Origin of the sequence: Amnibacterium sp. (assembly GCF_025463795.1) — a bacterium.
Taxonomy (GTDB): Bacteria; Actinomycetota; Actinomycetes; order Actinomycetales; family Microbacteriaceae; genus Amnibacterium.
Window position 1 is genome coordinate 1 of record NZ_JAODBE010000004.1, and the last position, 56786, is coordinate 56786.

The following is a 56786-nucleotide window of genomic DNA, read 5'->3' on the forward strand; positions in this document are numbered from 1 at the left end:
ATCTGTACGAGCTGCCGCCGGACGAGGCCAAGACGATCCCGCAGGTGCCGGGCTCGCTCGACAAGGTCCTCGATGCGCTCGAGGCCGACCACGACTACCTGACGGCGGGCAACGTCTTCACGCCCGAGGTGATCGAGACCTGGCTCGAGTACAAGCGCGAGAAGGAGATCAAGCCGCTCGCGGCTCGCCCGCACCCCTTCGAGTACGAGCTCTACTTCGGGGTCTAGCCAGAACGCTGGGCAGAAGCGGTAGCAGTCCGCAGAGAGTCCGCACGAGCAGCCAGAACGTCCGCGACGGCTGCTCGTGCGGACTCTTCCTTGTCCGGCCACAGGTGCGTGTACGTGTCCAGCGTCGTCTTCGCCGAGGAGTGCCGCAGCCGCGTCTGCACGACCTTCACGTCGAGGCCCTTCGAGATCAGCAGGCTCGCGAAGTAGTGCCGCAAGTCGTGGATGCGGAACCCCTCCGGCAGGCCCTCCACCGTTGCCCGCGCCCGCCGAAAGGCCTCCTCGAGGGTGTACGGCGCGATCGGTCGCCCGATCATCCCAACCACGATCGTCGGGCTCCCCCACTGCACCGGGTTCCGGTTCAGCTCGACCGCGAGCTCGAGCGGGATCGGGATCGGCGTCCGGGACATCTCCGTCTTCAGCTCCGCGTTTGGGTACTGCACTGCGGGCTTGATCACGCCCCGCATGAAATCGACATCGGAGGTGCGGAGCGCGACGATCTCCGCCACCCGCAGACCGGCGAAGGCGCCGAGCAGGATCGCCGGCCGCATCGGCTCCGGCATCGCTTCGTACAGCGCCCACACCTGCCCCGTCGTCGCCACATAGGGGCGCTGCTTCGCCGCGCCAGGGGACGTGCGCCTGGACACGGGCGACCGGGGTACAAGGCCGTCGTGCACCGCGTCGGCGAAGATGTGGCCGAGGCGCGCATGTATGGCGTAGATCGTCGAGTCCGCGAGGCCCTCGGACTTTAGCGCCGTCATCCACTCCCGGACCTCGGACGGGCGCACAGCAGACAGCGGCCGGTCGCCGAGTGCCAGGACGATGCGTCGCACGTGCACCCGCGCCTGCCGCACTGTCGATGGCCGCTTGACCTCGTAGCCGCGCATCCATGTCTCACACCAGTCCCGCACGGTCGTCCGCGCCGTCTTCGGGTCGAGATAGGTGCCCGTTACCACCGCCGTCGTGACCTCGTTGAGCCAGCGCTGCGCATCGGCCTTCAGGGTGAAGTGGCGCGCGTGCTCATTCCTCGCATCGTCGCGGTATCGGGCCCGCCAAACGCCGTCAGGACGCTTCTGAATGCTTGCCATCATGCCTCCGCTCCTCCACAAGAGAGGACCCGCGCTCAAGCCACTCGCTGAGCGGAACGCGGGTGCTAGTCGGATCGATGAAGGCCCCGCGTGACTTCGCCACCTTCACGGTGGCGAGGAAGAGCTCGGCCTCGCGCTTCGTCCGAAGCCGCGCTTATCGGTCTGCGAGTGATCGACCTTCCGGTATTGGATCCGACCGCGCCGGCCACTGCTCGTCTCGTACGCGGCGACCGATCCCATCGTTCCTCGTTCCTCCCGTATCCCGGTGAGCTGATCGTCCTGCTCCCCTCCGACATCCGCCTCCCCGCTCGCCCACCTGGTCGACTCAACTCACTCGGCCGGTGCTTTCGATACAGTTTCGGCATTTCGCCCGTCGGTCCTTCAGCACCCCAATGCCTTCCGAGAATCCGCCTGCCTGCCTCCACCCCGCAATATTTTCCCTTCTCCCTTAACCACTCTCTCCACTGGCCATTCCTTTTGTCTTGCCCTGTCTTGGTCTGCTTCCTGAATACGCGAACCACCCTCTCTCAAGGAACGCAGAGTGAGGGTGGTTCGCGTACGGCACCCGCCGAGGAAGCAGACCAAGACAGGGCAAGACGATCAAGCCCCCGTCGCCAGACCCGTCGCATCCAACGACGGAGCAAACGACGGGGGTTTTGGTCCGGCATAGGACTCGCTTCCACCCCCGTCGGCGCGTGGCCAAGACAGACGACCTACCACCCCATGTGATAGTCCGATATACGTCCATCAACCCACAGGGCCGCAGTTCGAGGAGCGGGTGGGAGTCTCACAACCCGCGAGTAAAAACCCACCCGAACGGCAGAGGTTTTAGATGGGTTTGAGAATACCCAGGTCGTGATCCTGTTTTTCGAGCCGGCGCGCTCACCGAGGGCACCATCCTCCCCCACACGTGCCGATCCAGGCAGGGCCGCCGTTCCTCGCCCAGATGATAGAAGTCGAGAAGGGTCGGAGCCTCAACGAGCAGCACTAGTCGGGGATCCCCGCCGTATCGAGCGACCCAGCAACCCTCGTTTGGATCGCTGTTGATCAACTCACACGATCGGGGTGCCCGCTGGTCCGTGTGAGGCTCTCGGCCCGACGCTTGACCTGTTCACCCTCTCCCAGCCGCCATGGTCTCGTGCTGTTCCCTGGCGCAGTCGGCGGTGCTGTAGGACCGTGCGGCGTCCGGGTGTCCTGGGTACTGCGTCGGGGGCACTGCCGGCGATCCCGATCGGTCTACTGCTGGTGGTCGCCATCCTGTTGTTGCCGACCGGCCCGCCGGCGTGTCAGCGGCGCGTGGGCGAAGATAACCCCGCCACTGGTTGCCACGCTGCGATGGTCCTCCGCTCGCTTCAACCCGAAGAGCACCGGAAGGCGGGAATCGGAACCCTTCTCAGAAGATGTCTCGCATCGGTTGTCGCTCATGAGGCAGTGGCGCTACGCTCCGCCATGGCTATGAGCCAGCCTGCCGAGGGTGGTGAGGTCGCGAACCGTGGCCCGCTTCCACTCGACCTGATCGCCCTTGGTCCTCGCGGTCGTTTTCGTCGCGATTTCCCGCGTCGCGGCGCGCCTGGTTCCGGTCGTGTCGCCCGTCGATGCCGACGACGGTCAATCTTTGCCAGTGACCAGGTGGAGGTGACGCTGTGATCCATCGACAGCAGCGACGTTGCACGGACGGGCGTTTGACAGCTTTGAGGGGAGGACCCGGATGAGCGATCCGAGGTGGTGCCTCGCGGCCGGGTGGCCCGGTGGAGAGCTCAGGTCGGCGGATACCAGTCCGTTGCTTCCCGCAGGAGGACGGACATGAGATCGCGCATGGTCGCGCTTTCCATCGCGGTGTTTCTGCTGGCATGGCCGGCATCAGCGCACGCACGACCCGGCTCAACGAGCGCGCAAGCGAGCACACCATCTCAGACCAACGCCGCCTACGCCGAGTCGAATCGCACCGTCAGAAACACGTTCGTGACAACGCAGCAGACCAGCTGCTATCGCCCAGAGGTTCCGGCTGCGCAGTTCAACTTCGGACCGGCGGAGGGCTACAGCGGGGAGACTCCCTGCTCGCCAACGACCGCGACAACCGGCGAGGACACCGGGCTCGCTCCGTACCTGACGCAGTCCCACAGCAATCCGGGCTACCCCGACAGCGGCCCGATGGTGGTCAAAGACCACTCGGAGTCGTCTTTGGCTGCCGACCCGGCCCATCCCGATCACCTCATCGGGTCGTCCAAATGGGAAACGAGTCCCGAGGGCGGCATTCATGTCCTCGGCTTCTTCGAGTCCTATGACGGCGGTCGAACTTGGCCGTTCCAGGGACACATCCCGGGCTATGAAGGATGGACGCAGATCACCGACCCGTCCGGGGCGTTTGACAGCTACGGCAACTATTACGAGCTCCAGCTGCCCTACCAATTCTCCTTCAACCCGGACGGTAGTCGAAACTACTCCGCCGACGCTAAGATCGAGCCGAATCCGACTAGACCCAACAACGTCATCTCGCTCAGCGAGCACCCGTACAAGTCGGAAAATCGGCGCACCTCGAGACAATGGTCGGCCACGAACGGCAACGACCCCCAGACATCGCGACTCGACATTCTGCGGGCCAGCGAGTCCGTCGCCCTCGACAAGCAGTGGCTCACCATCGATACCCGGCCCGACAGCCCGCACCGCAACCGCATGTACGCCATGTGGAGCGAGTACGCCGTGAACGGAGACCTGACCTCCGTCGCCTCCTACGCCGACGCTCGACCGAACGGCACCCACTCTCCATGGTCAGCGCCGATCACGCTGCCTTCGGGCCCATTGACGAACGGGGTCACGTTCGTACTGCCCCGCGTGGCCGCCAACGGCTGGGTGTACACACCCCTCTCCGCATTCACAGGGAACGTCGCGGCTATCGGAGTCGATATCTCCAAGGACGGCGGCAAGACCTGGCACTACATCGGAACCGCGTCCCCCAACATCACCACCCCACCGTCAGACCCACCCGGCACTGCACTTGCCAACACGACGATCTCTGATGGGATTTTCACCAGTTTCGCCGTCGGCAACGACCCGAGCGGGAGGGGCCCGCTGTATCTGGTGTGGGAGGACTACCGCACAGGAGTCAGCAACGTGATGTTGTCTGCATCGTCCAACGGCGGAGTCTCGTGGTCAGCGCCCTTGCGCGTCAATGACAACGCACACGCCACCGACGCGTTCCAGCCGACAGTCGCAGTGCAAGACCGCGCGGCCGGAACCGTCAGCGTGACCTTCTATGACCGGCGCCTGCCTTGTCCGGGCACTACGCGCGCCGCTGATGTCCCGGGCACCGAGTCGTACAACGCGGGCCTGCGGCTCGACACCGCGAACCCGAGATCACCCGTCGGCGCCGAACCACCCTACGGAGTCAGTAACTACTGCGTGGACAGCAGCGTCCAGTACTACCGAGCCAACCTCACGCTCTTCAATGACCACGCTCACAACATCCGCTTGACGAAACACTCGTGGGACCCCCAGCTCAACCCACACCGCAGCAGTGCGCAACGAAGTTCTACTGCGACATTCATCGGCGACTACTACGGCGACGTCATCATCGGCGGCACCAACCTCTTCGACTTCGTCAGCACGTTCGACAGCATGACGGACATCAACCAGCGCAACCCGGCGCATCAGATGCAACAAGTCCTAGCACGCCTGCCGGTGCCGACCTCATAGACGTGGCGGCGCGCTGCAGCGGTGCCGACCTGCGGCATGTCGGTATCGTGAGCACCGAGACCGCTGGGCCAGGATCTTGAGTCGCTCGTCACGTCCAATCAGAAGGGCGGACGCTGCTTGACGACCTGTGGACTGGTGACAGCTCAGCGCTGTAACGACGGTCGGCGCTGAACGCTGGTGGGTCCCGCTGAAGCGTCTCGGTAGCGACATCGATCTGGTGTCGAGATGTGAAGAGGCGCACGAACTCGGCCGCGGTCGGTGCAGCGAGCTCGACCGTTTGGGACTGGGCTCGGCAGGGTTTTGCTGCGCGTGTCGGGCAGCAAAAAGATCACGGCGCAGGTACGGAGCCCGCGGAACCGTTGATGCCCGTCCGACCCGGTGGTACACCTGTGGCTGAGCGAGGACGCGAGGAGTTCGCGTCGCCGTACCAGCAGCCGTCCAGGTCTCGGCGTTGGCGCTCGTGACGAAGCCCTGAGTCATCGTCGGTTCGGTCGCAGGGCAGCCAGTACTCGAGGTGCCTCATGGCAGTGCAGTTGGACATCAGTTCATTTCCGGTCGCCGACAGGGTGAGAGCCTTCGAGGCTCGGCTTGATGCCGCGCTCCCGCCTTCCGCCCAACTTGATGCTGCGCATGAAGCGCAAGGTTCGCTCAGCGGATGGGATCTCGGCTCGGAAGCCGTGCTCGCGGACATGCGGGTGACCGCGAGGTACCTGCAACTGAGCCGCCGCAAGCGCTCGCCGCGGTTCATGTCGAGCGGCGAGCGGCTCTCCGTGTCCGTGAATCCTGTAGGCGACTGCCGCACCAACGGTCGGGGGGTGCAGGCCAGCGGACGGCGGCTTCGCTTGCTGGACCTCACGTCCGACTTCAGCATCTGCTACCGCGGGTCTTGCCGGAGCGTCGCCTTCGACAGCGACAACGCCTATCCGGGACTCTCCGTCGACGCGGTTCGCGCGGCCGTCGGCCGGACGGATGCCAGTCCACTTCACGACCTCGTCTATCGCCACATCATCAGCCTCGCTGACTTGGCGCGTGGCCTGACGGCCGACACGCTCCTGACGACGGGCGCTGCGACCGCCGATCTCGTGAGAGCGCTCGTACAGTCCGTCTCCTCCCGCGATGCGGACCGCAAGGGAGCCCTCGCCGAAACGCTTCCGAATCGCATTGACGACTACATCCGTCGACATCTCGGCGATGCGGACCTCTCTCCAGCCCGCATCGCCGAGGCGCATCACGTCTCACTCCGCTACCTGTACGTCCTCCTCGCGGAGAAGGCGGAGACGCCCGCCGAATGGATCATGAGCCAGCGTCTCAATGCAGCTCGCATCGACCTGGCGCAGGACAGCCCCGCGGTCGGCGTCGTTGCTCAGCGGTGGGGCTTCAAGGACCAATCGCACTTCACCCGCCGCTTCAAAGCGGCGTACGGCATGACGCCGGGAGAGTTCGCTCGGACCGCTTCCAAACCGTACTGACTCGAAGGGCGGACAGCCCCGGAGCGGCTCGTTTGAAGGTGCCTGACCTGTTCGAGGCGAAGTTGGTTGGAACAGGGAGCACAAGGCCCTCAGGGCGACACGCGCCGCCCAGCGCTGACCGACGCGCTCGTCGTTTCGACGGCTCTGCGCGCTGAGGCCAGTGCGGTGCACGGTCGTGCAAGCGGGACGCCACCGCCTCGTTCTAGCGTGCGAGCTGTCCAGGAAGTGAAGCCCAGGAGGCGCCTCGTGAGCGAATTGACCCACCGCGAGTTGAGAGAGATCGACGCTGCGAACGCGTCTGATCTACCTCCGGTCGCGTTCATCCACGGCTTGTGGCTGCTGTCGAGTAGTTGGGACAGGTGGCGCAAGCACTTCGAGGCGCAGGGCTACAGCACCATCGCCCCGGGGTGGCCCGATGACCCTGAGACGGTCGCGGAAGCGAAGCAGGACCCGTCCGTGTTCGCGCACAAGATGATCGGCGTCGTCACTGATCACTATCTGGACGCGATCAGCCGCTTGACGAGAAAGCCAGCAGTGGTCGGGCACTCGTTCGGGGGTCTGATCGCACAAAAGATCGCGGGCGATGGAGTTTCCGCCTCGACCGTCGCCATCGACCCTGCGCCCTACCGAGGAGTGCTTCCCGTTCCGTGGTCGGCGCTGAAGTCAGGGGCGCCCGTGCTCGGCAACCCAGCGAACGCTGGCCGAGCTGTAGCGCTGACCTTCGATCAGTTTCGATTCGGATGGACCAACGCGCTTCCGGAGGAGGAGGCCCGGCAGCTGTACGACGAGTACCACGTCCCAGCCGCGGGCGCTCCCCTCTTCCAGGCCGTCACCGCAAATGTCAACCCGTGGACAGAGGCGCAAGTCGACATCCGAAACGCCGACCGGGGGCCGCTGCTCATCATCGCGGGGCAAGCCGACAACACCATCCCACTGGCGATCACGCACGCGATGTTCAAGCTGCAGCAGAAGAACCCAGGTCTGACCGAAATCGCCGAGATCCCGAACCGCGGACACGCCCTCACCATCGACCACGGCTGGAAGGAGGTAGCGGACGCCGCACTCAGCTTCATCGCACGCACCCTCAGCCCGGCCAGTCCCGTCCGCTGATCGCACAAGGTGCCCGGGTCAGGGCCCGGGGTCACACCTTCGCAGGAGCAGCGCCCGGCCCGCCGCTCCCGGAGTGCCTCAAGAGTGCTCCCCTTCGTCGCCGAGACGCAGGGGAGAAGGGGAAGGCCGGGGGCGCCACCTCTTCCGCTGAGCACGCGCGCCGTTACCAGTACCGCAATTCGATCCGATCCATCCCAGGAGAAGTCATGGGTTTCATCCAGACAGCAGACGGCACGGAAATCTTCTACAAGGACTGGGGCTCTGGTCAGCCAATCGTTTTCAGTCACGGATGGCCGCTCTCGGCCGACGACTGGGACGCTCAGATGTTGTTCTTCCTGCATCACGGCTACCGCGTCATCGCCCACGACCGCCGCGGGCACGGCCGGTCCACGCAGACCGGCGGCGGCCATGACATGGACCACTACGCCGCCGACGTAGCCGCGCTGACCCAGCAGCTCGACCTGCGCGACGCCATCCACGTCGGGCACTCCACCGGCGGGGGCGAGGTCGCCCATTACATCGGCAAGTACGGCGAGGACCGCGTCGCCCGGGCGGTGCTCATCAGCGCTGTGCCGCCGATCATGGTGCAGACCAAGAACAACCCCGACGGTCTACCGAAGAGCGTGTTCGACGACCTGCAGGCCCAGGTTGCCACCAACCGCTCCAACTTCTATCGGGCGTTGCCTTCGGGCCCGTTCTACGGCTACAACCGCCCAGGGTCGGCGGCATCCGAACCGGTCATTCAGAACTGGTGGAGGCAGGGAATGATGGGCGGGGCGAACGCCCACTACGACGGCATCGTCGCGTTCTCACAAACAGACTTCACCGAGGACCTCAAGAAAATCACCGTCCCGGTGCTGATCATGCACGGCGACGACGACCAAATCGTCCCGTATGCCGACTCCGCGCCCTTATCAGCCCAACTCGTTCAGAACGGCACCCTCAAGACCTACCCGGGCTTCCCCCACGGGATGCCCACCACTGAGGCCGCCACGATCAATGCCGACCTATTGGAGTGGCTGCATTCCTGACTTTTTCGTAACTAGACGGAGCCCCCAATTTGCGGCGCTGGACCTGGCAGGGCATCAGCCCGTTCAGCAATGAAGGACAGAGGCTTCCTGACGCCGACGTGTGATCATCGACGCGGCCGGCAATCCGCTGGCTCTGCTCGACCTTCCTGAGGCATACCTGGCCGGTTCGCCGGGCCGCGGACTTCCCGGCCTGGGCTCGGTCCGTACCCGGCTCTCTCGTCGGCCAGCTCGCCAGACGTCAGTCGATCCTCAACGCGAAGGGCACGATCACCTCCGCCAAGCCGTTCATCGGCAGGACCTTCGACGAGGTCTCGGAGGAGGCGTCTGCCGTCGGGTTCGGCGTGGTCCCGAGTCCCGGCGGGGAGGCACGCTTCGACATCCGGGGCAAGCTCCTCGCGCCGGAGGAAATCAGCGCGCTCGTGCTGCGGAAGCTCGCGGCTCGGGTGCGACGACCCGCTGGCCGCCCTGCTGGGGGCCAGTCCGCAGAAAGTCCGCAAGCGGGCCACTCTTTCCCTCTTCAGCCGACACCAGTCATGACCACATCCGCGATTTTCCGCGGCTCCCGTAACTGTCCAACACCCCACAGCACGCCGGGGCGAGTTCGAGCTCTACTACGGCGTCTAGCCCGCCGCCCCGTCGGGTCGCGGTTCGGGACGCTCCATCGGTCTGATGGCGTCCTGAACTGCGACCCGACGGTCACAGCACCCCGCGAGCGCGAAGCCGCCGACGGACGCGCTCGATCAGGGCAGCCCTGCGCGCTCCGAAGAGGTCGTCGGCGGTGACACGGATGACCTCCCATCCGGCGTCGCGGAAGCGTTCGTAACGCTCGATGTCGTAGCGGAACTGATCGCGGTCGATCCGGTGCCCGTCCCCCTCGTACTCGAGCACCAGCCCTGCGCTACGCCAGACGAGGTCTGCGTGACCGAGGACCTCGCCCAGGGAGTCGGTGACCGGAGCGTTGAGCTCGGGAGCAGGGACACCCGCCCGGGTGAGCAGCAGACGCACCCGCGTCTCCCCCGGTGAACGCGCGCCTCCACGGGCCTCCTCGAGCGCGGCCAGGAGGTTCGCCGCCCCGATCCGTCGCGTCCCACGGATCCGCCCGCCGAGGACGGCGCGCGCTGCCGCCTCATCGAGGGGCGCGTGCTCCAGAAGATGGTCGGCGACGACGATCGCCTCGTCGAGCGTCAGCTCGTCCCCGAGCTGGCACCACGCCTCGCTCGCGACGCAGACGGGGAGACCCTCGAGCGTCTGGACGAGCGGGGTGATCGACAGCCGATGGCCGACCGCGCCGGCAGCACGCGGCGGCATGTGCGGGCGGACCGCGCAGACGTGGACGGGCGATACGGCCTCCATGCGAGCAGGCAGCGGCAGGCCGTGCAGCAGCGCCGCGGTCGCGTGGCTGAAGGCCTGCCCCGGTCGGAGCCGCACGGCGTAGGCGCGGCATGCCTCGTGGATCGTCGCCGGCGTCGACGTGACCTGGACGCCTCGGAACGGACGTGAGACGTCACGACGCTTGAGGCGCCCCTCGGTCATGCCGGTGAGGCGGAGGGCTGAACGGTCGAACGGGACGTCGGCGAGATGCGGTGGAAGCGGCCTGGGGGTACGCACGCGGGAAGGATGGCCGACACGGCACATGTTCGCGCCGCTCTTCCACAGGCCGTCGGAGGCGACGACTCGCGGCGCAGCTCGAGACGCTCCGCGGGAAGTGAAGCGTCGGGAACCGCGACGCGAGACCGAGCGCTGGTGGCGGTGGCGCAGTTCGGGACGCTTCCCGGCGGAGCCGGCGTCCCGAACTGCGACGCGAACGCGTCGTCAGGCGAAGAGGCGCTCGAAGACCGTGCGAGCCCGGCGGGTGACCTTGAGCACGTCCTCCTCGAGCAGGCTCGCCGACCCCGGCTGGTACTCCAGGATGCGCGCGATGCCCTCGAGCTGGCCGCGGTCGGTCGGCAGCAGGTCGCTCGTGCGATTCGTCCAGAGGGTGATCGCGCTGCGCACCCGCGACGCGAAGACCCACGCCTCCCGCAGCTGCGCCGCGTCACGCCGGTCGAGAAGTCGCGCGCCGACGGCCGCCTCCAACGCGGCGAGCGTGCTCTGGGTGCGCAGAGCCGGCACGGTGGTCGCATGCTGCAGCTGCAGCAGCTGCACGATCCATTCGACGTCCGAGAGCCCTCCCCGCCCGAGCTTCAGGTGGCGGCTCGCGTCGGCGCCCTTCGGCAGCCGCTCCGTCTCCATCCGGGCCTTGATCCGGCGGATCTCGCGCTGGGCCGTGTCGTCGAGCTCGGCGGGGTACCGCATCCGGTCGGCGAGCTCCTCGAAGTCGAGCACCAGGTTCCGGTCCCCCGCCACGCCGCGGGCACGGAGCAGCGCCTGCGACTCCCACGTCACCGACCACCGCGCGTAGTACGCCTCGTAGGAGCGGAACGAACGGACGATCGAGCCGTTGCGTCCTTCAGGGCGCAGGTCGAAGTCGAGATCGAGCGGGAGCCGCGGATCCGTCGTCAGCCGCTTCAACTCGGCGACGAGCAGCTCCGCCTGCCGCTGCGCGAGCTCCGGCGCCATGCCGGCGAGCGCCCGGTGCACGACGATCACGTCCGCGTCGGAGCCGAAGCCGAGCTCCGCTCCCCCGTAGCGGCCCATGGCGATGACCGCGAACTCCGGCCACGGCCCGTCGTCGCGCCGCACCGACCGCAGCGCGCCGGCGAGCAGCGCCGTCGTGACATCGGCGAGGGCGGGGCCGAGTTCCTGGACCGTCACCTGCCCGAGCAGCGCGCCGAGGGCGAGGCGCAGCACCTCCCGGCGGCGGGCGGTGCGCAGGGCCGCCGCGGCGGCCTCGCGGGTGGGATGGCGCAGCACGGTGGCGGACGTCTCCGCTCGGAGCGCGGCCCGCGGCCGCGGCTTCAGGTCGGCGTCGCGCTCGAGCCACGCGACCGCCTCGGGGTTCGTCTCCAGCAGCCCGATCACGAAGCGCGACTCCGCGAGCACCGTCGCCAGCCGCCGCGCGGCGAGCGCGGAGTCGCGCAGCATCCGCAGGTACCAGGCCGTGTCGCCGAGCCGTTCCGACAGGCGGCGGAAGGCGAGCAGGCCCTGGTCCGGATCAGGACCCTCCGCGAACCACTGCAGCAGCACCGGCAGCAGCGTGCGCTGGATCGCCGCTCGCCGCGAGACCCCCTCCGTGAGCGCCCCGATGTGGCCGAGGGCGCTGCGCGGGTCCCGGTAGCCGATGCTCGCGAGCCGCGCGGCCGCCGCCTCGCTCGTCAGCTGCAGGTCGTCAGTCGGCAGGCGCGCGACGGCGCTGAGCAGCGGTCGGTAGAAGAGGCGCTGGTAGAGCCCGCGGACCCGGGAACGGACCCGGCTCCAGCGCTCCACCAGATCGTCCGCGTCGGGAGCGAGGCCGCTCGCGCGCGCCAGGACGCGCAGCTCCGCGGGATCCGTCGGCATCAGATGCGTCCGAGCGAGCCGGCGCAGCTGCAGCCGGTGCTCGAGCAGCCGGAGCACGCGGTAGTCCTCGGCGAACTCCGCGGCCTCGACCCGGCCGACGTAGCCGCGTTCGGCGAGCGCGCGGAGCGCCGGCAGGGTAGCCCGCTGCCGGACCCCGTCGTCGGTGCGTCCGTGCACGAGCTGCAACAGCTGCACGGTGAACTCGACGTCGCGCAGCCCGCCTGGCCCGAGCTTCAGCTGCCGGTCGGCCTGGCCGAGCGGGATGTGCTGCTCGACCCGTTCCCGCATCCGCTGCACGTTGGCGACGAAGTCCGGCTGCTGCGACGCCAGCCACACCTTCGCACGCACCGCCTCGACGTACGCCTCGCCGAGCGCCCGGTCCCCGGCGAGGGCGCGCGCCTTGAGCAGGGCCTGGAACTCCCAACCCTGCGCCCACCGCTCGTAGTAGCCGACGTGGGAGCCGAGGGTGCGGACGAGGGCCCCGTTGCGGCCCTCCGGCCGGAGGTTCGCGTCGACCTGCCACAGCGAGGGCTCGACGTCGGTGTCGTCGAGCACGCGCATCATCGTGATGGCGAGGCGGGTCGCGACGGGGATCGGATCGTGCGCCCCGCCCGTATCTGCGGGCTCGGCCACGAAGATCACATCGACGTCGCTCACGTAGTTGAGCTCGCGCGCCCCCGCCTTCCCCATACCGATCACGGCGAGGCGCGTCGCCGCGACGGCGGCCGCACCGCCGGTGCTGCCCACCTCGGCGCGCGCCACCGTGAGCGCCGCCTCGAGCGCCGCGGCGGCGAGGTCGGCGAGGGCCGCAGCGACGGCTTCGAGGGCCGCGGTCGCTGCCGGCTGCACGAGGTCCCAGGCCGCCAGGCGGGTGAGCTCCCGGCGGTAGGCGATGCGGAGCGCGCGCCGGCCCGCGACCCCGATCGCAGCCGCCACGCCGTCCTCGGCACCCACTGCACGGAGGAGCGCGTCGAGCAGCGCCTCCGCAGTCGGCGGTGCCGCGATCGGATGCGCGAGCACCGCCGCCTCGTCCGGGTGCCGCACCAGGAAGTCGGTGAGACCGCTCGAGGCCCCGAGCACGGCCACCAGCCGGTGCCCGAACCCCGCGTCCGCGACGGCCGCGGCGACCCGCTCGGGCGCCTTCTCGAGCAGCCGCTCGAGGCCGGTCAGCGCCTCGTCGGGGTCGGCGACGGGACGCTCGAACAGCGCGAGCAGGGCGGGCGCATCCGTCCCCGTCCGGGCCGCGAGGCCGCGCAGGCGCTCCGCGGCGCCGCTCAGATCGTCGAAGCCGGCCCTGGCGAGGTCGGTGAGCCGGAGCGCGCCAGCGGGCGCCCGGCGGTCAGAGGAGCTCGAGATTGGTGGCGAGCTCATACGGCGTCACCTGGGCGCGGTAGGCCTGCCACTCCCGTCGCTTGTTGGCGAGCACGTAGCGGAACACCTGCTCGCCCAGGGTCTCGGCGACCAGCTCGGACTCCTCCATGAGCCGCACCGCGTGGTCGAGGTTCGTGGGCAGGGGCGGGAAGCCGAGCGCACGCCGCTCGCCGTCGGAGAGGGACCACACGTCGTCCTCCGCCTCCGGCGGCAGCTCGTAGCCCTCCTCGATGCCCTTGAGGCCTGCGGCCAGCATCAGCGCGAACGACAGGTAAGGGTTCGCCGCGGAGTCGATCGCCCGGTACTCGACGCGCGCGGACTGGCCCTTGCGCGGCTTGTACAGCGGCACGCGCACGAGCGCGGAGCGGTTGTTGTGCCCCCAGCAGACGTAGCTCGGGGCCTCGTCGCCGCCCCACAGCCGCTTGTAGGAGTTGACGAACTGGTTCGTGACGGCGGTGATCTCCGGCGCGTGCCGCAGCAGCCCGGCGATGAACTGGCGGCCGATCTTCGACAGCTGGTACTCGCCGCTCGGCGAGTAGAACGCGTTCGCGTCGCCCTCGAACAGCGACATGTGGGTGTGCATCCCGCTGCCGGGCTGCCCCGACATCGGCTTCGGCATGAACGTCGCGTAGACGCCCTGCTCGATCGCGACCTCCTTGATCACGGTGCGGAACGTCATCACGTTGTCGGCGGTGGTCAGCGCGTCGGCGTACCGCAGGTCGATCTCGTTCTGGCCGGGGCCCGCCTCGTGGTGGCTGAACTCCACCGAGATGCCGAGGTCCTCGAGCATGCGCACGCTGCGCCGGCGGAAGTCGTGGGCCGTGCCGCCCGGCACGTTGTCGAAGTAGCCGGCCGAGTCGACGGGTTCGGGTCCCTCCGGGCCGATCGTGCTCGACTTCAGCAGGTAGAACTCGATCTCCGGATGCGTGTAGAAGGTGAAGCCGTGGTCCGCCGCCCTCGCGAGCGACCGCTTCAGCACGTTCCGCGGATCCGCGGCCGCCGGCTGCCCGTCCGGCGTCGTGATGTCGCAGAACATCCGCGCGGTCGGGTCGATCTCACCGCGCCACGGCAGCACCTGGAAGGTGCTGGCGTCGGGCTGCGCGAGCACGTCGGCCTCGTACGACCGCGTGAAGCCCTCGATGGCGGACCCGTCGAAGCCGATCCCCTCGGCGAACGCGCCCTCCACCTCGGCCGGCGCGATCGCGACCGACTTCAAGGTGCCGACGACGTCCGTGAACCAGAGGCGGACGAACTTGATGCCGCGTTCCTCGATCGTGCGGAGCACGAAGTCGCGCTGCTTGTCGACCACCGGTCGCGTCCCCTCCTTCGGACCGGAACCAGGCGCCGTCCGAGCCATCCCTAAACTAGCGGGCATGCCCATGCTGCGCATCGCGCTGGCGCAGACCGACCCCGTCATGGGCGACTTCCCGGCCAACGCGGCCGCCGCGATCGACGCCGCCCGTCGGGCCCGCGAGGCGGGCGCCGACCTCGTCGCGCTGGGCGAGATGGCCCTCTCCGGGTATCCGATCGAGGACCTGGCGACGCGCCCCGCGTTCCTCGCCGCGTCGCACGCGCATCTGCTCGACCTGGCCGCCCGGCTCGAGGCGGAGGGCCTGGGCGACCTCCCGATGGTGCTCGGCTTCCCGGACGGCCCCTTCGACCCGCGGCCCGACGACCGGGGCACCTCGCCCACCTCGATCGCCCAGAACTGCGCGGCCGTGCTCCACGGCGGCCGACTGGTCGCCCGGCAGGCGAAGTTCCACCTGCCGAACTACTCGGTGTTCGACGAGTACCGCAACTTCATCCCGGGCGACGAACTCGTCGTGCTGCGGATCGGCGACGTCGACGTGGCGCTCGCGATCTGCGAGGACATCTGGCGGGACGGCGGGCCGGTGAGCCGCGTCGCCTCGGCGGACGCCGGGGTGCTGCTCGTGATCAACGGCTCGCCCTACGAACGGGACAAGGACGACGTCCGGCTGCCGCTGGTCAGGCGGCGCGCGAGGGAGACGGACGCGGTCGTCGCCTACGTGAACCTCGTCGGCGGCCAGGACGACCTTGTCTTCGACGGCGACAGCGTGGTCGTCGATCCCACCGGCCGCATCGTCGCCCGCGCGCCGCAGTTCCAGGAGCACCTGCTCGTCGTCGACGTGGAGGCGCCGGATCCGGGCGAGCCGACGGTGCTCGACGGCGTCGTTCGGGTCACCCTGCCGAAGCACGAGCGCGTGCGGCCGCCGCTGCAGCCCGACGTGAGCAGGCCGCCCGACGACCTCCAGCAGATCTGGGAAGCGCTGACCCTCGGCCTCGCCGGGTACGTGCGGAAGAACGGGTTCCCCTCCGTGATCCTCGGGTTGTCGGGCGGGATCGACTCGTCCGTCGTCGCGTCGCTCGCCGCCGACGCGATCGGTCCGCAGCGCGTCCACGGCGTCTCGATGCCGAGCCGCTACTCGTCCGAGCACTCCCGGTCGGACGCCGACGAGCTCGCCGACCGGATCGGCCTCGTGTACCGCACCGAGCCGATCGAGGACCTCGTGCTGCCCTTCGAGCGCCAGCTCCACCTCGAGGGGCTCGCTGCCGAGAACATCCAGGCCCGCGCGCGGGCGCTCATCCTGATGGCCCTCTCCAACCAGGAGGGGCATCTCGTGCTCACGACCGGCAACAAGAGCGAGCTCGCCGTCGGGTACTCGACCGTCTACGGCGACTCGGTCGGCGGCTTCAACCCCTTGAAGGACGTGCCGAAGTCGCTCGTCTGGCAGCTCGCCCGGTGGCGCAACCGCGCCGCGCTCGAACGGGGCGAGACCGCACCGATCCCGGAGAGCTCCATTGCGAAGCCGCCGTCCGCCGAGCTGCGGGTCGACCAGACCGACCAGCAGACGCTGCCCTCGTACGAGCTTCTCGACGAGATCCTCGAGCGCTACATCACCGACCGCTGGAGCCGGCAGCAGCTGCTCGACGCCGGGTACGACCCGGCCGTCGTGCAGCAGGTCGTCGCGCTGACCGACCGTGCCGAGTGGAAGCGGCGGCAGAGCGCCATCGGACCGAAGATCTCGCAGATGGCCTTCGGCCGCGACCGCCGCCTCCCGATCACCTATCGGCCGGCCGACTGACGACACGTCCTACGCTCGTCCCATGGCAGATCCCCGCGCGAGGGTGCGCACCCGGCACTTCCAGCAGGCCAAGGAGACGGGCGTCCGCATCACCGGCCTGACGAGCTACGACGTGCAGACCGCCGAGATCTTCGACGCGGCAGGGATCGACTTCCTGCTCGTCGGCGACTCGGCCGGCAACGTCGTCCTGGGCTACGAGTCGACGGTGCCGGTCACCGCGGACGAGCTCATCCCCCTCACCCGGTCGGTCGCCCACGCGGCCCGGCGTGCGTTCGTCATCGCCGACCTCCCGTTCGGCTCCTACGAGCTCGGCCCGGACCAGGCGCTCACCACCGCCTTCCGCTTCATGAAGGAGACCGGAGCGCACGCCGTCAAGCTCGAGGGCGGTCGCCGCAGCGCCCGGCAGATCGAGCGGATCGTCTCCGCCGGCATCCCCGTCATGGCGCACATCGGGTTCACGCCGCAGAGCGAGCACCGGCTGGGCGGGCACCGGGTGCAGGGCCGCGGATCCGACGCGGAGGAGCTGATCGCCGATGCGCAAGCCGTCGAGGACGCCGGCGCCTTCGCCGTGGTGCTCGAGATGGTGCCGTCCACCGTCGCCCGGCGGGTCACGGAACTGCTGTCGATCCCGACGATCGGCGTCGGCGCCGGCCCGCACGTCGACGGGCAGCTGCTCGTCTGGACCGACTTCGCGGGACTCACCGCCGGCCGGATCCCGAAGTTCGTGAAGCGGTACGCGGACCTGCGCGGCACGCTGACCAGCGCCGTCGAGGCGTTCCGCGAGGACGTCGCGGAAGGCCGCTACCCGGCCCCGGAGCACGAGTACGACTGAGCGGCCGTGCCATCCGTCGTTCGCAGGATCCGGCGGGGTCGCTCAGAAGGACCCGCGGATGCTCGCGCCGCGCCACGCGTGAACTCCTGAACACGGCGGCCCGGCGGAGGTCACTGCTCGCGCCGATCCTCGTCCGCCCAGCGCCGGCTGTTCTCGGCGATGCGCGCCGCTGCGCCCTCCGCCTCCTCCCGGGACGTGTAGGGCCCGGCTCGGTCCGTCCACGGCGACTGCGCGCCGTGCTCCACCTGACCCGTCTTCGTGTTGAACCACCACGCGTCGGCGTCGGCCATGACCGTCCCCTCTCCCGTCGGCCCCGCACCGGAGCCGAAGGGGATCGTATGCCCGCACGCTAGATTGAAACGGTGGCCCAGGCGATCGGCATCGACATCGGCGGCACCGGCATCAAGGGCGGCCTCGTCGAGGTGACGACGGGTGAGCTGCTCAGCGACCGGATCAAGCGACCCACCCCCGAGGGCGGCGAGCCCGACGACATCGTGAAGGTCGTGCACACGATCCTCGCCGAACTCGACGACCGCTCCGCCGACGCCCCAATCGGCGTCTGCTTCCCCGCGATCGTGCGGAACGGCCGCACGATGTCCGCGGCGAACGTGTCCAAGAAGTGGGTCGGCCTGGCCGCCGAGCAGCTCTTCGAGCGGGCCCTCGCCCGAGACATCACCTTCGTCAACGACGCCGACGCGGCCGGCTACGCCGAGAGCGAGTTCGGTGCCGCGAAGGACGTCGACGGGCTCGTGCTCATGACCACGCTCGGAACCGGGATCGGCAGCGCGATCATCTACCGCAACCTGCTCGTCCCCAACGCCGAGCTCGGCCACCTCGACATCGGCGACCGGCACGACTACGAGACGCACGCGTCGAACGCCGTCCGCGAGCGCAAGGAGCTGAGCTGGAAGCGCTGGGCCGCCCTGCTCCAGACGTACTACGAGAAGCTCGAGTTCCTCTTCTCGCCCGACCTCTTCATCGTCGGTGGCGGCGTCTCGAAGCACGCCGACGAGTTCCTGCCGCTCCTCCAGCTCGACACCCCGATCGTGCCCGCAGCGCTGCGCAACAACGCCGGCATCCTCGGCGCCGCCGCCCTCGCCGCCCACGGCTCCGGCGACCGGTACACGCAGGGCGCCGAGCACCTCATCCGCTCCACCAACGAGAGCGCCCCCTCCCCCACCGCCTAGACTCGGCTGCGGAATGGGCCGGCAGACGGCCGCGTCGGCCGCCGCTTCACCGCGGCGACCGCCGAGGAACGTCCGGGCTCCGCAGAGCAGGGCGGTGGGTAACGCCCACCCGGGGTGACCCGAGAGCAAGTGCAACAGAGAGCAGACCGCCACGAGCGTCCGCGAGGACGCACGGGGTAAGGGTGAAACGGTGGTGTAAGAGACCACCAGGGGTCCGGGTGACCGGATCCGCTGGGTAAACCTCGCCCGGAGCAAGGTCGAACAGGGACCGATTCGGCTGCTCGCCGATGGTCCCGGGTGGACCGCTGGAGGGCTGCGGCAACGTAGTCCCGAGATAGATGGCCGTCACCGCTCCACCAGGAGCGGTACAGAACCCGGCGTATCGCCGGCCCATTCTCATTACCGCGCCGCCGCTCCTGCGGCGCGGGTCGTGGGCAGTCCGGCCGGACCGGCGCGGCGGCCCGGCCTCCCGATCCAGAGGCCTCCCGATCCAGAGACCGACTCACGGCCGTGGCCCGCGCCGCCGCTCCTGCGGCGCGGGTCGCGTAGGGGGCTAGAGGCCGCTCTCCGCCGTCCGGACGAGGATGCAGCCGCTCTCCGCATCCAGCACGACCGCATCCGGGGCTGCCGCGCGCACCTCCGCGAGGTCCGCCCCCGTCAAGGCCATGTTGCTGCCGTGCGACACCCCACGCGTGAGCAGGGCGGCGCCGATGCCGTACCGCGTGCGCTGCCGGTCGTAGAGCGCGACCAGCGGACCCGGCAGCTCCGCGACCAACGCCACGCGCTCGGCGGTGACCCGCTGCTCGTTCTCGGTGAGGCCCGCGAGCGCGTCGTCCTGGTCGGCCTGCAGCGCGCGGACCCGCTCCTCCGCCGCCGCCAGCGCCGTGCCGGTCTCGGCAGCCGCCGTCTCCGCGGTCTCGAGCGCCTCCATGAGCTCCAGCTCGTCGTCCTCGAGGGCGCCCCGGCGGCGCACCAAGGAGGCGATCTCCTGCTCCAGCCCCTGCGCGTCCTTCGACGACGACGTCGCGTTCAGCCGTCCGCGATCCCGCGTCAGCCGCTGCTCGACGAGGGCGACGTCGGACTCGAGCCGGCGGATGCGCGTGCGCAGATCCTCGAGCACGCCGCGCTCGTCCGCAGCACGACGGCGCAGCCCGGCCTGCTCGTCGGCCGCCGCTGGCAGGTCGCCACCCGCCTGCAAGCGACGTCGATGCGCGGTGATGCGGCCGAGCTCGTCGTCCAGCGCCTGAAGCTCCAGCAGCCGGGCCTGCACCTCAGGTGGTGCGGTGACTCCGGCGACGCTCATCCCTCCACACTATCGACGGCCTGCCCACCGCTGCTGCGGAGCCGCGAGGCGGGCGGGGCCGCGGCCCGCGACGCGGCGGCCCTGGCGAGCACCGCGGCGAGCAGGCCGAGCACGAACGCGACGAGCACGCCGAGCGCCGGACCCCCACGCCAGGCGGAGCCGAGCGGGATGCGGAGCAGGTCGAGCACGGGGCTGCGCTCCCCCGGGACGAGCAGGCCGTCGACGAGCAGCCAGCCGATGACGGTCGCGATCGCCGCCGCGACGAACGCCGTCGCCCGGACCGAGCGGGTCGCGGGCGACCGCAGGGGTGCGAGCGTGACGACACCCGTCCACACCGCGACCGGGACGCCGAGCACCGGGCCGAGCGTCGCGAGTGCGCTCGGCGCGGTGAGCCCGACCGCGAACAGCGCCAGGGTCACGGCGAGCACGAGCAGTCCGGCGGCGACCGAGCCGAGGCGAGCGGAGCGGCCCGCGCCGATCAGCACGGCGGCGGCGTCGCCGGACGTGGCGAGGAGCAGGGCCGGAAGCGGCAGCGCGGCGACGAGGAGCGCGACGCCGAGCGGCACCGCGGCCGACGCGGGGGTCGCGTCGGCGACCACACCGGCGAAGGCGGTGGCCCCATCGCCGGACGCGCCGGCGCCCCGTCCGACGGCGAGCGCGAGCACGAGGATCACGAGGCCGACGATCGCGGCGAGCACGATCGCGACGGCGGCACCACGTCCACGGCGGCGACCCGCCGCGAGCAGGGTGGCGTCGGCGACCGTCGCGGTGAGCAGGAGCCCCGGCACCGCGAATCCGACGGCACCACCGGTGACGGTGCTCACTGCGGGGGGCGCGGTGGGCACGGCGGTCGCGACCGCCGGCGCGGTGACGACGAGCACGATCACGGCGACGAGCAGCGCGAGGACCGCGAGCACGCCGAGCACGATCCGGGTCGTTCGCCGCGGCCAGGCGACGGCGAGGAGCGCCGCCAGGCCGGCCACCAGGACGGCAGTCACGGAGGCCGCGGAGCTGGACGTGCCGCCCACACCGGTGCGAGCGGTGAATGCTGCGGCCAGGTCGGCCACGCCGAGGAGTGCCAGCACTGCGGCGAGCAGTCGTGCGGCGAGCAGCACGGCCGCGACGGCCGGACCGCCGCGCGGCCCGAAGACGCGGGACGCGATGGCCGGTGAGCCGGCGCGGTCGGCATCGGACGCTGCGGTGAGGCGCACAGCCGCGGGAAGGGCGAGCGCGACGCCGAGTACCAGGGCGCCGGCTGCCGCACCGCCCCCGCCTCCGGCGGCGAGGCCGAAGCCGGCGAGGAACAGCGCCGGGGACGCGAGCGCGCCGCACCAGACGAGCAGCAGCGCGAGCAGCGATGCGCCACCCAGCGGAACCCGGCGCTCGTCCTTCGCCTCCGTCGTGTCACGAGGGACGACGACCGGGATAGCCCCGCTGACGGGCGCCGCCTGCTCGATCATCGGCGGGAGGGGTACGGACGCCGTGTCGGCCGCGGACACCGCCCGGATCCCCGTGTCGACCTCGTCGACGCCGTCGCTCTCCTCCTCCGCGAGCGGAGGGCTGTCCACGACCGGTGGATCCGTGTGCGACACCGTGGTGGCCGCAGCCACAGCGGGAACGGGTCCGGCCACCGGTTCCGGCGCGGCCCCAGGAAGCTCGACGCGGGCTGCTCGGCCGGCACGGCCTCGGCGGCGGGGCTCCGGCACGGTCGCCGCCTCCTCGGCGGCGGGCGTGACGATCTCCGCCGCCGGCTCGCGAGCGGGCGGCTCGGGCAGCGGGCCGAGCGCCGCCCGCGACAACGAGATGGTGGCCGCGTCGGCATCCGAATGATCGGCGACCGTCGAGTCGAGCCAGTCGTCGGACCGGGGCCGACCGATCGAGCGGAGCGACTGCTCCCACGAGTCGTAGAGCGTCGGGGGCAGCGCGAGCGGGCCGGTCTCGCGCAGCGGGTCCTGGAGGTCCGGCGGCGGGGGCAGCGCCGACTCCGAGATCGGACGCACGGCCTCGGGGATCACGACCGGCTGCGTGCTCGGCGGCTCGGGATCGGCCGCCCGCCTCCGGCCGGGCGCGGGCTCGGGTCTCGGCTCCGCGGTCGTGGAGAAGCTCGGGGCCCGGGTGGCGCGAACGGGCGGCGGCGGGGCCAGCGGTACGTCGGCTTCAACGGGCGTTCCCTGCGCGGCGCCCGATCCGGCCGGAACCGCCTGCAGCCGGGCGCCCCGTGCCTCGCGGTCACTGTGCCGCGCCGAGGTCTCGACGTGCCGGTGATGCGGCTCCGGGGTGGCGGCCTCGGGCGTCGCCGACGGCGCGTGCCGGCGCGCCGAGCGCGGGGCGAGCGCCTCGGGTCGGTCGCCCTCGTTCGGCGGTCCCTGCCGTTCCGGTGCCGTCGACGCGACGCGACGCGACGGCGTTGCGGATCCTTCCGGTTCGGCCGATCGCCGAACCGACGATGGCTGGGCCGGCCCCGCGACGACGGGCTGCCGCCCTGCCGACGGACGATTCTCGACCGGTTGAGCGGGAGGCGTCGCTTCCGGCCGGACCGGCCCGAAGGGGACGGCGGAGGCTCTCAGGACGGGTACGGCGCCCGTCGGCGCGATGCGGTCCAGCTCGGCGGCGAGGGCGGCGGCGAGCTCGTCGTCGTCGTGGATCTCCTCGTCGGGTCCGGCTGCCGCGTGCGCGCGGGTCCGGTCGTCCGCCATGGCCGCCATCGTATCGATGGGTCGCCCCCGACCGGGGAGCCACGAGGGCCGATCGGGCCCTCAGGCCCGTCCGGTCAGGCGACGGGGCGCAGCGGCACGACCTCGTCCGCGACGGCCTCCTGCGACGCCGGGTGCTCCACCATCGCGATCACCCGGTTCGCCATGAACCGCGCCGTTCGCACCGGCGTGCCACCCCTCGTGACCTCGGTCACCTCGACCAGCCCGCGCCCGTGGGCGATGTCCAATCGGCGGCCCGCGCGGGTCGCCTCGATCTCGTATGTCTTCGTGTCGCCGCCCGTGTCGACGACGACCTCGACGCGATCACCCTTCATGTGTGCCTCCTCGGCTTCACTGGATACAACACCCCTGGTCCGACAGTGATTCCTTGTTCTCATGCGCCGCGCGGCGGACTTCCGGAACCGGTGTGGCGAGGACCGCAGGACGATCACCCGAACGGGCGTGCGCGGCGCCCGGCGTCGCGCAGGTCCGGCCGACGCTCGGTCTGCGGTGAGCTCGGACGGGTGGTGGCCGGCTCTGCCGTCCCTCACTCCGACAGCACGGCGGATCCGGCGCCTACGCGGCCCCCGTGGACGTCTCGATCGCCACGCCGCGGACGGCCGCGAGGAAGCCGCTCCCCCACCGGCCGGATGCGGTGCCCGACCCCGGCTCGGCGGTTCCGGCGAGCACGCGCTCCGCCGCATCCACCGCGGACTCGGCGGAGAACCGGAAGCCGTCCCCGGCGGTGAGCGATGCCCAGTCCGACCAACCGTCGGCGCGGAACAGCTCCGCCCACGCCCGGCTGACCGGCTCCCGGTCCCGGTCCCGGGGCCTGCTCTGCGGGAGCGCAGGCAGGCGGCGCGCCGCGGCGGCCACGACAGGCAGCAGCAGGCGGGCCGCCGGGCGCGGCAGCGGCATCGCGACACCGATCGCGACGGATCGGACGCCGGTGGTCAGCGGCGTGATCGCGAGGTCCGCCAGCCCGACGGGCACGAGCAGCGGGCCCGCCCCCGGCGCGCGGAACGCCCCGCTGCCGAGCGCGGCGCGTTCGACGACGCCGTCCTCGAGCCGCCGCGCACCCGCCCGGAGCACCCCGAGGGTGCTGGCCGACACGCCGCGGCTGCCCCCGTCGGATCCGATCGCCATCCCGAGACGGATGCGGATCCCGTCCGGAACACGATCGGCGAGGAGCCGGGCGAGCCCGTCGGTCGCCACGGTGCCGAACCCGACCGCCGGGGTGGCGCTGATACCGGCCTCGATCAGCTCCGCATCGGCGCGAAGCACGGACAGCACCGGCCCGAGGTCGTTCGAGAGGTCGAGGTAGGAGGTGCGGCTCGCGATCGCGGCATGGAGCACAGGTCGGGCCGTCGCCTCGAACGGGCCGGCGACGTTCAGCACCGCATCCGCCCGCTCGAGCACCCGGGTCAGCCGGTCGTCGCCGAGCGATGCGGCCGCCCACGGCCGGTCGAGGCGCCGGCCGAGCGCCGCGAGCATCGTCTCGTCGCGGCCGATCAGCAGCACGTCCAGGCCGCGCGCGACGGCGACCTCGGCGACGAGCGACCCGGTCCTCCCGGTGGCTCCGAAGACGGCCAGCACGTCAGGATCCTCGCAGAGACGTCGCGATGCGGCGAGGGCCGCGATGCGAGGGGCGGCGAGTGGGCCCTACGCGACTCGAACGCGTGACATCCACGGTGTAAACGTGGCGCTCTACCGACTGAGCTAAAGGCCCTTCGCCCGGGAGCCTAGCCGCGCGGGATCCGGCCTGCCGCGGGCCGTTCGGCCCGCTTCTGCGGGCGCCTCCGCCGCACTGATGGCGGCGGCAGCATGCCGACGCACCCGACCCCCCACGGGTGCCCATGGTGGCCGCACTACACTCGCAGAGCCTCTTCTCTTCGACCAGGAAGTGAGATGCGGGTGGCGGTCAACGATCAGAATCCTTACCTCGCCGGCACGCTCGACCGAGACCCGGCCGAGACCGCCGAGTGGGTTGAATCCCTCGACACCCTCGTGACCCAAGCGGGGCATGAGCGGGCGCGCGAGATCATGCTCAGCCTGCTGAGCCGGTCGCAGGAGCTGCACCTCGGGATCCCGATGGTCCCCACGACCGACTACGTGAACACCATCGCTCCGGAGGACGAGCCGACCTTCCCGGGCGACGAGGACATCGAGCGGCGCTACCGGGCGTGGATCCGGTGGAACGCGGCCATCACGGTGCACCGGGCGCAGCGGCCCGGCATCGCCGTCGGCGGCCACATCTCCACGTACGCCTCCTCGGCGGCGCTCTACGAGGTGGGGTACAACCACTTCTTCCGCGGCCCCGACTTCCCGGGCGGCGGCGACCAGGTGTTCTTCCAGGGGCATGCCTCCCCCGGCATGTACGCGAGAGCGTTCCTCGAGGGCCGGCTGAACGAGGCCGACCTCGACGGCTTCCGGCAGGAGAAGTCCCGCGCGCCGCACAGCGTGCCGTCGTACCCGCACCCGCGGCTCATGCCCGACTTCTGGCAGTTCCCCACGGTGTCGATGGGCATCGGCCCCATCAACGCCATCTACCAGGCGCAGCTCGCGAAGTACCTCACCAACCGCGGCATCAAGGACGCGTCCGAGAGCCACGTCTGGGCGTTCCTCGGCGACGGCGAGATGGACGAGGTCGAGAGCCGCGGTCAGCTCCAGGTCGCGGCGAACGAGGGCCTCGACAACCTGACGTTCGTCGTCAACTGCAACCTGCAGCGCCTCGACGGGCCGGTACGCGGCAACGGCAAGATCATCCAGGAGCTCGAGAGCTTCTTCCGCGGTGCCGGCTGGAACGTCATCAAGGTCATCTGGGGCCGCGAGTGGGACGACCTGCTCGCCCGGGACACCGAGGGCGCGCTGCTCAAGCTCATGAACTCGACCCCCGACGGCGACTTCCAGACCTACAAGGCCGAGAACGGCGCCTACGTCCGCGAGAACTTCTTCGGCCGCGACCCGCGTGCGGCCAAGCTCGTCGAGGACTACACGGACGAGCAGATCTGGAACCTGAAGCGCGGTGGCCACGACTACAAGAAGGTCTTCGCCGCTTACCAGGCCGCGCTCGAGCACAAGGGCCAGCCGACCGTCATCCTCGCGAAGACGATCAAGGGCTACGGGCTCGGCCCGAACTTCGCGGGCCGCAACGCGACCCACCAGATGAAGAAGCTCACGCTCGACAACCTCAAGCAGTTCCGCGACGAGCTCCGCATCCCCATCACGGACGCGCAGCTCGAGGAGAACCCCTACCTGCCGCCGTACTACAACCCCGGCCAGGACGACGAGGCGATCCAGTACCTGCAGGAGCGTCGACGGGCTCTGGGCGGCTACGTGCCGCAGCGTCGGGTCAACCACGCGCCGGTGAACCTGCCGGACGCGAAGGCCTACCAGGTCGTCAAGAAGGGCTCCGGCACGCAGGCCGTCGCGACGACGATGGCGTTCGTCCGTCTGCTCAAGGACCTCGTGCGGGCGAAGGACTTCGGGGCCCGTGTCGTGCCGATCATCCCCGACGAGGCGCGCACGTTCGGCATCGACGCCTTCTTCCCGACCGCGAAGATCTACAACCCGCGTGGCCAGCACTACACGTCGGTCGACCGCGAGCTGCTCCTCGCCTACAAGGAGAGCCCCCAGGGCCAGCTCCTGCACGTCGGCATCAACGAGGCGGGCGCGGTCGCGGCCTTCACCGCGGTGGGCACCTCCTACGCGACCCAGAGCGAGCCGCTCATCCCGGTCTACGTCTTCTACTCGATGTTCGGGTTCCAGCGCACCGGGGACGCGATCTGGGCGGCGGGCGATCAGATGGCCCGCGGGTTCCTGATCGGCGCGACGGCCGGCCGCACCACGTTGACCGGTGAGGGCCTCCAGCACGCCGACGGCCACTCGCACACCCTGGCCGAGACCAACCCGGCCGTCGTCGCCTACGACCCCGCCTATGGGTACGAGATCGGCCACATCGTCGCGGACGGCCTCGACCGGATGTACGGCGTCGGACCCGACGGGCAGGGCCATCCCGCCCCGAACGTCATGTACTACCTCACGGTCTACAACGAGCCGATGCCCCAGCCCGCCGAGCCGGAGGGTCTCGACGTCGAGGGCGTGAAGCGCGGGATCTACCAGCTGAGGCGCGCGGACGCCGACGGCCCGCGCGTGCAGCTGCTCTCCTCCGGTGTGGGCGTGCCCTGGGTCCTCGAGGCGCAGGAGCTGCTCGCGAAGGACTGGGGCGTGGCGGCCGACGTCTGGAGCGTCACCTCCTGGTCGGAGCTGCGCCGTGACGGGCTGAAGGCCGAGGAGGAGGCCTTCCTCAACCCGGGCGAACCGCGCCGCACGCCGTTCGTCACCGAGCGGCTGCAGCAGTCGGAGGGGCCGATCGTCGCCGTCAGCGACTGGGCGCACTCGGTTCCGGACCAGATCCGCCAGTTCGTGCCGCGCACGTACTCCACGCTCGGCGCCGACGGGTTCGGGTTCTCCGACACCCGGGCGGCGGCACGCCGGTTCTTCCACATCGACGGGCCGAGCGTCGTCGTGCGGGCGCTCGAGCTGCTCGCCGAGGAGGGCAAGGTCGACGCGGGAGCCGCGGCCGAGGCGTTCCGGAAGTACCGCCTCGACGACGTCAACGCGGGCACGACGGGTTCGGCCGGCGGCGAGAGCTGACCGGCCGGTCCTCCGTGCCACGAACCAAGCAGGAGACGCTCGCCTGGCTGCGCCAGATCGCCGGTGAGCTCGCCACGGCGACGCTGAAACGGCTCGAGGACACGCTGCCCTGGTACCGCGAGATGCCGCCGGGCCGGCGCAGCGCCGTCGGGCTGGTCGCCCAGCAGGGCATCCGGTCGTTCATCAGCTGGTACGACGATCCGCAGTCCACGCCGTGGATCGCCGCGGACGTCTTCGGCACCGCGCCCCGGGAGCTGCTGCGGTCCGTGAGCCTCCAGCAGACGCTGCAGCTCATCCGGGCGACGGTGGAGGTCGTGGAGGAACGCGTCACTCGCGGCACGGACGACTCGGTGCGGGAGGCGATCCTGCTCTACTCGCGGGAGATCGCGTTCGCGGCCGCCGACGTGTACGCCCGCGCCGCGGAGGCCCGGGGACTCTGGGACGCCCGGCTCGAGGCGCTCGTCGTCGACTCGATCCTCTCCGGGGAGGCGGACGACGCCCTGCCGAGCCGGATCGCGGCGCTCGGCTGGCACGGCCACGGCGAGGTCGCCGTGCTCGTCGGCACCACTCCCCCGATGCTCGACGTCGACCAGCTGCGCCGCACGGCCCGGCACCTCGCGGCGGACGTGCTCATCGGCGTGCAGGGCAACCGGCTGGTGCTCGTCATCGGACGGGCGGACGAGCGCTCCGGCTGGACGATCGCCGGCCGCGAGGAGGCCGCCCGCGAACGCCCCGAAGCCGAGGTGCGGACCGACGTCGCGCGGGCCGACCCCGAGGGCGCAGAGGACCGGCAGCTGTCGTTCCTCGACATCGCTCAGCGGCTCGAATCCGGCTTCGGTCCCGGCGCCGTCGTGCTCGGCCACCCGGTGCCCGACCTCGTCGAGGCGTCCCGGAGCGCCCGCGCCGCCCTCGCCGGTTTCGCGGTCGTGCGCGCCTGGCGCCGGTCGCCGCGGCCGGTGCTCGCCGACGACCTCCTGCCCGAGCGCGCGCTCGCCGGCGATCCGCTCGCGCGTTCCACCCTCATCGGCCGCATCTACCGGCCCCTGAAGGATCACTCGACCAGCGAGCTGCTCGGCACCCTGTGGGCCTACCTCGACAACGGCCGATCGCTCGAGGGCACCGCGCGCGAGCTGTTCGTGCATCCGAACACCGTCCGCTACCGGCTCAAGCGCATCACGGAGCTCATCGGCTACGACGCGACGGGGCCGCGCGAGGCGCTCATCCTGCACGCCGCGCTGATCCTGGGCGCGATCAGCGAGCCGGTGCCGCCGAGGCGGCGCGTCGGACGCTGAGCGGTCCTTTGTCGATCGTGGACAGTGTTCGCGGTCGTTCGTTGGCGTCGCTCGCGGGCGACGCCCCGTCGCGTTCGGCAGACTGGACCGGTGATCGTCGTCGTCGCGCCCGGCCAGGGCTCGCAGTCGCCCGGCTTCCTCGCGCCGTGGATCGAGGACCCGTCGGCGCGTGAGCACCTCGAGCGGCTCGGCGACGCGGCCGGTCTCGACCTCGTGCAGCTCGGGACCCAGGCGGACGCGGACACCATCCGTCGCACCGAGATCGCCCAGCCGCTCATCGTGGCGGCGGGGCTCGTCACCCTTGCGGCGCTCGGCCGACCGGTGCGGGCCGTGGCCGGCCATTCCGTCGGCGAGGTCACGGCGGCGGTCGCGGCAGGGATCCTCGACGAGGCCGACGGCATGCGCCTGATCGCGGTCCGCGGGCGCGCCATGGCGGAGGCCGCCTCGTCGCGACCGACCGGGATGGCCGCGGTCGTCGGTGGTGACGAGGCGGCCGTCGTCGCGCGCCTCGAGGAGCTCGACCTCGTGCCCGCGAACCGCAACGGCGGCGGGCAGATCGTCGCGGCCGGCGAGCTGGACGCCCTCGACCGGCTGAAGGCCGAGCCGCCCGCCGGCAGCCGGGTGATCCCGCTGCAGGTCGCGGGCGCCTTCCACAGCGAGGTGATGCGGCCCGCGGTCGGCGCGCTGCGCGCGTTCGCGGACACGCTCAGCCCGACCGACCCGTCGGCCCGCATCTGGACCAACCACGACGGCTCGGAGGTGAGGAGCGGCCCGGCGTTCCTCGACCTGCTCGTCGGTCAGGTCGCGTCCCCGGTACGGTGGGACCGCACGATGGAAGCGTTCGCCGCCGCCGGGATCACCGGGCTCGTCGAACTGGCTCCCGCCGGCACCCTCACCGGTCTCGCCAAGCGCGGGCTGAAGGGCGTGCCGGCCGTCGCGGTGAAGACACCGGCGGACCTCGCCGCCGCCCACGACCTGTTCGATCGGACCGAATGACCGCCCTGCACCAGGCCGCCGGCCACCCGGGTTCCCGCATCCTCGCCTTCGGCGCCGCCCGAGGCGACATGATCGTGACGAACGAGGACATCGCCGGACCGATCAACTCCTCCGACGAGTGGATCCGCCAGCGCACGGGCGTCGTCGAGCGCCGTCGCGCCTCCGACGGCGTGGAGGCGATCGACCTCGCCGTCGACGCGTCGAAGCAGGCCATCGAGAACGCCGGCATCGACCCGAAGCAGATCGGCGCGGTGCTCGTGTCGACGATCTCGAACACGGTGCAGACCCCCTCGCTCGCCGCGCTCCTGACCGAGCGTGTCGGCGCGACGCCTGCGCCCGCCTACGACATCTCGGCCGCCTGCGCCGGCTACACGTACGGCATCGCGCAGGCCGACGCGTTCATCCGCTCCGGGCTCGCCGAGTACGTGCTCGTGGTGGGCGCGGAGAAGCTGTCGCAGTTCGCGAAGCCCACCGACCGCACGATCTCGTTCCTCCTCGGCGACGGTGCCGGGGCCGCAGTGCTCGGCCCGTCCGACGATCCCGGGGTCGCGGCGACCGTGTGGGGCTCCGACGGATCCAAGTGGGACGCCGTCGGCATGGACAGCCCGCTCGCCGCGTATCGCGACGGCGCCGGCGCGGTCGCCTGGCCGACCCTGCGGCAGGAGGGCCAGACGGTGTTCCGCTGGGCCGTGTGGGAGATGGCGAAGGTCGCCCAGCAGGCGATCGACGTGGCCGGCATCACCGCCGACGATCTCGCCGCCTTCATCCCGCACCAGGCGAACATCCGCATCATCGATGAGCTCGCGAAGCAGCTGAAGCTGCCGGAGCACGTGGCGATCGCCCGCGACATCGTCACGACCGGCAACACGTCGGCGGCGTCGATCCCGCTCGCAGCCCACGCGCTGCTCGCCGAGCACCCCGAGCTGTCGGGCGGCCTCGCCCTGCAGATCGGCTTCGGCGCGGGCCTCGTCTTCGGGGCGCAGGTCGTCCGCCTGCCCTGAGCCCGCGACACCGCGCCCAATACACTGTCTGCCGTCGATCCGACCCCCGAGCAAGGAGACCACCCATGGCCCAGTCCACCGAAGAAGTCCTCAGCGGCCTCGCCGAGCTGATCAGCGACGAGACGGGGATCGCCACCGACACCGTCGAGATGGACAAGTCGTTCACCGACGACCTCGACATCGACTCCATCTCGATGATGACGATCGTCGTCAACGCCGAGGAGAAGTTCGACGTCAAGATCCCCGACGAAGAGGTCAAGAACCTCAAGACCGTCGGCGACGCTGTGAACTTCATCGTCAACGCTCAGCACTGATCGGATCCCGTCCGCTTCATGACTGCCCCACGCATCGTCGTCACCGGTCTCGGTACGTTCTCGCCCCTGGCGCAGAACGCGCCGGACACCTGGTCAGCGCTCCTCGACGGCGCCTCCGGTGCTCGCCACCTCGAGCAGCCGTGGGTCACCGAGCTCGCGCTGCCGGTGACGTTCGCGTCGCAGGCCTTCACCGACCCCGAGACGGTGCTCGATCGCGTGGAGTCGAAGCGACTCGACCGCGGCAGCCAGTTCTCGCTGCTCGCCGCACGTGAGGCCTGGGCCGATGCGGGCAGCCCCGAGGTGGAGCCCGAGCGGCTCGGCGTGGACTGGGCGACCGGCATCGGCGGCGTGTGGACGCTCCTGAACGCGTGGGACACCCTGCGCGAGAAGGGGCCGCGGCGGGTGCTGCCGATGACCGTGCCGATGCTGATGCCGAACGCGCCGGCAGCGGCCGTCGAGATGGAGTTCGCCGCGCGGGCGGGCGCCCGCACCGTCGTGTCGGCGTGCGCCTCCAGCACCGAGTCGCTGGCCAACGCGGTCGAGCACCTGCAGGCGGGCCTGGCGGACGTCATCATCGCGGGCGGCACCGAGGCGAGCATCCATCCGCTGCCGCTCGCGGCCTTCGCGGCGATGCAGGCGCTGTCCAAGCGGAACGACGACCCGGCGCGGGCCTCGCGCCCCTACGACTCGAACCGTGACGGCTTCGTGCTCGGCGAGGGCGCAGCGGCGCTCGTGCTCGAGACGGAGGAGCACGCGAAGGCCAGAGGGGCCCGGATCTACGCGGTCGTCGTCGGGTCCGCCGTGACGAGCGACGCCTACCACATCACGGCTCCGGACCCCGAGGGTTCGGCGGCGGCGCGGGCGATGATCGCTGCCGTGCACGCGGCCGGCCACGACCTCGCGGACGTGAAGCACGTCAACGCGCACGCGACGAGCACGCCCGTCGGTGACATCGCCGAGTACCGGGCGCTGGCGCACGTGTTCGGCGACCGGCTCGACGACATCGTCGTGACCGCCACGAAGGCGTCCACCGGCCATCTGCTCGGTGCCGCCGGCGCGATCGAGGCGCTCTTCACGGTCAAGGCGCTGCACGAGCGCACCGTGCCGCCCACGATCAACCTCACGGACCAGGATCCGGAGATCCCGCTCGACGTCGCGACGTCGCCGCGCCCGCTGCCCGCCGGCGACGTGCTGGCGCTCAGCAACTCGTTCGGCTTCGGCGGCCACAACGCCGTCGTGGCGTTCGCGAGCGCCTGACCGCTGCTCCGCACCAGCGGCCGCTGAAGACGTCTGCGGCCGGTACATCGGCAGACGTCCATGAGCCCAGCAGATGGGGCATGGCGCTCGCGCGTCCTGGACCAGGCCGCGACCGGGAGCCGATCTCGGGGTCCGGAGGCCAGGCGCTCGCGCGCGGCCGGCCTCCGGACCAGTCCACGACGCCCTGCACCACCCCGCGACCGCGAGCCGATCTCGGGGTCCGGAGGCCGGGCGCTCGCGCGCGGCCGGCCGGACCAGTCAGCGACGTCTTCGATCCCCGTGGGGATCGAAGACCATCAACACAGGGAAGAGCCCCCGGCCGGTACCCATCCGGACGGGGGCTCTTCTGCCGCAAGATGCTGAGGTTCGAGGGCCGCTACCCATACAGCCCGAACACTGAAGAATTCGCATCCGCTGGCACAAAAACGCTATCCGTGTGGGCTGCGCACGACCACACGACACGCCGTCGAATTACACGGATGTCATCCCGGGCGTGTCGCGATCACGGGTTCAGACCGCCGAGCGGTGCAGCCAGGTGACGGAGGAGGATCCGATCGCGTGCCGGAAGGGCTCCAGCTCGTCGTCCCAAGCCTGCCCGAGGGCGAGGCGCAGCTCCCGGTGGAGCTCGATGATGCTCGTGCCGGCCGCTTCCATGGCGTTGCGGATCCGGTCCTCGGGGATCACGACGTTGCCGGCCGCGTCCGTCTGGGCGTGGAAGATCCCGAGGTCGGGCGTGTGCAGCCAGCGGCTGCCGTCGACGCCGTCGCGGGGGTCCTCGGTGACCTCGAAGCGGAGATGCTCCCAGCCGCGGAGCGCGCTCGCCATGGCGGCGCCGGTACCCGGCGCGCCTTCCCAGTAGAAGTCGGTGCGCTGCGAACCGCGGAGCACCGGCTGATCAGCCCAGGAGAAGCTGACGGCACGGCCGATCGCGCGACCTGCCGCCCACTCGACGTGGGGGCAGAGCGCACGAGGCGACGAGTGCACGTACAGCACGCCCCGGGCGGAGGTGGTGACCATGGATTCGTCCTCCGTTCGAACAGATGCGTCTTCCCCAACGACCTGTGGTGAACGGATGAACCGATGCCACCGCTTATGAAATTAGCGGAGCCCTATTCGACTCCCCGGAAGTATGCCCGACGACACGCCGGAATGACAAGGCGAGAACGCGCCGGACGGCGTGCCGCGGCGGCGGGCGCCCGTCGGAGGGGTGGGAGGAACGGAGGTCGCCCCACTGTCACTCCGGCCGGAGCGCCCGTCGGTGCGACGCGCCGGACGGTCATGGGAGGAGCGCGAGCTTGCCGCCCGGATGGCCGTCCGCGAGGAAGGTGAGCGCGTCGGCGCCACGGTCGAGGGGGTAGGTGCGCGCCACCGGCACGACGAGATGGCCGGACGCGGCGAGCGCGATCAGGTCCGCGCGCACGCGGTCCCGGAACGCGGCGCTCTCCGGCATGCCGCCACCGACGACGCGGATCCCGTCCTGCTGCGACCGCTGGAACGCCGCGATGGTGACGACCCGCTCCTTCGGCACGAGCGCGAGCGAGACGTCGACGGCTTCGTCCGTGCCGACGCAGTCGAACGCAGCGTCGACGCCGTCGGGCGCGGCGTCCCTGACGCGCTGCTCGAGGCCCGCGCCGTAGGCCACCGGCTCGCCGCCGAATCGACGGACCATGTCGAAGTTGCGCTCCGCAGCGGTGCCGATCACCCGCATCCCCCGCCGCCGCGCCTGCTGCAGCAGGCTGACACCCACCGCGCCGGAGGCGCCGTGCACGAGCAGCGTCTCGCCGTCCTGGGCGTCCACCGCATGCAGCATGTCGGCCGCGGTGGTGCCGGCGAGCAGCAGGTTCGCGGCGGCCGGGAAGTCGAGGGCGTCCGGCTTCGCGAACACGTCCTTCGCCGGGACCGTGAGCACGGACGCGTAGCCGCCGGAGACCCGGAACGCGATCACCGGATCGCCGACCGCTCCACCACCCGAGGCGAGCTCGGTGTCCGCGCCGAGTGCGAGGACGGTCCCGGCGATCTCGTAGCCGGGCCTGATCGGCAGGGCGTCGGGGTCGGCGCTGCGCTGGCCGGAGAACCCCTTGTAGTCGGCGGGGTTCACCCCGGCCGCGCGGACGGCGATCATCACCTGGCCCGGTCCGGGGTGCACGACGTCCTCCTCGACGACGCGGAGGACGTCGGGGCCCCCGTACTCGGGGGCGAGGACGCGGCGGACGCTGGTCGGGGTCTCGTTGCTCATGTGGGCATTGAACGCCGGACGGCCTGCGGATCCGCCGGACGCCGGTCAGGCGTCGGCGTAGGAGTCCACCACGGCGACGTCGAGGGGGAAGTCGATCGGGAATCCGCCGAAGAGGAGGCGCCCGGCCGTGACGGCGGCTTCGCGCACGGCCTGCGCCGCCTGCTCGGCCACTCCTTCGGGCGTGTGCACCAGCACCTCGTCGTGCAGGAAGTAGACGAGATGCGGCCGCTCGTGGAGTGCTCCGGACCCCAGCTCCCAGAGCCGCTTGCGGAGCTCCGCCATCCAGCAGAGCGCCCACTCGGCCGCGGTTCCCTGCACCACGAAGTTGCGGGTGAAGCGGCCCTGCTCGCGGGCGAGGGACCGCGCACGGCGCAGCGCGACCGGATCCGCGTCGAGGTCCGTCGCAGCCCGCTGCGCGGCACGCCACTGCTCGGACGGGGGCGGCGACGTGCGCCCGAGCAGCGTGGAGACCGTTGCGCCCTGCTCACCGATCCTGGCCGCGCGCTCGACCAGGCCGAGGGACTGCGGGAAGCGCTGGGCGAGCCGCGGGACCAGCCGGCCGCCCGTGCCCTGCGTCGCACCGTAGAGCGCGCCGAGCATGCCGTACTTCGCCGCGGTGCGGTCGGCGACGGCGCCGGTCGCCACGATGCCGTCGTAGAGGTCGCGGCCGTGCCCCGCCTTCGCCATGCTGCGGTCCTGCGCCATCCCGGCGAGCACGCGCGGTTCGAGCTGCGCCGCGTCGGCGACGACGAGCCGCCACCCGGCATCGGCGGTGACCGCGGCGCGGATCTGCTTCGGCAGCTGCATAGCCCCGCCGTTGCGCGTCGCCCAGCGGCCGGTGACCACGCCGCCGACCACGTAGTCGGGACGGAACCGGCCCTGCTCGACCCACCTGTCGAGCCAGTGCCAGCCGTTCGCACTGGCGAGCCGGGCGAGCTTCTTGTACTCGAGCAGCGGCGGGATCGCCGGATGCTCGAGCGCCGCGAGCTCCCGGGATCGGGTGCTCTCGACGACGAGACCGGCCGCGCGCAGGGCCTTGACGAGCTCGACCGGCGAATCGGGGTTCAGCGCGGGCGCGGTGAGCGCTTCGCGGATCTCGGCCAGGAGGCGCTCGAGCACCGCGGGTCGCACACCGTCGCCGACCCTCGGGCCGAGCCGCTGCTCGAGGATGCGCTCGTGCACGTCGGCCCGCCAGGGCAGGCCCGCGTGCCACATCTCGGCCGCCGCGAGCGCGCCCGCCGATTCGGCGGCGAGCAGGAGCCGGAGCGCACCGGGCCGAGGGGCGGCCTCGACCGCCGCGTTCTGCCGCTCGAACTCCGTGAGCGCGTCGGCCGGCGCGGCCTCCGGCTCGAGCCCGAAGAGCGCAGCGGGCGCAGTGCGCTGCTCGGCGGGCAGGTCGTCCCAGCCGTCGACCGGGATCGCGGCGAAGCGCTCGGCCGTCGCGGCTGCCCGCCGCAGGATGCCGCGCGCGAGGCGCAGGTCGTGGCACCGCTCCACCCGCACGCCGGCGGCGAGAAGGCCGGGGTAGCGCGCAGCCGTGTCCCACACCCATCGGGGGCTGAAGGGCTCCCATCCCTCGACGAGGGTGGGCAGCTGCACGGCCGGCAGGAGCCGGTCCTCGAGCACCCGGCCGCCCGAGTCCAGCGCGCGCACGCGGATCCGCTCCCTCGTCCCGTCGATCACGACGTGCGAGGGGGCCGAGGAGGCCCCGTCGGAGTCGCGCTCGGCGGCGGTGAGGGTCACGCCGTGACGGTAGGCCGCGGGTCGGACAGCCGCCTCAGTGCAGCAGCTCGCCGTCCGTGTTGAGGACCTGCTTCTCGCCCGCCTCGATCCGGAAGGGGAAGCGGTTCTGCTTCGGTGGCAGCGGGCAGTTGAAGTTGTAGCTGAACGCGCACGGCGGCAGCACGGCGTAGTTGAAGTCGAGCGTGATCGACCCGTCGGGGTTCGGCGCGAGGAAGAGGAAGCGCCCGACGCCGTAGCTGTCCTGGCCGCTCGTGGCGTCCGCGAACACGAGCTGGAGGCGCTTGCCGTCCTTGAAGGCGGCGAGCCGGTACTCGCTGCCCTCGATCGTGATCGCGATGTCCCCGGGCACCGGCAGCTCGCGCGTGGCGCCGTCGTCCTTCAGGTGCGAGAAGCCGACGGTCGTGCCCTCCGGGTGGGGCGTGAAGACGCCCCGGACGACCCACGCGGGGTTGTACGGGAACGCGGAGATGCCGCCGAAGCGCTGCACGTCCTCCGACCGGGCGTCCCACACGCGGAGGGCGTACTGGCCGTCCTCGCCGCGGATGACGGTGCCGACGGTGTGGTCGTCGAACACGACCGAGCTCGGCTGCGGGTCGTCCTTGCCCCGGACGACCGCCTCACCGTCGACCGTCACGCCGTCCACGACGATGCCGTCGGTGGTGGCGGCGCGCACGATCAGGCCGGACGCGCCGCCCGGTCGCGGCGCCCACGTGCCGGGCACACCCCAGATCGTCTGCTCCTCGCCCACCCACTGCGTGTTCACGAGCGCGAGGAAACCGGTCGGCGTGGCGACGGACTGCTCGCGGAGGGTGTGGAAGCGCTCGTAGCGCTGCTCGGCGGTCGCAGGTGCCGTGGCGGTGTCGGTCATGGACGGTCCTCTCGGGGTCGGATGGGAGGTGCAACGGGCGGCGGGACGTCCGCCTTCCCGTCAGTCGAGGTCGAGGGCGGGGACGCCCGGCGGGACGAACCCGAGGATGTCCCCGAGGAAGGCGAGCGCCGCCTCCTTGGCGCGCACGATCGCGTCCTTGCCGCGGAAGCCGTGGCCCTCGCCCGCGAACTCCAGGTAGGCGTGCGGGATGCCACGGGCCGCGAGCGCGTCGCGGAACGCCTGCGACTGGGCGGGCGGGACGATCCGGTCGTCGGAGCCCTGGAGCAGCAGCACCGGGGTCGTGAGCGTGGCGACGTGGTTGATCGGCGCCCGCTCCGCGTACAGCGCCGCGGCTTCGGGATAGGGGCCGATGAGGCCGTCGGTGTAGCGCGACTCGAAGTCGTGCGTGTCGGTGGCGAGCGCCACGGCGTCGGCCACCCCGTAGTAGGAGACGCCGCAGGCGAAGACGTCAGTGGTGGTCAAGGCGGCGAGCACCGTCCATCCGCCTGCGGAGCCGCCCTCGATGGCGAGCCGTGCGGGGTCGGCGATCCCGGCGGCGCCGAGGCCGGTGACGGCCGTCACCACGTCCTCGACATCGACGACGCCCCACTGCCCGCGCAGCCGCTCCCGATAGGCGCGTCCGTACCCCGTCGACCCGCCGTAGTCGACATCGACGACGCCGATGCCGCGACTCGTGTAGAACGCGACCGACGGATCGAGGCCGACGCCCGCCTGGGCGGTCGGGCCGCCGTGCACGAACGCGACGAACGGCGGCAGCTCGTCGTCGGGCGCCCGGAAGCGGGGGTTGCTCGGGCGGTACACGACGGCGTGGACGCCGTCGAAGTCCATCGGCTCGGCCGCCGGGAACGCGTCGAGCGGCAGCCCGTCGATCGCACCGCGGATCGTGCGGAACTCCCCCGTCGCGAGGTCGAGCTCGCGGAGCCCGCCCGGCTCGCTCGCGGCCTCGTCGATCAGCAGGGCCCTGCCGTCGGCGACCGCCCACCACTCGGTCCTCGACCGTTCACCGCGCAGGCGCCGACGCTGGCCGGTCGCCGGGTCGAGCAGCACCTGCTCATCGGCGCCGAGCGTCGAGGTCGCGAGGATCCGTCCGTCGCCGGTCGGCAGGTACCAGCGCTGGCCGAGCACCCACAGCGGGCCGCCGGTCTCGCGCGCCCGCGGATCCAGCGGCTCGAGCCCGCCGGTGTCGAGCGGCAGACGGTAGAGGTTCCACCAGCCGGTGCGATCCGAGAGCACGGCGAGGGTTCGGTCGTCGAGCCACTCGGGCTGGAGGACGGACTCACCGGGGCCGCCGAGCAGCGTGCGCCACTCGGGCACCCGCCCGTCGACCAGGTCGCCCACGCGGAGCTCGCTCGCGTCCCACGGCATGTCGGGGTGGTTCCAGGCGATCCAGGCGAGGCGCCGCCCGTCGGGCGAGACGGCCGGATGGGCGAGGAAGCGGGAGCCGGCGACGACGCTCGTGATCGCGGCGGCGTCGCCCGCGGCCCGCCCGTCGAGGGGCACCAGGACGAGATCGCGCTCGACGTCGGTCGGCCCGTCGCCGGTCGCCGTCTCCCGGATCGCGAGGACCCGGTCGCCGACCGACCGGAGGCCGCCGTACCGCACGGTCGGGTCCTCAGGCGTGAGCGGGACCGGGTCCGAGCCCGTCACGTCGATCCGCCGGAGCCGCTGGTCGTCGAAGTGGACGAAGACCGCACCGCCCGGAACGGCCGTCCAGGCACCGCCGCCGTACTCGTGCACGCGGCTGCGGACGTTCCACGGACCCGGCAGGAGCCGCTCGGGCGATCCGTCCGGGCCTGCGCGGAACAGGGCGACGAGGCGCTCCGCGGCGACGGACTCCGACCACCAGGCGACACCGTCCACGTAGGCGGCCTCGGCAGGCAGGTGCGCTCCCTCGGCGAGCGCGTCGGCATCGAGCGGAGACTCCCACTCGCCGTACGGAGCGACCCGGCGTTCGGACATCGCTTCACGGTAGCGGGCGCCGCCGACGGCTCACGGCACGAGCGCGAGCTTCCCCCCCGGATGGTCGCGCGCGAGGACCCGGAGCGCCTCTGACGCCTCCGCGAGCGGACGGGTGGCGGCCACCGGCACCTCGAGCCGGCCCTCGTCGGCGAGCGCGATCAGCCCGGCGCGCGCCGCGTTGCGGAACGCGGTGCCCGGATCCGCGCCGGGCCCGGCACCGAGCGCCTTGCCACCGGCGGCCAGCACCGCCTCGAAGGCGACGATGGTCGCGAGGCGCCCGGGGTCGGCCAGGAGCGCGAGCGACGCGCGCACCGCCTCGTCGGTCCCGACGCAGTCGAGGGCGGCGTCCACGCCGCCGGGCGCGAGGGCGCGGACTCGGTCCACGAGACCGTCCCCGTAGCGGACCGGCTCGGCGCCGAGGCGCCGCACCAGGTCGGCGTTCCGGTCGCTCGTCGTTCCGAGCACCCGGGCGCCGGCGAGCCGCGCGAGCTGCACGGCCAGGGTGCCCACACCGCCGGAGGCGCCGTGCACGAGCACGACATCGCCCGTGCCGACTCCGGTCACGTCGACCAGGTGGGCGGCCGCAGTGCCGGCGAGCAGCAGGTTCGCGGCCGCCGGGAAGGAAAGCGGACCGGGCTTCGGGAAGACGTGCTCCGCCTTCGCGACGACCTCGTCCGCCCACCCGCCGACGACCGGATAGGCGACGACCTCCTGCCCGACCTCGATCCCGCGGCCCGCGGGAGCGACGTCCTCGCCGACGGCCGTCACGATCCCGGCGACCTCGCTGCCCGGGCGGAGGGGCAGCTTCGACGGGTCGTCGCCGAAGCGCCCGGCGATCCGCTTCGTATCGGCGGGGTTCACGCCCGCGGCCAGCACCCGGATCAGCACGCGGCCCGTCCCCGGCGGCGCGATCTCGCGGTCGCGGAGCTCCAGCACCTCCGGGCCCCCGTAACGCGGGGCGACGACCTGACGGCTCATGGGGCCATTCCACCGCATCGGGGCCGACGGCGTTGCGCCCCGGCGAGCACGCGATCTACCATGAGCCTCTCGAACACGTGTTCGAGAGCGGGAGGCGTGGGATGAGCGACGCGACGATCGGGACGGAGGGCCGGGCACTCCTGGCCACCACCGAACGGGGCGTCCCGGTGGCGCTCGACTGGCACGCGAGGCGCTACCGGGTGACCGACGCGCCCACCAGGATCGAGGACGCGCTCGGCGTGCTGCTGACCCATCCGCTCCCGGTCCGCGGCTGGCGGTTCCAGGGCACGAGCGGCGACGGCACCGAGACCCTGGTCTTCGACGTGCTGCTCTGCGACGACGACTGGCGCGTCGTCAAGACCTATCGCTGAGCCGCGTTCGCGCCGCGCCCTCGCGCCACCGGGCCGCCGCGCAGCCGCGCACCTAGCCTGAACGGATGCGCCTTCGGAAGCGGTGGTCCGGCGCGGCGATCGCCGCCGCGGCCGCGGCCGCGGTGACCGTCGGCGCCCTGCTGGCGCCGGCGGCCTCCGCCGTCCCCGCCGGGGATCCCACGTGGGCGGAGGTGCAGCAGGCGAAGCACAACGCCGGGGCCAAGGCCGCGGAGGTGAAGCGGATCCAGGGCGTACTGGGGTCGCTCGAGAGCAGGGCTGCGGCCCTGGGCGCTGCGGCGATCAAGGCGGAGGCGGCCTACCAGACCGCTGAGGCGCAGGTGAAGGCCGCGCAGCAGGCGCTCGCCTCACTGCAGCAGCAGGCCGCGGCGGCGGAGAAGCGGGCGAAGGCCGCCCGCCGTACCGCGGGCAGCGTCGCGACCCAGCTCTATCGCAGCGGGGATCCGACCCTGTCGGTGTGGCTGTCCGGCAAGCAGTCGGGCTCCCTGCTCTACCGGCTCGGCGCCCTCTCGCGCATCGGGAACTCGTCCGCGGCGCTGCTGCGGCGCGCCGTCGCGGACGAGCGCACCGCCGCGGCCCTCGGCGACCAGGCGAAGGCGCAGGCGCAGGTCCGCGACCAGCTCGCGGCGAAGGCGAAGCGGCTGTCCGACCGGGCAAAGGCGGCGCAGGCCGCCGCGGACCGCCAGGTCGCGACCACGAAGGCGCGCACGGCGACGCTGCAGGCGCAGCTTCGCTCGCTGCAGGCCACCTCCAGCGCGCTCCAGGCCTCGTACGCCGCCGCACAGGCCGCGAAGGCCGCGGCCGCGGCGGCGGGCAACGGCGGCGGGGCCGACCAGTCGCTCGGGGGCGGATCCGCCGGCCCCGGCTCGCTCTCGCCCGCGGGCGCCCAGAACTACGCGCAGGGCCGGATGGGGGCCTACGGCTGGGACTCCTCCCAGTTCGACTGCCTCGTGCGGCTCTGGAACATCGAGTCGGGGTGGCGCTGGGACGCCTACAACGCCTCGTCGGGCGCGTACGGCATCCCCCAGTCACTGCCGGGCGACAAGATGTCCAGCGCCGGCGGCGACTGGCGCACGAGTTCGGCGACGCAGATCGAGTGGGGGCTCGGCTACATCCAGGGCCGGTACGGGAGCCCGTGCGGCGCGCTCTCGTTCGAGACCTCGCACGTGCCCTACTGGTACTGACGCCTCCGGCCGAGGCGGCGCGGGATCAGCCGGCCAGCGTGCGGTACGTGCTCCGGAAGTAGACGAGCGGCGCCCGATCCTCGAGGCCCGGTGCCTCGAGGGCCCGCACCCGGCCCAGCACGATCACGTGGTCGCCCCCGTCGTGGACCGCGTGCACATCGCACTCGAGGTGCGCTATCGCCCCGTCGAGGAGGGGGTTGCCGAGCGCGCCCGGGCGCCAGGCGACGCCGTCGAACTTGTCGCCCCCGCTGACCGCGAACCGCTCGCTGAGCTCCCGCTGGTCGTCGCCGAGCACGTTCACCGCGAATCTCCGGGTCGCCTCGATCCGCGGCCAGGTCCTGGACGTCCGCGCCGTGCTCAGCAGCACGAGCGGCGGATCCAGGGACAGCGAGGAGAAGGACTGGCAGGTCAGGCCGGCAGGCCCGCCCTCGGTCGTGCCCGTCACGACGACGACGCCGGTCGCGAACCTGGCGAGGATCTGCCGGAACGAGGCGTCGTCGAAGGACTCGGCCGTCGCGCCCGCCCGGCGCTCCCCGCCCGGCCCCGGGGCCGCGGAGAGGGACGTGGTCATCGTGCCAGCCTACGAGGGGGCCGTTGGGCGCTCCTGCGAGACGTCACACGACGCAACGACGCCGGCCGGCCCGCAGGATGCGGGCCGGCCGGCGTCGTCGTGCTGCTCGGCGATCAGGCCGGGAGGTGCAGCTTCTGACCCGGGAAGATCAGATTCGGGTTGGACACGACGGACGCGTTGGCGTCGGCGAGGCGCCGCCATCCGCCGGGCGTGTGCAGCTTCGCCGCGATCTTCGCGAGGGTGTCGCCGGAGCGGACCGTGTAGGTCTTGCCCGACACCTTCACGTGCGCGACGTGACGCGGCGCCGAGGAGGCGCGCGACGACGACGCGCTCGAGGAGCGCGACGAGGAGTGCGACGACGAGCTCGAGGAGCTGGACGACGACGAGCTGCTCGACGACGCGCCCGCGACCGAGCCGCTGTGGCCGGAGAGGCCGAGGCGGGCCGAGCAGGCGGGCCATGCGCCCCAGCCCTGGCTCGCGAGCACCTTCTCGGCGATCGCGATCTGGGTGGACTTGCCGGCGTTCGCCGGGTTGCCGGCGCCGCCGAAGGCGTGCCAGGTGCTGAGGCTGAACTGCAGGCCGCCGTAGTAGCCGTTGCCGGTGTCGATGGACCAGTTGCCGCTGCTCTCGCACTGCGCGATGGCGTCCCAGGTGGACACGGAGGCCGCTTCGGCCGGCGCGGCGGTGAGGCCGACGCCGACCGCGGTGAGTGCGGCGAGTGCGAGGCCGCCTGCGGCGGCACGGGTGTTGGACAGGATCTTCATGTACGTGCTCCAGCGGGTCCGCCGACGCTCGTTCCGTCCCCGGATGTCGTTGCGCCGCTGCCCACCCTGACGAATTAGCGGTCGTGTTGCGGTGCTGCATGTGGGCAGCGCGAAGCGTGGCAGCACCGGGCGTACTGCTCACGGGGATGGGGGTTCCGCAGTCCCTGTCTGGCGGGATCCCGGTGAGCGCGAGTGACACTAGGTGCAAATTCACAAGATCACAAACCGGTATCGAACCGTCGGCGTGTCGCTGCGGCCATCGCGAGGCCTTCTCCGATATGCGCGCCGAGCAGGGATTCCATGAACGCGTGGCGTGTCCGCCGAGCCGCCTCTCGGGCGCTCGTGCGACCTCCGGGCGTCGGCCGGATGTCGCCTCCGTGTCGCCCGGACATCGGCGGTGAGCGCATCGGACGGTCAGGTGGGGCGGATAGACACCGGCCATGACGTCCGCATCCTCCTTCGCCGTGCCCGATCAGACCGGGCGCACCGTCGTCGTCACGGGGGCGAACAGCGGCGTCGGCTTCGAGGCGAGCCGCCGTCTCGCCGCCGCCGGAGCGCACGTCGTCCTCGCGTGCCGGGACGTCGAGCGAGGGCGCCGAGCGGCCGAGCGGATCGACGGGAGCACCGAGGTGCGCGAGATCGACACCGCCTCGCTCGCCTCCGTGCGCGCGTTCGCCGAGGCGTTCGATCGTCCGCTCGACGTGCTGATCAACAATGCCGGGATCATGGCCGTCGACGAGGCCAGGAGCGCCGACGGCTTCGAGCTGCAGCTCGCGACGAACTACCTCGGCGCCTTCGCGCTGACGGCGCTGCTGCTCGACCGGCTCGGCGACCGGGTGGTGATGCTCTCGAGTCAGGCGCACCGCATCGGGCGCATCGCGCTCGACGACCTGAACTGGCGCCGCCGCCGCTACTCCCGGTGGGGCGCGTACGGCCAGTCGAAGCTCGCGGACCTCATGTTGGCGTACGACCTGCAGCACAGGTTCAGCGCCGCCGGATCACGCCTCCGGGCGGTCGCCGCGCACCCCGGCACGGCGAGCACGAACCTCACCAGGGGCATGCACATGCCGCCGTGGGTCGAGGCGATCTCGGCGGCGGTCATCAACGGGCTGGGGCAGCCGGCCGACGCCGGCGCGCTGCCGACTCTGTACGCGGCGACGGTCCCCGACCTCCCGGGGGCCTCCTACATCGGCCCGAGCGGGCCGGGCGAGATGCGCGGTGCGCCCGTGGTGGTGGGCTCCTCGCGGTCGTCGCACAACCGGGACGTGCAGCGACTGCTCACCAGCGAGGCCGAGCGGCTCACGGGCGTGACGATCCGGGTGCCGTCGGCCTCGGCCGTCTGACCGCCGGGGGCGCCTGTGCTCGGCGCTCACTTCACATTGACGATGCCGCCGAACCCCTCCGGCACGACCACGACGTTCCCCGAAGCGGCGAGCTTCGACAGGGTGTCGATGTAGTTCTGCTTCAGCACGTTGGTGGTCAGCGACCGGTTCAGCGTGTCGTTCGCCTTCGCCTTGGCCTCCGCCTGCACGACCTGCTGCTGCGCCGACACCTGCGCGGCCTTCAGGTTGTTCTGCTCCGTCGTGACCTTGATCTGCGCGTTCTGGGCCGCGGCGTATGCGGCGGTCACGCTCGCCGGCGGAGTGATCTGCTGCAGGCTCACCGAGTCGACCGTCACACCGGTCCCCTTCCAGCGCTGCTCGAGCGCGGTCTGGATCGCCGTGTTCACCTCGGCCCGCTTGGTGATCAGCTCGAGGGTCGTGAACGAGTTCGGGGCGTCGCGGACGGTGGAGCGGATGTCCTGGGTCACGAACTGGGAGACGAAGTTCGTCTCGTCCCGGAACTGCCGGTAGATCGTCGTCACCTGATCCGGTCGGATCGAGTAGCGGACGGCGATGTCGATGTTGCTCGTGACCCCGTCCGAGTCCTGCACGGTGATGTCCGGCCCGAGCGCGGAGCCGCCCGTGTAGTCGGTCTCCGCTCGGTTGCCGGCGAAGACGACCTGCTGGTTGCGCACGCTGAAGGTGTCGACCGTGCTCCACGGCGCCTTCACGTGCAGCCCGGGAGTGATCTCCTGCCCGAGGATGTCGCCGGTCCAGGAGACGATCACGCTCGCGTCGCCGGTGTCCTGCGCGTAGACGCTGGAGCCGCCGAGCAGCAGGAGGCCGAGCAGGGCCGCCACGGTGGCGCCCGCCAGGCCGATGAACCGGTTCCGTCGCTGCGGCGCGGACTCGGCGCCCTTGCTGCGGCGGGAGCGCCCGGCGAGCACGATGAAGAGGAGCACGGCGGCGAGCAGCAGCAGGAGACCCACGACGAACACGTGCACACGTTAGGGGTTCACGGAGAAATGGGCCGACTGCTGCCCCGGATCTCCGGGCGGGAACCGGCCCAGGAGTCGTCAGGGAGCCGAGGCGGAACGCGGTCCTAGCCTTGGCCGGGTGACGGACCTGCAGCTCGATGTCGATGGAGCCCGACTCGCGTACGAGGTGCAGGAGGGAGAGGGACCCGTCGTGGTGGCCCTGCACGGCCTCTCCTCCTCGCGGGCGAGCGAGCGCGCGGCGGGATTCTTCGATTGGTCACCGGTCGCGGGAGCGGGCCGCGCCCTCGTGCGCTACGACGCCCGGGGGCACGGGCGCTCCACGGGCCGCGGCGAACCGGGCGACTACGCGTGGTCCGCGCTGGCCGACGACCTGTTCGCCCTGCTCGACGTCGTCTCACCTGGCGATCCAGTCGACGCGATCGGCGTCTCGATGGGCGTCGGCACGCTGCTCCACGCCGTGAGCAGACGACCGGAGCGCTTCCGGCGGCTCGCGTTCGTGATCCCGCCGACCGCGTGGGAGACGCGGACCGCGCAGGGCGACGGCTACCGGCAGATGGCCCGGATGGCGGAGGAGCGCGGCTACGACGCGCTCGTCCGGGCGATGGGAGCGTTCGCACCGCTGCCCCTGCTGGAAGCAGGCGGGTGGACCACCACTCCCCCGCCCGACATCGACCCGGCGATCCTGCCCGCGGTGTTCCGCGGCGCGGCCGCCACCGACTTCCCGGCGCCGGACGTCGTCGCCACGATCCGGCAGCCGGTCCTGCTCGCGCCGTGGGTCGGCGATCCCGGCCACCCGGTGTCGACCGCCGAGCGGTTGCACGAGCTGCTGCCGCAGTCGACGCTGACCCTGCTCGACACCCCGGACGCGCTGCGGGCACTCGGCGGCAGGATCGCGGACTTCTTCGCCTGACCGGATCCAGAGCCGGGCGGGTCCGGCCCGCCTCGGACGCCCGATCGCGCACGTCAGCCGGCGAGACGGATGCGCGCGGCCACGACACGCTCGGCGGCGGCCGTCAGGGCTGCGGAGAACGCCGGATCGGCGGCCGCCTCCCGCACCAGTGCCTCGTGCATCGGCCCGAGGTCCGCCGGCACGATGTCGAGCAGCAGGTCACCGCCCGCGCGCACGAACTTCACGGCGCGCTGCCCGCTCGACCAGCGATCGACCGCGGCGGCTCCCCCGAGATCGTCCGACATGACGACACCCGTGAAGCCGAGCCGTCCGCGCAGCAGACCCTGCACGATGCGGGAGGAGAACAGCGCGGGCACGCCGGGATCGATCCGGGAGTACTCCGCGCTCGACATCATGACGAAACCCGCACCCGCGTCGAGACCGGCGGAGAAGGAGCGGAGCCGGACCGAGTCGACCGTGGTCTCGGTGTCGACCACGCGGCGGTCGGTGTCGGTGTTCTCGCGCACGCAGCCGAGCCCCGGGAAGTGCTTGACGGTCGTTCCCACCCCGGCGGCGGCCATCCCCCGGATGAACGCGGCCACGTGACCGCCGGCCGCTGCCGGATCGGACGAGTACTGCCGTCGCAGGTTCGCGACGGGCGGGTTGTCCTGCAGCGTGTCCGCGCACGGCACGTCGGCGACCGGGGCGAGATCGAGGCGCACCCCCGCCCGCGCGAGCTCACGTCCCCAGCGCTCGCCGTCCGCGCGGGTCGCCGCCGTGGACCCGCGCCCCTGCTGCACCGCGCTGGGGATCGCGGAGAAGCCGGGGCCGCTCAGCACCTGCACGGTGCCGCCCTCCTGATCCGTCGCGGTCAGCAACGGCAGGTCGGCCGGTGCCGCCGCTCGCACCGGAACGAGAGCCCGAGCGACCGCTGCGGTGCCGCCTCCGCTGCGCCCCCGGATCATCACGCCGGCCAGGTGGTAGCGACGGACGGCCGCCGCCAGCCCATGCAGGTCGGGCACGGTGGCCGCGGTCATCAGCAGCTGGCCGGCCCGCTCGTCGGGAGTCATCGCGGCGACGAGCGCCGCGGCGCGGCCGTCGGCCGTCGGCGCCGTCGAGACGGACGGCGCAGGTGCCGGCGGCGCGGAGGCGGCTCGCACCGGCGCGCTGGAACCGACGGGAGCGGTTCCGGACGCACCGGCCGTGCAGCCGGTGAGCAGCAGGCCGGCGGCGAGGAGCACGGGGACGAGCAGGCGGGCGCGGCGGGAGCCGCGGGTCAATCCGTCATCGCGCTGCGCGCGCGCCTCGCGAGGGACTTGAACTGCTCCCGCACCTTCGCCGACAGCGGTGGGACCTCGGTGACCGGATCCGTGACCTCCTCGCCCCGGTAGAGGCGCTCGAAGATCGTGATCGTGGTGTCGATGTCGTGCGGCTCGAGCAGCCGCAGCGAGGCGCGCTGCATGACCTCGTACTCGTCGTGCGGCATGCGCAGCACCCGCTCGAGACGGTCCGACAGCGCCGCCACGTCCCGCGGGGGGTAGAGGAAGCCGTTCTCGCCGTCCTTCACGAGGTGCGGCAGCGCCATGGCGTCGGCCGCGACGACGGGCAGGCCGCTCGCCATGCCCTCCATCGTCGCGATCGACTGCAGCTCGGCGATCGAGGGCATCGCGAACACGGTCGCCCGGGTGAGCAGCCGGCGCAGCTCCTGGTCGCTGACGAGGCCCGGGAAGTGCACGCGGTCACCGATGCCGAGGCGGTCGGCGAGCTGCTCGAGCGCCTTCCGCTGGTCGCCGTCGCCGATCAGGTCGAGGTGCGCCTCGAGGTCCCTGGGCAGGCGCGCGACCGCCTCCACGAGGTCGGGAAGCATCTTCTCGCCGGTGATGCGACCGCAGAACGCGATCCGCCGCTCCGTCTTCTGCTCGAAGTCCGGGGTGTAGTCGGTCATCCGGATCCCGCAGGAGATCGCGTGGACGTGTCGCAGCCCCGTGCGCTCCTCGAGGTAGGCCGCAGCGCGCTTGGTCGGCGTCGTCAGCGCGGCCGCCTTGCGGTACAGCCGCGTGCAGTCCTTCCACGCCAGCCAGCTGATCACCGGGTACGTGAACTTCGGGAAGGGGCTGTGCTCGATGAGGTTCTCGGGCATGAAGTGGTTCGTCGCCACGACGCGGATGCCGCGTTTCGCCGACTCCGTCGTGAGCCCCCGCCCGACGACCATGTGCGACTGCATGTGCGACACGTCGGGCCGCACCTTGTCGATGATCTTCGCGGCGTTGCGGTGGATCGCCCAGGGGTACACGGCACGCAGCCAGTCGTGCAGCGGGTAGCGGAAGCTCTTCAGCCGGTGGACCGTGAGCACCTGACCCAGGTGCTCCTCGCGGTAGACGCCCTGGGGCTCCCCGTGGCTCTGGGCGATGATGTGCACGTCGTGACCGCGGGAGGCGATGCCCGCCGCGAGCCGGACCGAGAAGGCGGCCGCACCGTTCACGTCGGGCGGGAAGGTGTCGCCGCCCATGAGCACGGTCATCCGGGGCAGCGCGGCCTCAGGCGTCGGCTCGCTGATGGCGGTCTCCTCCTGGGTGTTCGTGCCCCTCTCGGGGGCCTGGGCGTTCCGACGGTAGCGCATGCCCCGGAACCGGGTGCGCTGCGCGGCGGCGCGCCTCAGGCGGCCTCGACGGCCTCCCGATCGCCCACCTGGGGGTGGTGCCGCGCCAGCTGGAACACCCCGAACACGGCGATCCCTCCGGAGACGAGGAAGGCCGGGCCGGCCCACCAGGGCGCGTTCTGCGCCTCCCCGAGCACGAGCACGCCGATACCCACTGCGACGATGGGGTCGACGACGGTGAGGCCGGCGATGACGAGGTCGGGCGGGCCGACGGTGTAGGCGGTCTGCACCAGGTAGAGACCCCCGGCGCCCGCGGCGAGCAGGCCGACGACGCACAGCACGGTCAACCAGTCGAACTGACCCGCGATCAGGCGGTTGATGACGGTCTTCGCCATCGTCGCCACGAAGCCGTAGAGGACGCCGGCTCCGGCGATGTAGGCGAGCGGGGTCATGCGCGTCCGGTAGATCGCGTACAGCGTGCCGAGGACGGCGAGCACGACCGCGAGCAGCACCAGGATCGTGCGCAGGTCGTCGTCGCTGATCGCGGTGTCGGTCGCGCTCGGTGCGGCGACCGCGACGAAGATGCCGACCCCGCCGACGCACAGGATGATCGCCCGCACCACCTTGCGGTGGATGCGCACATGGTTCAGCCGCGCGTTGAGGATCGTCGTGACGACCAGCGCGATCGCGCCGATCGGCTGCACGACGATCAGCGCGGCGAACCGCAGGCTCGTCAGCTGCAGCACGATCGCGAGCCCCAGCATCACGGTGCCGAGCAGCCACGCGCGGTTCCGGACGAGCCGGAGCAGCTCGGATCCGCCCAGCTCCGTGCCGGCCGTCGCCCGTGCGGCCTCGACCTGCTTCACGCCGCGCGACTGGAACTGCGCGCCGAAGGCGAGGAAGACGGCTCCGACCAGGGCGATGGGGATGCCGACGGCCTGGGCCGTGTTCAGCACGTGGGTGCCGATGTGGATGTCGAGGACGGGCGGCACGGCCGAACCTTAGCCGCCCGGGGCCTCAGAGAGACGGCACTACGCTGATGAGACGCGTGTTTCGTCAGTGATACCGGAGGTTCCGCAGGGTGACCGTGTTGCCGATCCTGATCACCGGAGACCCCGTCCTGCACCAGCCGGCGGCGCCGGTCGTCACCTTCGACGATGCGCTGCGGACGCTCGTCGCCGACATGTTCGAGACGATGGACGAGGCCCCCGGCGTCGGCCTCGCCGGGCCGCAGGTCGGCGTGCCGCTCCGCCTCTTCGTCTACAGCTACGAGCACGATCCCGAGGGCCCACGTCGCGGCGTCGCGATCAACCCCACGCTGTGGATCACGCCGACGCCCGTGGGCGAGGCGGACGAGGACGCCGAGTCGGAGGGCTGCCTCTCCGTGCCCGGCGAGCGGTTCCCCCTCCGGCGCTCCCCGAGAGCACGCCTGGAAGCCGTCGACCTGGACGGCGAGCCGTTCACACTGGAGGCGCGGGGCTGGTTCGCCCGGGTGCTCCAGCACGAGACCGACCACCTCGACGGGGTGCTCTACGTCGACCGGCTGGACTTCCTCCACCAGCGCCGCGCGAAGAAGGCGATCAGCAGCAACAAGTGGGGCCGCCCGGGCAACAGCTGGACGCCGGGGGTCGACGACCTGGAGGCCTGAGTCATGGAGTTCGAGCACGACGCCGCACGGCATCGGTACCTGGGCACCCTCGACGGCGAGGTGGTCTGCTCGCTCGACTACGCCGAGAACGGCGACGTCGTCTCGATGACGCGCACGTTCACGAACCCGCCCTTCCGCGGGCACGGCTACGCGGCGCAGATCACCGAGCACGCCGTGCGGCAGGCTGAGGCGGCGGGCAAGCGCGTGCGCCCCATGTGCTGGTACGTCGCGCAGTGGTTCGACGACCACCCGGAAGCAGCGCACCTGCTCGCCTGACGCTCCACCGCGGATCCGCAGGACGTGCGCGCGTCCGCGGTTCCGGACACGCCGCCGCCGACGGCCGGGCCACCCGTGTGTCGGCGAGCCCTCCGGATCGCGAGGCTCAGGAGGCGACGGCGCGGGAGGCGGCGGCCTCGCGGATCGCGGCGAGCAGGAGGTCGGGCTCGGCGTCCTTGTAGAGGACGGCGTCCGCCCCCGCCTCCCGGCCCGGAGCGATGAAGCGGTCGAGGTCCGTCGCGGTCACGAGCACCACGCGGGTCACGGGCGAGCGCTGCACCAACCGGATGCGGGCGTCCGTGGCCACCGTCTCGGTGACCTGCAGGCCGCCGAGCCGCGGCATCCGGGCGTCGATGACGGCCACGTCCACGGGCAGGCGGCGCAGCACGGCGAGCGCCTGCAGACCGTCCGGCGCCTCCGCCACCACCTCCAGGTCGGGATGCGCGTCGATGATCAGCCGCCAACCCTCCCGCTGCAGCGGATCGGCGTCGGCGAGCAGCACCCGCGTCGGCGCCGCGGTCACCGTCGGGTCAGGTCGACGCCGTGGACCCCGTTGTGGAAGCGGATGGAGGGGAAGGTGGCGCTGATCGAGAAGCCGACCCCCGGCGTCTCCGACGCGGTGAGGGTGCCGCCGAACAGCTCGGTGCGGGCGCGCATCTCCTGGATCCCCGGACCCGCGAGCTGCTGCGTGAGGGACCGCAGGTCCTCCTCCACCCCGTAGGCGAGCTCGGCGGAGGCGTCCTCCGCCGAGAGGCCACGTTGCAGCACGGCGTTGCGGAACCCGTCGTCGTCGACCTTCACCGCGATACCCGACGAGGTCCAGGTGAAGCCGACCCGCACCTGGGTGCCCTCCCCGCCGTACTTCAGCGAGTTCGAGAGCGCCTCCTGCAGGATCCGGTAGATCGCGAGCTCGGCGCCCGAGTTCAGGTCGTAGGGCTCGCCGTGCTCCTCGACGACCACGTCCAGCCCGGCGTCGCGCATCGTCTTGAACAGCTCGCGGGTCGACTTCAGGCGGGGCTGCGGGGCGGCTTCCGCCTCGCTCTCGCGCACGAGGGTCATCACCCGGCGCATGTCGGCGAGGGTCGCGCGCCCGGTCTCGGCGATCGCCTGCGCCGCCCGGACGGCCGCGCTCGGGTCGGTCGCCCCGGCGTACCGGGCGCCGTCGGCCTGCGCGATCATCGCGGACACGCGGTGCACGGCGACGTCGTGCAGCTCACGGATGATGCGCAGGCGGCCGCCCTGATCGGCGACCGCGATCTGCAGCCGCGCGGCGAGGTGCGCCCGGTCGGCGGCCGCGCGACGTTCGACGCGCAGCCGACGTATCGTGGTGATCCACAGCACCAGCAGCAGGACGGTCAGGACCAGCAGGCCACCGGCGATGGCGAGCCACACGGTCTGGGGCAGGCTCGGCATGCGGTCGAGTCTACGAATCGTGCGTGCCGCCGCCCGGAGGCGCACGGAACGTCGAGGGCGGGTCAGGCCCCGCCGCCCGGTCCCCGGCCCCGCCGGACGCCTGCCGCGATGAGCACGATCCCCACCACGCCGGCGACCAGCCCGATGGCGAACCAGGTGCGGTTCCCCGTCATGAAGCTGCCCGGGATCAGGTTCAACCCCTGGCCGATCCACACCAGGCCGGTGACGACGAGGATCACCCCGACGACGATCAGGGCGGCGCGCGCGGGACGACTGCTCACGCGCTCACCGTACGGCCTCCCTCAGCCGGCGACCGCGAGCCGCGAGCGCACGAGGACCAGGGACGCGTCGGCGTCGCCCGGCTGCGGGATCGCGGCGAGCGTGAACTCGCTGACGGCGCCCGGCCGGAAGATCAGGCACTCGCTCGATCCGCCGAACTGGAAGCAGCCGAGCTCCTCCCCCTTGGCCACGTGGTAGCCGGGCCGCACATGGTCGCTGATCAAGCAGGTGGAGACCTCCACCATGCCGATGGCGATGAACGCGACCAGCCCGATCACCGGGTCGTCCGCCTGCACCAGGATGATCGCGCGGGTCGCCATGTGAGCGATGTAGCCCTGCGACTCCTGGGCCTCCGCGGCGTCCGGCCCTTCGGACTGCGCCTCGGCGTAGTACGTGCCCTCCTGCACCCAGGCGCGGACGATCGTTCCCGCCACCGGGCTGTGCCAGCGGTGGTAGTTCAGGGCGCTGAGGAACGCCTGGTACACCGTGCCACCGACGAACTCGTCGACCGACTCGTCGTGCGCGAGCATGTCCTCCAGGGAGTACGGCTGGCTCTTCGCCCAGAACCGGTCGCGGCGCTTCACGTCGGTGCTGATCCGGTACGGCGTGGACTCGCACGCGCTGACGATCACCTTGTCGTCGTCGGGCGCGGCGACGGGACGGCTCCCCTCCGCCAGGCGACGGGTGAAGAAGTCGTTCCAGGACGTGAAGCCCCAGTGCTCGTCGTCCGGGTCGTGCGCGTAGTCGCTCATCCCGACCGCCCGCTCCGCCTCCGGGCTCATCCAGCCGGTCTCGGAGCGGTTCAGCGCGGAGAGGGAGTCCGGACTGTTCAAGTACTCGGCCCAGGCGTTCAGGATCTTCTTCAGCATCGCGTTGATGCGCGGGTCCCGGTAGGCGGCGAACCCGGCGGGCGTGGCCAGCGTCCAGTCGAGGATCCCGGCGAGCGGGGTGCTCACCATCCCGCCCACGCTGAACTCCGGCGTCATGGTCAGGACCTCGTTGATCAGCCGCAGCAGCTGCGGCACGTCCTTGACGTGCCGCTCCTTGTACTGCTTCCCGGTCGGCACCTGCTCGACCATCTGCGTGACGTACATCCGGACGATCGGGTCGGTGTCCATCAGCTGCTGGAACTCGACCAGCACGGGATGCAGCGGGGTGTCCTCGCCGTGCGCCTCGGTGCGCTCCCGGTGACCGGAGAGCCACGCCTCGAGGTCGTCCTGACTGGGCGGCAGCCAACCGGCTCGCCGCTTCACGTCCGTGCTGGAGCCTTCGTTCACCATGGGCGGCACCGTACGCGCCGGTGCTGGCCGTCCCGCCGGTACCGCCGGTACCACCGATCCGTCGCTGCGCGTTCCGCCCCGTCGCGTGCGGATCCACCGTCGAGGTGCTGGGAGCCGGTTCGGTCTGAGGCGTTTCTTGGTGACGCGGCAACACGTTCAGGAGGTCGGCACCCATCCGTGCAGGCGCCCGCCGAGACCGAGGAGCCATCCGTGGTGACGAACACGACCACCCCCCGAGCCACCACCACCACCCAGGTGCCGGCCGGCGTCCGCCGCGCCTTCGCGATCGCCGTCGGCCTCAGCGCCCTGTTCGTGGTCTTCCAGTACTTCACCTCCGGCGAGTTCATCACCGCCGGGATGCCGAAGGACACCCACGAGCTGTGGACGAACGCGCACGGGTTCGGCGCCTACCCCGTGATGGTCTTCGCGCTGATCGCGGCGGTCGTTGCGCTCACCCGCCTGCGCACGAAGGGCGGGCTGCCGATGCTCGCGTCGGTCTACTTCGTCGCGACAGTGGCCCAGTGGCTGCTCGGCCACGCGATCTCCACCCTCGGGATCGACGCGCTCACCCCCCTCCACGTCGTGGTCGCGGCGCTCGTGATGGGCCTCGCCGTGTGGCTCTCGGTCCGTTCCGCCCGGCTGCGTCGCGACACCGTGTGAGACCGCGGCCGCCGGTCCCGGCGGGGTGGCGCGCGGGCTTCCTGCTCGCCACAGTGGATCATCGACGGGCCCGGACCCCACGGTCCGGTCCCCGATCCATGCACCACGAGCGGAGCAGCAGTGCGCCTTCCCGGACGACGCCACCTCGAGCAGGAGGAGGTCCTCGCCGCGGCCGCGGAGATCGCGATCGAGCTCGGCATGCATGCGGTGTCGATCGCCGCGGTCGTCGAGCGACTCGGCGTGCAGCGGAAGGCGGTCGCCGCGCTGTGGCCCGGCGACGACGCGCTCGTGGCCATGACCTTCTCGCGCATCGTGAGCGCCGAGCTGACCGAGGTGCAGGACGACGTGCTGAGCCAGGAGTCCCCGGTGGAGCAGCTCGCGGTGCTGCTCGGCTCGCTCGCCGAGCCGGTGCCGCACCTCGACGCCCTGTGGGTCGAGTCGTGGAGCCTCGGCCGCCGCAACCGGGCGCTCGGTGCCGCCGTGCGGAGCGAGGAGGACGCCTGGCACACGCTGATCGAGTCGGTCGTCCGCTCGGGGATCGCCTCCGGCGACTTCACCGCGGACGCCCCGGAGGAGGTCGCGACGCATCTGCTCGCGGTCGTGGACGGGGTGAACGCGTACTCGCTGGTGGGCTACGACACGGACGTCGACCGGCTGCGACTGCTGCACGCCGTCGCCCGGACGCATCTCGGCGCGACCCTGCCGACCGAGGACCAGCAGGCGGAGTCCGCACCCTCCGCCTCCTGACACCCCCTCCTCGTCGCTCCGCCTCCAGGTGCCGCGCGAGGTGCGGCACCCACCGGTCCCCGACCGATGCGCCGCAGTCGGAGTGAGCAGGAGTGGAGAAGCGGGCGCCGAGGGCGGTGACGAGAATCGGCGCATGACCGATACCCGGAAGACCGAGACCACCGACACCGGCAAGCCCGGCGCCACGTTCTCCGCGGCGGAGCGAGCCGCGATGCGGCAGCGCGCGAAGGAGCTGCGCGCCGATCAGAACGCTGCCGAGGCCCTGCGCGAGGTGCAGGAGAAGATCGCGTCGCTGGAGGAGCCGGACCGCACCAACGCGGAGCGGATCCACGCGATCGTGACGTCCGTCGCCCCCTCCCTGCTCCCCCGCCTGTACTACGGCAGCCCCGGCTACGCGACCGCGGCCGGGCGGATCGTGCTCTTCTACCAGGAGCGCGCGAAGTTCAAGGTGCGCTACGGCAACCTCGCGTTCTTCGACGCGGCCCGGCTGGACGAGGGGACGATGTGGCCGACCGGGTTCGCGGTCACGACCATCGCACCGGAGGACGAGCGGGTCATCGCGGAGCTCGTGAAGAAGGCGGTGGGCACCGACTGAGCGGCCCTGGTGTGGCTCCATCCCCTACAGTCGGCGCGTGAACTCGCCGGCCTCCGCGATCACGGCCGTGGTGGCGATCGCGGGTGGTGCCCTCGTCGCGGTCGCGGGCCTGCTGCTCAGCGTGCGGTCGTCACGGCGCCGGGTGTCGGAGGGTGGACCCTCCACCCACTCCGACCTGACGGTCGCACTCACGGTGTTCGGGCTGGTCGCGGTGATCTTCGGGCTCGGCGACGTCGCCTTCCTGATCCTCAGCACCGGCTGACCCGCCGGCGAGCCCGGGGCTCAGCGCCCCGCTGCGCCCTCCGCCGTGCCCGGGCGCCACGGCTGGGCCGCGTGGCTGAGCCAGACGAGCTGCGGGTCGAGCGCCCGGATCCGCCGCTGCCCCTCGGTGCGCGGCTCGTCCAGCTCCGCGAAGAAGACCGCGCTGTCGCCCGCGATGACCGCCGGCCGTCCGCCGGTCTCGACGACCACCACCTGCGAGCCGCGGGTGTGGCCCGGCGTCGGGACCAGCCGGATCCCGGGCAGCAGCTCGAGCTCGCCGTCGACCGGCGCGTACTGCACGCCCGGCGCCTCCACCCACTCCCGGATCGTGTAGTGGTCCTCGGTGAGGGCGTCCTCGAGCTCCTGCCGCTGGACGTGGATCGGGCGGCCGGCGAAGAGGTGGTTGCCGCCGCAGTGGTCGTAGTGCAGATGCGTGTTCACGATCAGGTCGACGGCCGACAGGTCGATCGGGTGCTCCGTCAGCGGCATGAGCCGGGGATCCATGTCGGCCACGGCGGGGTGCAGCACCGTCATGCCCGTGTCGACCAGCACTCGCCCCTCCGGGTGGTCGATGAGATGGACGAAGACCGGCATCCGGCCGCCCTCCACGAGCAGCTCGGCCACGAGCACCGGCGTGATCGTCGCGTACCCGGTGTCGCTCATCGCGGTGCTCCCTGCTCCTCCCCCGCTCGGGAGCGGGGATGTGAACACTGTAGACATCGGGAGGAGCCATTCCCCAGGGGTTCCGGGGCGGAACACCTCAGGAGCCCGACGGGAGGCGTACCGTCCGACCGGGCGCAGCAGGGACGGGTGGGGACATGGGCGACGGTCCGACGCGCCGTTCGGTGCTGGCCGGGGGCGCCGGGATCGGCCTCGTGGGCCTGCTCGCCGCCTGCACCGACGTGACGCCGCAGACGACTCGGCGACCGACCTCGACCGCCTCCGCCGGCCCGAGCGCGACCACCACGCCGACGCCGGGCCCGACGACGTGGGGCGAGCTGGCTGCGGCGACGACCGGGGCGCTGCTGCGCCGCGGCTCCGCCGGGT

The 56786-nt window shown here is 71.8% G+C and carries 51 protein-coding genes, 1 tRNA gene, 1 other RNA gene and 1 pseudogene (1 of these 54 running past the window's edge); 27 read left to right on the plus strand and 27 right to left on the minus strand.

Going from position 1 to position 56786, the window contains the following annotated elements:
• Positions 1–227: pseudogene (locus JWQ92_RS00150) on the plus strand (type I glutamate--ammonia ligase); the annotation flags it as partial.
• Here the strand turns inward: JWQ92_RS00150 and JWQ92_RS00155 are convergent.
• Positions 224–1333 carry a site-specific integrase gene (locus JWQ92_RS00155; protein ID WP_297342434.1) on the minus strand — a complete coding sequence of 370 codons (1110 nt, stop codon included), beginning with the start codon at positions 1331–1333 and terminating at the stop codon, positions 224–226. The pseudogene JWQ92_RS00150 and the gene JWQ92_RS00155 sit on opposite strands and share 4 nt — an antisense overlap.
• A gap of 1782 nt (positions 1334–3115) precedes the next feature.
• On the opposite strand from JWQ92_RS00155, the gene JWQ92_RS00160 reads away from it, so the two are divergent.
• The 5 genes from JWQ92_RS00160 (at position 3116) to JWQ92_RS00180 (ending at position 9397) form a co-directional block, all read left to right on the plus strand.
• Positions 3116–5005: a hypothetical protein gene (locus JWQ92_RS00160; protein WP_297342435.1), complete on the plus strand. Its 1890-nt coding sequence runs from the start codon at positions 3116–3118 to the stop codon at positions 5003–5005.
• 521 nt (positions 5006–5526) lie between these two features.
• Positions 5527–6474 carry a helix-turn-helix transcriptional regulator gene (locus JWQ92_RS00165; RefSeq protein WP_297342436.1) on the plus strand — a complete coding sequence of 316 codons (948 nt, stop codon included), beginning with the start codon at positions 5527–5529 and terminating at the stop codon, positions 6472–6474.
• Positions 6475–6720: 246 nt separating this feature from the next.
• Complete coding sequence (locus tag JWQ92_RS00170; RefSeq protein WP_297342437.1) at positions 6721–7584, plus strand: alpha/beta hydrolase; 864 nt, start codon at positions 6721–6723, stop codon at positions 7582–7584.
• Between the two features lie 206 nt (positions 7585–7790).
• Positions 7791–8615, plus strand: a complete 825-nt coding sequence (locus JWQ92_RS00175; RefSeq protein WP_297342438.1) for an alpha/beta hydrolase — start codon at positions 7791–7793, stop codon at positions 8613–8615.
• Positions 8616–8881: 266 nt separating this feature from the next.
• Positions 8882–9397: an Hsp70 family protein gene (locus JWQ92_RS00180; protein WP_297342501.1), complete on the plus strand. Its 516-nt coding sequence runs from the start codon at positions 8882–8884 to the stop codon at positions 9395–9397.
• Here JWQ92_RS00180 and JWQ92_RS00185 read toward each other — a convergent pair.
• The 3 genes from JWQ92_RS00185 to JWQ92_RS00195 all read right to left on the minus strand — a co-directional run bounded on the left by JWQ92_RS00185 (position 9312) and on the right by JWQ92_RS00195 (position 14733).
• Positions 9312–10223 carry a hypothetical protein gene (locus JWQ92_RS00185; protein ID WP_297342439.1) on the minus strand — a complete coding sequence of 304 codons (912 nt, stop codon included), beginning with the start codon at positions 10221–10223 and terminating at the stop codon, positions 9312–9314. The two genes, JWQ92_RS00180 and JWQ92_RS00185, sit on opposite strands and share 86 nt — an antisense overlap.
• 204 nt (positions 10224–10427) lie before the next feature.
• Entirely contained in the window at positions 10428–13424 is a 2997-nt protein-coding gene (locus tag JWQ92_RS00190; protein WP_297342440.1) for a bifunctional [glutamine synthetase] adenylyltransferase/[glutamine synthetase]-adenylyl-L-tyrosine phosphorylase, read from the minus strand.
• A complete protein-coding gene (locus tag JWQ92_RS00195) occupies positions 13393–14733 on the minus strand; it encodes a glutamine synthetase family protein (RefSeq protein ID WP_297342441.1) in 1341 nt (446 codons plus the stop codon). The genes JWQ92_RS00190 and JWQ92_RS00195 overlap by 32 nt, the downstream gene beginning before the upstream one ends.
• Before the next feature lie 64 nt (positions 14734–14797).
• On the opposite strand from JWQ92_RS00195, the gene JWQ92_RS00200 reads away from it, so the two are divergent.
• Both JWQ92_RS00200 and panB read left to right on the plus strand, forming a co-directional pair.
• Positions 14798–16528: an NAD+ synthase gene (locus JWQ92_RS00200; protein ID WP_297342442.1), complete on the plus strand. Its 1731-nt coding sequence runs from the start codon at positions 14798–14800 to the stop codon at positions 16526–16528.
• 22 nt (positions 16529–16550) lie between these two features.
• Positions 16551–17360: a 3-methyl-2-oxobutanoate hydroxymethyltransferase gene (gene panB / locus JWQ92_RS00205; RefSeq protein ID WP_297342443.1), complete on the plus strand. Its 810-nt coding sequence runs from the start codon at positions 16551–16553 to the stop codon at positions 17358–17360.
• 110 nt (positions 17361–17470) lie between these two features.
• Here the strand turns inward: panB and JWQ92_RS00210 are convergent, their stop codons facing one another.
• A complete protein-coding gene (locus JWQ92_RS00210) occupies positions 17471–17650 on the minus strand; it encodes an SPOR domain-containing protein (protein WP_297342444.1) in 180 nt (59 codons plus the stop codon).
• 72 nt (positions 17651–17722) lie between these two features.
• Here JWQ92_RS00210 and ppgK point away from each other — a divergent pair, with 72 nt between their 5' ends.
• On the plus strand, positions 17723–18547 hold the full coding sequence (ppgK, locus tag JWQ92_RS00215) for a polyphosphate--glucose phosphotransferase (RefSeq protein WP_297342445.1): 825 nt from the start codon (positions 17723–17725) through the stop codon (positions 18545–18547).
• 13 nt (positions 18548–18560) lie between these two features.
• Positions 18561–18945: RNase P RNA component class A (rnpB, locus tag JWQ92_RS00220), an RNA gene on the plus strand.
• A 155-nt stretch (positions 18946–19100) separates the two neighbouring features.
• On the opposite strand, the gene JWQ92_RS00225 is transcribed toward rnpB, so the two are convergent.
• The 5 genes from JWQ92_RS00225 to JWQ92_RS00245 form a co-directional block, all read right to left on the minus strand.
• The gene (locus JWQ92_RS00225) at positions 19101–19850 is read right to left on the minus strand and encodes a hypothetical protein (RefSeq protein WP_297342446.1); all 750 of its coding nucleotides are present in this window, start codon (positions 19848–19850) and stop codon (positions 19101–19103) included.
• Entirely contained in the window at positions 19847–22546 is a 2700-nt protein-coding gene (locus tag JWQ92_RS00230; protein WP_297342447.1) for a hypothetical protein, read from the minus strand. The genes JWQ92_RS00225 and JWQ92_RS00230 overlap by 4 nt, the downstream gene beginning before the upstream one ends.
• A gap of 74 nt (positions 22547–22620) precedes the next feature.
• Positions 22621–22878, minus strand: coding sequence for a hypothetical protein (locus JWQ92_RS00235; protein ID WP_297342448.1), 258 nt, complete (start codon positions 22876–22878; stop codon positions 22621–22623).
• 241 nt (positions 22879–23119) lie between these two features.
• On the minus strand, positions 23120–24139 hold the full coding sequence (locus JWQ92_RS00240) for a saccharopine dehydrogenase NADP-binding domain-containing protein (RefSeq protein WP_297342449.1): 1020 nt from the start codon (positions 24137–24139) through the stop codon (positions 23120–23122).
• A 60-nt stretch (positions 24140–24199) separates the two neighbouring features.
• A tRNA-Val gene (locus tag JWQ92_RS00245) sits at positions 24200–24272 on the minus strand.
• Positions 24273–24457: 185 nt separating this feature from the next.
• Between JWQ92_RS00245 and aceE the strand changes: the two genes are divergently transcribed.
• The 6 genes from aceE to JWQ92_RS00275 all read left to right on the plus strand — a co-directional run bounded on the left by aceE (position 24458) and on the right by JWQ92_RS00275 (position 32059).
• Positions 24458–27199, plus strand: a complete 2742-nt coding sequence (aceE, locus tag JWQ92_RS00250) for a pyruvate dehydrogenase (acetyl-transferring), homodimeric type (protein ID WP_297342450.1) — start codon at positions 24458–24460, stop codon at positions 27197–27199.
• 14 nt (positions 27200–27213) lie between these two features.
• A complete protein-coding gene (locus JWQ92_RS00255) occupies positions 27214–28491 on the plus strand; it encodes a CdaR family transcriptional regulator (protein WP_297342451.1) in 1278 nt (425 codons plus the stop codon).
• A 90-nt stretch (positions 28492–28581) separates the two neighbouring features.
• Entirely contained in the window at positions 28582–29487 is a 906-nt protein-coding gene (locus JWQ92_RS00260; protein WP_297342452.1) for an ACP S-malonyltransferase, read from the plus strand.
• Positions 29484–30488, plus strand: a complete 1005-nt coding sequence (locus JWQ92_RS00265; protein WP_297342453.1) for a beta-ketoacyl-ACP synthase III — start codon at positions 29484–29486, stop codon at positions 30486–30488. Before JWQ92_RS00260 ends, JWQ92_RS00265 begins: the two co-directional genes overlap by 4 nt.
• A gap of 65 nt (positions 30489–30553) precedes the next feature.
• The gene (locus JWQ92_RS00270) at positions 30554–30802 is read left to right on the plus strand and encodes an acyl carrier protein (RefSeq protein WP_297342454.1); all 249 of its coding nucleotides are present in this window, start codon (positions 30554–30556) and stop codon (positions 30800–30802) included.
• A gap of 18 nt (positions 30803–30820) precedes the next feature.
• Positions 30821–32059 (plus strand): beta-ketoacyl-ACP synthase II, encoded by a 1239-nt coding sequence (locus JWQ92_RS00275; protein WP_297342455.1) that lies wholly within the window; start codon positions 30821–30823, stop codon positions 32057–32059.
• 510 nt (positions 32060–32569) lie between these two features.
• Here JWQ92_RS00275 and JWQ92_RS00280 read toward each other — a convergent pair.
• The 6 genes from JWQ92_RS00280 to JWQ92_RS00305 form a co-directional block, all read right to left on the minus strand.
• Positions 32570–33076 carry a DUF3145 domain-containing protein gene (locus JWQ92_RS00280; protein ID WP_297342456.1) on the minus strand — a complete coding sequence of 169 codons (507 nt, stop codon included), beginning with the start codon at positions 33074–33076 and terminating at the stop codon, positions 32570–32572.
• A 259-nt stretch (positions 33077–33335) separates the two neighbouring features.
• On the minus strand, positions 33336–34295 hold the full coding sequence (locus JWQ92_RS00285) for an NADP-dependent oxidoreductase (RefSeq protein ID WP_297342457.1): 960 nt from the start codon (positions 34293–34295) through the stop codon (positions 33336–33338).
• Between the two features lie 45 nt (positions 34296–34340).
• The gene (locus JWQ92_RS00290) at positions 34341–36038 is read right to left on the minus strand and encodes a bifunctional 3'-5' exonuclease/DNA polymerase (protein WP_297342458.1); all 1698 of its coding nucleotides are present in this window, start codon (positions 36036–36038) and stop codon (positions 34341–34343) included.
• A 34-nt stretch (positions 36039–36072) separates the two neighbouring features.
• Complete coding sequence (locus tag JWQ92_RS00295) at positions 36073–36906, minus strand: DUF1684 domain-containing protein (protein WP_297342459.1); 834 nt, start codon at positions 36904–36906, stop codon at positions 36073–36075.
• 60 nt (positions 36907–36966) lie between these two features.
• Positions 36967–38886, minus strand: a complete 1920-nt coding sequence (locus JWQ92_RS00300; RefSeq protein ID WP_297342460.1) for a prolyl oligopeptidase family serine peptidase — start codon at positions 38884–38886, stop codon at positions 36967–36969.
• 30 nt (positions 38887–38916) lie between these two features.
• Positions 38917–39864: an NADP-dependent oxidoreductase gene (locus tag JWQ92_RS00305; RefSeq protein ID WP_297342461.1), complete on the minus strand. Its 948-nt coding sequence runs from the start codon at positions 39862–39864 to the stop codon at positions 38917–38919.
• A 101-nt stretch (positions 39865–39965) separates the two neighbouring features.
• On the opposite strand from JWQ92_RS00305, the gene JWQ92_RS00310 reads away from it, so the two are divergent.
• On the plus strand, positions 39966–40235 hold the full coding sequence (locus tag JWQ92_RS00310) for a hypothetical protein (protein ID WP_297342462.1): 270 nt from the start codon (positions 39966–39968) through the stop codon (positions 40233–40235).
• A 65-nt stretch (positions 40236–40300) separates the two neighbouring features.
• On the plus strand, positions 40301–41437 hold the full coding sequence (locus JWQ92_RS00315) for a hypothetical protein (RefSeq protein WP_297342463.1): 1137 nt from the start codon (positions 40301–40303) through the stop codon (positions 41435–41437).
• A 25-nt stretch (positions 41438–41462) separates the two neighbouring features.
• Here JWQ92_RS00315 and JWQ92_RS00320 read toward each other — a convergent pair whose 3' ends face one another.
• Both JWQ92_RS00320 and JWQ92_RS00325 read right to left on the minus strand, forming a co-directional pair.
• The gene (locus JWQ92_RS00320; RefSeq protein ID WP_297342464.1) at positions 41463–42008 is read right to left on the minus strand and encodes a flavin reductase family protein; all 546 of its coding nucleotides are present in this window, start codon (positions 42006–42008) and stop codon (positions 41463–41465) included.
• 113 nt (positions 42009–42121) lie between these two features.
• Entirely contained in the window at positions 42122–42772 is a 651-nt protein-coding gene (locus JWQ92_RS00325) for a transglycosylase family protein (protein ID WP_297342465.1), read from the minus strand.
• Between the two features lie 440 nt (positions 42773–43212).
• Here JWQ92_RS00325 and JWQ92_RS00330 point away from each other — a divergent pair, with 440 nt between their 5' ends.
• Positions 43213–44115, plus strand: a complete 903-nt coding sequence (locus tag JWQ92_RS00330) for an oxidoreductase (protein WP_297342466.1) — start codon at positions 43213–43215, stop codon at positions 44113–44115.
• A gap of 26 nt (positions 44116–44141) precedes the next feature.
• Here JWQ92_RS00330 and JWQ92_RS00335 read toward each other — a convergent pair whose 3' ends face one another.
• On the minus strand, positions 44142–45092 hold the full coding sequence (locus JWQ92_RS00335; RefSeq protein ID WP_297342467.1) for an SPFH domain-containing protein: 951 nt from the start codon (positions 45090–45092) through the stop codon (positions 44142–44144).
• 118 nt (positions 45093–45210) lie between these two features.
• On the opposite strand from JWQ92_RS00335, the gene JWQ92_RS00340 reads away from it, so the two are divergent.
• Positions 45211–46002, plus strand: a complete 792-nt coding sequence (locus JWQ92_RS00340; RefSeq protein ID WP_297342468.1) for an alpha/beta hydrolase — start codon at positions 45211–45213, stop codon at positions 46000–46002.
• Between the two features lie 53 nt (positions 46003–46055).
• Here the strand turns inward: JWQ92_RS00340 and JWQ92_RS00345 are convergent, their stop codons facing one another.
• Genes JWQ92_RS00345 through JWQ92_RS00355 form a run of 3 tightly spaced genes read right to left on the minus strand, consistent with a single transcriptional unit; the run spans position 46056 to position 49572 of the window.
• Positions 46056–47261, minus strand: a complete 1206-nt coding sequence (locus JWQ92_RS00345; RefSeq protein ID WP_297342469.1) for a glycoside hydrolase family 3 N-terminal domain-containing protein — start codon at positions 47259–47261, stop codon at positions 46056–46058.
• The gene (locus tag JWQ92_RS00350) at positions 47258–48601 is read right to left on the minus strand and encodes a glycosyltransferase (RefSeq protein ID WP_297342470.1); all 1344 of its coding nucleotides are present in this window, start codon (positions 48599–48601) and stop codon (positions 47258–47260) included. The genes JWQ92_RS00345 and JWQ92_RS00350 overlap by 4 nt, the downstream gene beginning before the upstream one ends.
• 35 nt (positions 48602–48636) lie before the next feature.
• Positions 48637–49572, minus strand: a complete 936-nt coding sequence (locus JWQ92_RS00355; RefSeq protein ID WP_297342471.1) for a DMT family transporter — start codon at positions 49570–49572, stop codon at positions 48637–48639.
• Positions 49573–49661: 89 nt separating this feature from the next.
• Between JWQ92_RS00355 and def the strand changes: the two genes are divergently transcribed.
• On the plus strand, positions 49662–50228 hold the full coding sequence (def, locus tag JWQ92_RS00360) for a peptide deformylase (protein ID WP_297342472.1): 567 nt from the start codon (positions 49662–49664) through the stop codon (positions 50226–50228).
• Positions 50229–50231: 3 nt separating this feature from the next.
• Positions 50232–50504 carry a GNAT family N-acetyltransferase gene (locus JWQ92_RS00365; protein ID WP_297342473.1) on the plus strand — a complete coding sequence of 91 codons (273 nt, stop codon included), beginning with the start codon at positions 50232–50234 and terminating at the stop codon, positions 50502–50504.
• A gap of 106 nt (positions 50505–50610) precedes the next feature.
• Here JWQ92_RS00365 and JWQ92_RS00370 read toward each other — a convergent pair whose 3' ends face one another.
• From JWQ92_RS00370 to JWQ92_RS00385, 4 genes are all read right to left on the minus strand, one after another.
• Positions 50611–51027, minus strand: coding sequence for a response regulator transcription factor (locus JWQ92_RS00370; RefSeq protein WP_297342474.1), 417 nt, complete (start codon positions 51025–51027; stop codon positions 50611–50613).
• A complete protein-coding gene (locus JWQ92_RS00375) occupies positions 51024–51917 on the minus strand; it encodes a histidine kinase (protein WP_297342475.1) in 894 nt (297 codons plus the stop codon). The genes JWQ92_RS00370 and JWQ92_RS00375 overlap by 4 nt, the downstream gene beginning before the upstream one ends.
• A 62-nt stretch (positions 51918–51979) precedes the next feature.
• Positions 51980–52198, minus strand: a complete 219-nt coding sequence (locus tag JWQ92_RS00380) for a hypothetical protein (protein ID WP_297342476.1) — start codon at positions 52196–52198, stop codon at positions 51980–51982.
• 21 nt (positions 52199–52219) lie between these two features.
• Positions 52220–53476, minus strand: coding sequence for a phosphatidylserine decarboxylase family protein (locus tag JWQ92_RS00385; protein WP_297342477.1), 1257 nt, complete (start codon positions 53474–53476; stop codon positions 52220–52222).
• Positions 53477–53686: 210 nt separating this feature from the next.
• Between JWQ92_RS00385 and JWQ92_RS00390 the strand changes: the two genes are divergently transcribed.
• The 4 genes from JWQ92_RS00390 to JWQ92_RS00405 all read left to right on the plus strand — a co-directional run bounded on the left by JWQ92_RS00390 (position 53687) and on the right by JWQ92_RS00405 (position 55740).
• Positions 53687–54136, plus strand: coding sequence for a hypothetical protein (locus JWQ92_RS00390; protein ID WP_297342478.1), 450 nt, complete (start codon positions 53687–53689; stop codon positions 54134–54136).
• A gap of 120 nt (positions 54137–54256) precedes the next feature.
• Positions 54257–54883, plus strand: coding sequence for a TetR/AcrR family transcriptional regulator (locus tag JWQ92_RS00395; protein ID WP_297342479.1), 627 nt, complete (start codon positions 54257–54259; stop codon positions 54881–54883).
• 133 nt (positions 54884–55016) lie between these two features.
• Entirely contained in the window at positions 55017–55478 is a 462-nt protein-coding gene (locus JWQ92_RS00400; protein ID WP_297342480.1) for a hypothetical protein, read from the plus strand.
• A gap of 37 nt (positions 55479–55515) precedes the next feature.
• Positions 55516–55740, plus strand: a complete 225-nt coding sequence (locus JWQ92_RS00405; RefSeq protein WP_297342481.1) for a hypothetical protein — start codon at positions 55516–55518, stop codon at positions 55738–55740.
• A gap of 20 nt (positions 55741–55760) precedes the next feature.
• On the opposite strand, the gene JWQ92_RS00410 is transcribed toward JWQ92_RS00405, so the two are convergent.
• Positions 55761–56402, minus strand: coding sequence for an N-acyl homoserine lactonase family protein (locus JWQ92_RS00410; RefSeq protein WP_297342482.1), 642 nt, complete (start codon positions 56400–56402; stop codon positions 55761–55763).
• Positions 56403–56557: 155 nt separating this feature from the next.
• On the opposite strand from JWQ92_RS00410, the gene JWQ92_RS00415 reads away from it, so the two are divergent.
• Positions 56558–56786 carry the beginning of an FAD-binding protein gene (locus JWQ92_RS00415; RefSeq protein ID WP_297342483.1) on the plus strand. The gene runs 1313 nt beyond the window's last position, so the window shows 229 of its 1542 coding nt (coding positions 1–229); it begins with the start codon at positions 56558–56560; its stop codon lies off the right edge, out of view.

Excerpts from the sequence above, each read along its gene's own strand:
- JWQ92_RS00325 (WP_297342465.1), bottom strand. The coding sequence starts at position 42,772 with ATGAAGATCCTGTCCAACACCCGTGCCGCCGCAGGCGGCCTCGCACTC.
- JWQ92_RS00190 (WP_297342440.1), bottom strand. The coding sequence starts at position 13,424 with ATGAGCTCGCCACCAATCTCGAGCTCCTCTGACCGCCGGGCGCCCGCT.
- JWQ92_RS00160 (WP_297342435.1), top strand. The coding sequence starts at position 3,116 with ATGAGATCGCGCATGGTCGCGCTTTCCATCGCGGTGTTTCTGCTGGCA.
- JWQ92_RS00280 (WP_297342456.1), bottom strand. The coding sequence starts at position 33,076 with ATGGTCACCACCTCCGCCCGGGGCGTGCTGTACGTGCACTCGTCGCCT.
- JWQ92_RS00385 (WP_297342477.1), bottom strand. The coding sequence starts at position 53,476 with ATGGTGAACGAAGGCTCCAGCACGGACGTGAAGCGGCGAGCCGGTTGG.
- JWQ92_RS00400 (WP_297342480.1), top strand. The coding sequence starts at position 55,017 with ATGACCGATACCCGGAAGACCGAGACCACCGACACCGGCAAGCCCGGC.
- JWQ92_RS00235 (WP_297342448.1), bottom strand. The coding sequence starts at position 22,878 with ATGAAGGGTGATCGCGTCGAGGTCGTCGTCGACACGGGCGGCGACACG.
- JWQ92_RS00200 (WP_297342442.1), top strand. The coding sequence starts at position 14,798 with ATGCCCATGCTGCGCATCGCGCTGGCGCAGACCGACCCCGTCATGGGC.
- JWQ92_RS00210 (WP_297342444.1), bottom strand. The coding sequence starts at position 17,650 with ATGGCCGACGCCGACGCGTGGTGGTTCAACACGAAGACGGGTCAGGTG.
- JWQ92_RS00300 (WP_297342460.1), bottom strand. The coding sequence starts at position 38,886 with ATGTCCGAACGCCGGGTCGCTCCGTACGGCGAGTGGGAGTCTCCGCTC.
- JWQ92_RS00175 (WP_297342438.1), top strand. The coding sequence starts at position 7,791 with ATGGGTTTCATCCAGACAGCAGACGGCACGGAAATCTTCTACAAGGAC.
- JWQ92_RS00330 (WP_297342466.1), top strand. The coding sequence starts at position 43,213 with ATGACGTCCGCATCCTCCTTCGCCGTGCCCGATCAGACCGGGCGCACC.
- JWQ92_RS00295 (WP_297342459.1), bottom strand. The coding sequence starts at position 36,906 with ATGACCGACACCGCCACGGCACCTGCGACCGCCGAGCAGCGCTACGAG.
- JWQ92_RS00265 (WP_297342453.1), top strand. The coding sequence starts at position 29,484 with ATGACCGCCCTGCACCAGGCCGCCGGCCACCCGGGTTCCCGCATCCTC.
- JWQ92_RS00270 (WP_297342454.1), top strand. The coding sequence starts at position 30,554 with ATGGCCCAGTCCACCGAAGAAGTCCTCAGCGGCCTCGCCGAGCTGATC.
- JWQ92_RS00350 (WP_297342470.1), bottom strand. The coding sequence starts at position 48,601 with ATGCGCTACCGTCGGAACGCCCAGGCCCCCGAGAGGGGCACGAACACC.
- JWQ92_RS00310 (WP_297342462.1), top strand. The coding sequence starts at position 39,966 with ATGAGCGACGCGACGATCGGGACGGAGGGCCGGGCACTCCTGGCCACC.
- JWQ92_RS00315 (WP_297342463.1), top strand. The coding sequence starts at position 40,301 with ATGCGCCTTCGGAAGCGGTGGTCCGGCGCGGCGATCGCCGCCGCGGCC.
- JWQ92_RS00225 (WP_297342446.1), bottom strand. The coding sequence starts at position 19,850 with ATGAGCGTCGCCGGAGTCACCGCACCACCTGAGGTGCAGGCCCGGCTG.
- JWQ92_RS00365 (WP_297342473.1), top strand. The coding sequence starts at position 50,232 with ATGGAGTTCGAGCACGACGCCGCACGGCATCGGTACCTGGGCACCCTC.
- JWQ92_RS00320 (WP_297342464.1), bottom strand. The coding sequence starts at position 42,008 with ATGACCACGTCCCTCTCCGCGGCCCCGGGGCCGGGCGGGGAGCGCCGG.
- JWQ92_RS00410 (WP_297342482.1), bottom strand. The coding sequence starts at position 56,402 with ATGAGCGACACCGGGTACGCGACGATCACGCCGGTGCTCGTGGCCGAG.
- JWQ92_RS00230 (WP_297342447.1), bottom strand. The coding sequence starts at position 22,546 with ATGGCGGACGACCGGACCCGCGCGCACGCGGCAGCCGGACCCGACGAG.
- JWQ92_RS00165 (WP_297342436.1), top strand. The coding sequence starts at position 5,527 with ATGGCAGTGCAGTTGGACATCAGTTCATTTCCGGTCGCCGACAGGGTG.
- panB (WP_297342443.1), top strand. The coding sequence starts at position 16,551 with ATGGCAGATCCCCGCGCGAGGGTGCGCACCCGGCACTTCCAGCAGGCC.
- JWQ92_RS00375 (WP_297342475.1), bottom strand. The coding sequence starts at position 51,917 with ATGCCGAGCCTGCCCCAGACCGTGTGGCTCGCCATCGCCGGTGGCCTG.
- JWQ92_RS00305 (WP_297342461.1), bottom strand. The coding sequence starts at position 39,864 with ATGAGCCGTCAGGTCGTCGCCCCGCGTTACGGGGGCCCGGAGGTGCTG.
- JWQ92_RS00285 (WP_297342457.1), bottom strand. The coding sequence starts at position 34,295 with ATGAGCAACGAGACCCCGACCAGCGTCCGCCGCGTCCTCGCCCCCGAG.
- JWQ92_RS00275 (WP_297342455.1), top strand. The coding sequence starts at position 30,821 with ATGACTGCCCCACGCATCGTCGTCACCGGTCTCGGTACGTTCTCGCCC.